The organism is Falsiroseomonas sp. E2-1-a4 (assembly GCF_051433165.1).
GTDB lineage: Bacteria > Pseudomonadota > Alphaproteobacteria > Acetobacterales > Acetobacteraceae > Falsiroseomonas.
The window spans coordinates 168,331-223,364 of record NZ_JBHMFS010000004.1 but is presented as its reverse complement, the minus strand read 5'-3'; the positions used below and the strand labels follow the sequence as shown (position 1 = coordinate 223,364).

Here is a 55,034-nt window from a genome sequence, read left to right as displayed (position 1 = left end):
AACCCTGGCCGCGCCTTCCCTGGCACGCGCCCAGGGCTGGTCGCCCGACCGCCCGATCCGCCTGCTGATCGGCTTCCCGCCCGGCGGCGCATCCGATGCCGCTTTGCGCATCATCCAGCCCAGGCTGGCGGCACGGCTCGGCCAGAATGTGGTGATCGAGAACCGCACCGGCGCCGGCGGCAACATCGCGGCGGAGGCCGCGGCGCGGTCGCAGCCGGATGGCACCACCATGGTCTCCGCCAATATCGGCACGCTGGCGGTGAACCCGGCGCTGCTGCGGAACATGCCCTTCGACCCGATCGCGGACCTCGCGCCGCTGTCGATGCTGTTCAACGCCACCAATGTGCTGGTGGTGCCGGCCGCGAAGCCCTTCCGCAGCGTGGCGGATCTGCTGGCCGCGGCCAGGGCGCGGCCGGATACGCTGACCTATGGCACCGGCGGCGTCGGCTCTCCCGGCCATCTCTGCGGCATCCTGCTGGACAGCATCGCCGGGGTGAAGACGGTTGCGGTGCCCTATCGCGGCGGCGGGCCGCAGATGCTCGGGCTGGTGGCGGGGGAGCATGACTTCTCCTTCTCGCCCATGGGGACCGTGACGAGCCATATCGCGGCCGGCACCATCCGCGCGCTCGGCGTCACTACCCGCCAGCGGGCGCTGGAGCTGGCGGAGATGCCGACCATGATCGAGGCAGGCCTTGCGGATTATGAGGTGCTGAACTGGGACGGCGTGCTGGTGCCGAAGGCGACGCCGGCCGCCATCCGCACCCGCCTGGGCGATACGCTGCGCGCCGTGCTGGCAGACCCGGATGTCGCCGTCGAATTCGGCCGCCGCGGCCTGACCCCGCGCCCGACCAGCGAGGCGGATTTCGCCGCCCAGCTCGCCGCCGACAGCCAGAACTGGCAGCGCCTGGTCCGCGCAGCCGGCATCGAACCGAGCTGAGAACCCTTTGCGGCCGCGGCATGGGGTGGTGTATCGCCGCCCCATGCTCCGACAATTCCTGCAATTCTACCGCCCGCACCTGCGCCTGGCGCTGATCGCCTTCGGCTGCGCCGCGCTGTCCGGCGTGCTGGAGCTCGGCTTTCCCATGGCCGTGCGCGCCTTCATCGACCATCTGCTGCCGCAGCAGGATATGGGCATCATCGGCCTGGCCGTCGCCGTGCTGCTGGCGATCTACCTGGTCAATGCGGGGCTGATGGCGGTGGTCACCTATTGGGGCCATGTGCTCGGCATCGCCATCGAGACAGAGCTGCGGCGCAACGCCTTCGACCAGCTCATGCGCCTGTCCTTCCGCTTCTACGACAACCAGAAGACCGGCCACCTGGTCGGCCGTGTCACCAAGAACCTGGAGGATATCGGAGAGGTCGCGCATCACGGGCCGGAGGATCTGCTGGTCGCGGTGCTGACCTTCCTCGGCGCCTTCGCGCTAATGCTGCTGGTCAGCCCGGCGCTCGCCCTGCTGACGGCGGGGATCGTGCCGGTGGTCGCCTGGGTCGTTGCGCATTACGGCGGGCGGATGACGCAGAACTGGCAGGCGCAGTTCGGCCGCGTCGGCGCCTTCAATGCCCGCATCGAGGAAGCGGTCGGCGGCATCCGCGTGGTCAAGGCTTTTGCCAACGAGGCGCACGAACGGAAGCTGTTCGCCGCCGACAACGCGCAGTACCAGCGCACCAAGCTGGATGCCTACCGCATCATGGCGGTCAGCATGACGCTGAACTACCTCGGCATGCGGCTGGTGCAGCTTGTGGTGATGCTGGCGGGTGCTGCCTTCATCGTCGCCGGCAGCCTCACCATCGGCGACTTTGTCGCCTTCCTGCTGCTGGTCAATGTGTTCTACCGGCCACTCGAGAAGATCAACGCGGTGATCGAGACCTACCCGAAGGGCCTCGCCGGCTTCCGCAGCTACCTCGACCTCATGGCGATGCAGCCGGACATCGCCGATGCGCCGGATGCGAAGCCGGCGCCGCCGCTGCACGGCGCCGTGCGGTTCGAGCGCGTGACCTTCGGCTACACGCCGGACCGCCTGGTGCTGCGCGACCTGGATCTGGAAGTGGCGCCCGGCCAGACCGTGGCGCTGGTCGGGCCTTCAGGCGCCGGCAAGACCACCATCTGCTCGCTGCTGCCACGCTTCTACGAGGTGCTGGGCGGGCGCATCCTGATCGATGGCATCGACATCCGCCGGATGACGCTCGCCTCGCTCCGCGGGCAGATCGGGCTGGTGCAGCAGGATGTGTTCCTGTTCGCCGGCAGCATCCGGCAGAACATCGCCTATGGCCGCCTCGGCGCAAGCGAGGCGGAGATCCGCGAGGCCGCCCGCCGCGCCCGGCTGGACGCGCTGATCGCAGATCTGCCGGAGGGGCTGGATACGGTGATCGGCGAGCGGGGCGTGAAGCTCTCCGGCGGCCAGAAGCAGCGGCTCGCCATCGCCCGCATCTTCCTGATGAACCCGCCCATCCTGATCCTGGACGAGGCGACGAGCGCCCTGGATACGGAGACGGAACGCGCCATCCAGCAGGCGCTGGCGGAACTGGCCCAGGGCCGCACCACGCTGATCATCGCGCATCGCCTCGCCACCATCCGTGACGCGGACCGCATCCTGGTGGTGACGGAGCAGGGCATCGTGGAGCAGGGCAGCCATGCCGAGCTGCTGGCGGCCGATGGTCCTTATCGCCGGCTGCACGCGGCGCAATTCGCCGCGGCGGCCGACTGAGATCAGCGCAGGCGGCGCCGTTCTTCCTCGATCCGGCGCTGCTGTTCCTCCAGCCGGCGCTGCTGGTCGGCCAGTTCACGATCGCGATCGCGGGCGCTGCGCTGGCGGCCTCGGCGGTCGTCATCACCGCGGGAAGACCGCTCCCGCTCCCGGCCGCGTTCGTAAGCGTCGCGCTCACGTTCGCGTTGCTCGCGGCGGGATTCCTCCTCGCGCCTGCGGGACTCGTTCGGATCACCGCCGCCCTGGAACTGGCGCAAGACGTCGCCGATGATGTCCTGGCCCTGCGCCTGTGCCGGGCGTGCCAGCACCGGCGCCACCGCCAACATGGCACCCCAGGCGAACAGGACTCGACGTGGATGGCGGGTTTCGGTCATGGCGCATTTCTCCCAGTGAGGAAGCTTAACGCGCCAGCCGACAACTTGTTGCGTCAGCAGGCCTCTGCGCGAAAAACGCGGGAGGGGGTGACGAATTCCTCCTGCGCCGCAACGGTCAGGATCTCCCGCGACCCGGCCTCCGCCGTGCGCCGCAGCAGGCCGTGGACGGAGGATGCGGCGGCGGAGAGCGCGACGGAGGGCTCGCCCCAGCGCAGCCGGTGGAACAGGAACAGCGCCGCGATGGCATCGCCGGCGCCATTGACGGAAATCGGCAGCAGCGGCGTGCGGATGCGGTGGAAGCGCCCGCCCTCCCCCACCAGCATGTCCATGCCATCCGCCGGCGTGTCCTCGACATGGAGGGAGGTCACCATGACGCAGCGCGGCCCCTTCGCCTGCAGCGCGGCGACGGCGGCCTTGGCGCTGTCCAGCGTGGTGATGGTCAGGCCTGTGAGCCATTCCAGCTCGAACTGGTTCGGCGTCAGGATATCGGCGGCCGGCACGGCGCGGTCGCGCATGAATTCCGGAATGCCGGGGCGGACGAAGACGCCGCGGCCGATGTCGCCGATGACCGGGTCGCAGCAATACAGCGCCGCCGGATTGGCCGCCTTCACCCGCGCGACGGCGGAAAGGATCGCCGCGCCGATCTCGGCCGCGCCCATATAGCCGGACAGCACTGCATCGCAGCGCTCCAGGGCGCCCCGCTCGGCAATGCCGAGCACAAGTTCCTCGATCAGTTCACCCGGAAAAACCTGGCCGCGCCAGGCGCCGTAGCCGGTGTGGTTGGAGAATTGCACCGTGTTCAGCGCCCAGACCTCCGCCCCCAGCCTTTGCAGGGGAAACACGGCGGAGGCGTTGCCGACATGGCCATAGGAAACCCAGGACTGGATCGACAGGATGTTCAGCGGCCGGCCCGCATCGGCCGGGGAGACCGCCTGGTTCACGCGCAGCGCCCCCCATCCACCGGCAGCAGCACGCCGGTGATGAAGTTGCTCGAGTCTTCGCCCAGCCAGACGCAGGCATTGGCGATATCCGCGGGCGTGGACATGCGGCCGAGCGGGATGGTGGCGGTGAATTTCTGGCGCATCTCCGGCGTATCCGGCCCGCCCATGAATTCGGTCAGCAGGCCGGTCGCGCTCATCACCGGGCAGACGGCGTTGACGCGGATGTTGTCCCTGGCGAATTCCTGCGCCATCGCCTGGGTCGCCGTGTTCAGCGCGCCCTTGGTCGAGTTGTACCAGGTCAGCCCCGGCCGCGGCCGGATGCCGGCGGTGGAGGAGATGTTGATGATCGACCCGCCGCGGCCCTGCTTCTGCATCACCGGCACGGCGGCGCGCACCATCCAGAAGATGGACTTCACGTTCACCGCATAGATACCGTCGAACTCGTCCTCCGTCACCTCCAGGATCGGCTTGTTGCGGTGGGTGGTGCCGGCGTTATTCACCACGATGTCGAGGCCGCCAAATTCCTCCACCGCCTTGGCGACCAGCGCCTGCACATCGGCCTCGCGGGAGACGTCACCGCCGATCGGCGTGCCGCCGATCTCCTCCGCGATGCGGGTCGCACCCTCCAGGTTCATGTCGGCGCAGATCACCCAGGCGCCCTCGGCGGCGAAGCGGCGGGCGATGCCCTCTCCGAAGCCGGAGGCGGCGCCGGTGACGATGGCGGATTTTCCCTGCAGGCGCATGCGATCATCCCCTGGAAGCTGCGTCTGGAAGGGTCCACCAAACGGCGCGGGGCCTCAATGGGTATGGCCCGCATGGTCGCCATGCGCTCGCGCGTGGCGCCGCTCCGCGGGTTGCGCCGGGTGGGGGTGTCCTCTATAGCCCGCCTTCCCGCGCCTGCCGGTCGCTGTCGGTGGGCCCATATGCGCGAGCACAATGCGATGAAGCCCGACATCCACCCCGAGTACCACACCATCAACATCATCATGACGGATGGTACGACCTTCACCACCCGGTCCTGCTACGGCAAGGAAGGCGACACCATGCGCCTCGACATCGACCCAAAGTCGCACCCGGCCTGGACCGGCCAGCAGCGGGTGATGGACACCGGCGGCCAGATCGCTAAGTTCAACAAGAAGTTCGCTGGCCTCGGCGTCCGCAAGACGGCCTGATCCGGCGCGGATTACAGGGTTCAGAAAGGGCGCGCCCCGGGGTCTCCGGGGCGCGCTTTTTCGCGTTTGGGCCCCTCTTGAACCCGCTCGGCCGTTTCACCAATTCCTGCGCTGCCGGCGGTGCCCGATCGGGGCCGACGGCGTGGATCCCGGACGATGCCGCCCGCCTGGCGGGGGCAATAGACGGAAATCCGCCGTGCAACGACCTTGCTATCGCAGGAGGTCTTCCGTGAACGCTCTCGACTTCTCTCCCCTGTTCCGCTCCGCCATCGGCTTCGACCGCATGGCCCGACTGGCGGAATCCGCCCGTGCGGCGGCGGACGGGCCCAGCTACCCGCCCTACAACATCGAAAAGACCGCCGAGGACAGCTATGTGCTGACCATGGCCGTCGCCGGCTTCGGCCCGGACGACATCGAGGTCACGGCGCATGACAACACGCTGACCATCGCCGGCAAGGCCGCCCCCGCCTCCACCGCCCAGGATAATGGCCGGGTGCTATACCGCGGCATCGCCGGCCGGGCCTTCGAGCGTCGCTTCGTCCTCGCCGACCACATCGTCATCGAGGGTGCGCAGCTCGAACACGGCCTGCTGCATGTGGCGCTGAAGCGCCAGGTGCCGGAGGCGCTGAAGCCGCGCCGGATCGAGATCCAGGCGCCGAAGACCCAGCGCGTGCTGGAAAATGAGGCGCCGCAGGCCCGCGCAGCCTGAGGCAAACCGGGCCGGCGGAGCGATCCGCCGGCCCTTTCGCATCTCAGCGCGGCGCCTTGAAGAATATATCCGCCGCGGCGCGTCCGGCTTGGCGCTTGCCGATCTCGGCCTCCGCGCGGGCGATCTCCACCTGCAACTCGGCGATATAGGCGCGCAGCTCGTCCACGTCCCAGCGATCCATCACCGGCCGGGTGAAGCGCGCGGTGGGGCGCGGCCCCTCCTCCTCCATCATCATTCTGGCCCTTTCTCCTGTCCTCAAGGCTTTGACCCGGCCTCGGCCGCTCTCTATATCCGAAGCAACGAGGCGCGGGCGCCCCTGGCGGTACGGTTGGCTGCCCGGGTCGCGGGCCAAACCACCTGAAGCATTTTCCAGCCTTGCGGCTTTGCCGGACGACTCGAAAACTGCGATGTAACAACAAGCTGTAGGCGGTTCATCGTGCCCCGGGCAGGGTGAAGCGGCTCTAAGGGTCCCATCATGAAGACGCCCCTGATGCCGAAGGCCACCGCGGTGTGGCTGATCGAAAAGACGTCGCTCTCCTTCGAGCAGATCGCCGAATTTGTCGGCATGCACCCGCTGGAAGTCCAGGCGATCGCGGATGGCGAGGTGGCGCAGGGCATCGTCGGCTACGATCCGGTCGCGAACGACCAGTTGACGCGGGAGGAAATCATCCGCTGCGAGGCCAACCCGGCCGCGCGCCTGGTGCTGACGGAACGCGCCACGCCGCTGCTCAAGCAGCGCAACAAGGGCGCCCGCTACATTCCGGTGGCGAAGCGGACGGAGCGGCCGGATGCGATCGCCTGGCTGCTGCGGAACTACCCGCAGCTGTCGGACCCGCAGATCGTGAAGCTGCTGGCCACCACCAAGGAAACCATTGGCAAGGTGCGGGACAAGACCCATCCGAACACCGCGAACATCAAGCCGCGGGATCCGGTGACCCTGGGCCTCTGCACGCAGACCTCGTTGAATGAGGCGGTCGGCACCGCCAATGACCGGGCCGGTGGCCCCGTCGCCCCGCCGCAGCCGCTGGACGACGCGGCCGCCTGAGGCAGGCTTTCGCCAAGCCATCCTCCCGCGGCCCTCCTGGCCGCGGGAGGAGGTTGCGGGCGCGGTTCTAGTGGACCAAGGCGCCCTTCAGCTTCTCCATCTCCTCCTTGAGGCGCAATTTTTCGCGCTTCAGGCGCATCAGCGCCAGATCATCGGGGCGCGGTCGCCCGCCTTCCTCCGCGATTCGCGTTTCCAGCGTGGCATGCCGCGCCTCAAGGGAGCGGATACGGGCAGCCTCGGCCATGCAAATCATCCTTGTCCGTTGCCTTGCGGGGCAGCGGCGGCACGATCCACGCCAGGGGGCGGGCACCGCATGGGGATTCAGGCGGCGGAACCGGCCCCGGGCGCGCAACCGTCCCTTCTGCGCCCGCAGATGTCATGTTATGCGGGTGGGCGGCGCTTTCCAGCGCCAAGTTTGAGACATCCAACCGTCATATTCGGGGGCGCATGCAGGCCGACCGCGACAGCCTCCTCCGCCGTCTGCACGAACTGCGCAGCGAGCACCGGGACCTGGATACCGTGATCGCCCGCCTCGATGAGGCCGGGACCGATGCCCTGCAATTGCAGCGCCTGAAAAAGCGCAAACTCAAGCTGAAGGACGAGATCGCCTGGCTGGAAAGCCAGCTGGTCCCTGACATCATCGCCTGAACCTGCCAGACCGAACCGCCCTACTGCCGAGGTAACGATGAGCGAAGTGAACCCCCCGCAACCGCGCGTGGGCGTGATCATGGGCAGCACCTCGGATTGGGAGACGATGCGCCATGCGGCGGAGATCCTGACCCGGCTGGATGTGCCGCATGAAACACGGGTGGTCTCCGCCCACCGCACCCCCACCCGCATGTATGACTATGCGAAAGCCGCTTCAGGGCGTGGGCTGAAGGTGCTGATCGCCGGCGCCGGCGGGGCCGCGGCGCTGCCCGGCATGGTCGCCTCCCTCACCGCGCTGCCGGTACTCGGCGTGCCGGTTGAAAGCCACGCGCTGAAGGGCATGGATAGCCTGATGTCCATCGTCCAGATGCCCGGCGGCATTCCGGTGGGTACGCTGGCCATCGGCAAGGCCGGCGCCATCAATGCCGGCCTGCTGGCCGCCGCCATCCTGGCGCTGGAGGACCCTGCCCTGGCCGCGCGGCTGGCGGCGTTCCGCGCGGCCCAGACCGACTCGGTGGCGGAGTCGCCGATTTGACCCACACCGCCCCACTCCCACCTGGCTCCACCATCGGCATCCTCGGCGGTGGGCAGCTTGGCCGCATGTCGGCGCTGGCCGCCGCGGCACTCGGCTATCGCTGCCATGTCTTCGCACCGGAGGATGACAGCCCCGGCATGCAGGTGGCCGCCGCCCGCACCATTGCCGCCTATACGGACGAAGCCGCACTGGCCGCCTTCGCCGCGGCGGTGGATGTGGTGACCTTCGAGTTCGAGAATGTGCCCGCCGCCACGCTGGATGCGATCGCGCCGCTGGTGCCCTGCCGCCCCGGCGTCGCGGCGCTGCGAATCGGCCAGGACCGCATCGCGGAGAAGCGCTTCTTCGAACAGGCGGGCATCCCGGTCGGCCCCTGGCGCGCGGTGCACAGCCTGGCGGAGCTGGAGGCCGGCATCGCCGATCTCGGCCTGCCCGCGGTGCTGAAGACCACCCGTATGGGCTATGACGGCCGCGGCCAGGCCGTGTTGCGCGCGCCCGGCGATGCGGCGGAGGCCTTCGCCCGCTTGGCGCCGCGCCCGCTGATCCTGGAGGCCTTCATCCCCTTCGCGAAGGAGGTCTCGGCCATCGCGGCCCGCGGCCTGGATGGGCAGGTGGTGACCTTCGACGCGGTCGAGAATCGCCACGCCCACCACATCCTGGATCTGAGCTTCGCCCCTGCGATGGTGCCGGACCCGGTGGCGCTCCAGGCCCGCGCCCATGTCGCGGCGCTGGCCGCGGCGCTGGAGCTGGTGGGCGTGCTGGCGCTGGAGCTGTTCCTGCTGCCGGATGGCACGCTGCTGGCCAATGAAATGGCGCCGCGACCGCATAATTCCGGGCACTGGACCATGGATGCCTGCCACCACGGCCAGTTCGAGCTGCACATGCGTGCCGTCGCCGGGTTGCCGCTGCCGGAACCTGGGCGTCACGCCGATGCGGTGATGAAGAACCTGGTAGGTCCCGAGAGCTTCGCCGCCTGGCCGGCACTGGCCGCAGCGCCGGATGTCGCACTGCACCTGTATGGCAAGGCGGAAGCGCGGGCTGGCCGGAAACTGGGTCACGCGACTCGGCTGCTGCCGCCTGGCACCCTCCGCAACACACCGGATGCCGAGCTTCTTGCTCCACTGTGATGAAGAAGCCACACACCCGTGTGCTGTTGTGGTCACAGTATCGGGAAGTGGGTGTGTTAGGGTGTTTGATCGCACAAATCGGTGTAGAAGTCGGCTATGCACTAGGCGTTGCGGGGGTTGAGCCAATCCGGCACAGACCCACGCCAGACGGTGTCGGTTTTGTCTTTGAGGAGATTGTCATGAGCCTGAGGAAGATTCTTCTGGCCGCAACGGTGCTGGCCCTGCCGCTCGCGGCGAACGCCCAGCCGATCAGCGGCATTTATGTCGGCGCCGGCGTCGGCGCCAACCTGCGCCAGAATTCGGACGCGACGCTGTCCAACAACATGCTCGGCCCGCGTGGCGGCACCACCGAGTTCAAGTACGGCTTTGTCGGGACGCTCAGCCTTGGCTACGGCTTCGGCAACGGCATTCGCGCCGAGATCGAGGGTTCGTACCGCAACAACGATGTGGACAAGGTGAGCGGCTTCGGCCTGCCCTCCAACAACCGCACGCTGGGCAGCGTCGCCACCTACGGCGTGATGGCGAATGCGCTGTATGATTTCGACCTGGGCCCGAGCATCCCGCTGACGCCATATATCGGCGTCGGCGCCGGCTACCAGTGGGTCGACAACGACATCCGCGGCAACGTCGGCGTCCCCGGCACCATCAGCATGAACGGCACCGACGGCCGCTTCGCCTATCAGGCGATCGCCGGCCTCGCCTTCAACGTCGCGGAAATCCCGGGCCTCGCCGTCACCACAGAATACCGCTTCATGGGCACGCTCGACAATGAAGTCGGCGCCCGTCGTGACTTCTCCGCGCCCGGCAATGCGGAAATGGACAACTTCAACCACAGCCTGCTGATCGGCCTGCGCTACGCCTTTGGCGTGACGCCGCCGCCGCCGGTCGTGGCCCCGGCCCCGGCCCCGGCCGCCGCTCCGGCCGTTGCCCGCACCTACCTGGTGTTCTTCGACTTCGACCGCGCCGACCTGACGGACCGTGCCCGCCAGATCATCGGTGAGGCCGCGACGAACAGCCAGGGCGTCGGCTCGACCCGCATCGAGGTCTCCGGCCACGCCGACCGTTCGGGCTCGCCGCAGTACAACCAGCGCCTGTCCGAGCGCCGCGCCGCCGCCGTGGCTGCCGAGCTCGAGCGCCGTGGCGTGCCGCGCGCCGCGATGGCCATCCAGGCCTTCGGCGAGAGCCGCCCGCTGGTTCCGACCGCCGACGGCGTTCGCGAGCCGCAGAACCGCCGCGTCGAGATCGTCCTGCGCTGATCGCAGGCTTCCCGACACAGCGACCGGAACGGGGGGTGCCGCAAGGCACCCCCTTTTCTTTTGCCCGTGCCTCTTTTCTTTTGGCGTGGTCCGGGGAAGTCTGCGCGCATGATTCTCATCGGCCGCAATCTGTCCCCCTTCGTCCGCCGCACCGCGGCCAGTCTCAACCTTCTGGGCCTGCGCTTCACGCAGCGCCCCTTCAGCGTGGCGCAGAACGCGGAGGAAATCCGCGGCTTCAACCCGCTGGGCCGCGTGCCCGCCCTGGTGATGGAGGATGGGGAGGTGCTGCTGGACAGCGCCGCCATCCTGGATGCGCTGGATGATCTGGCAGGCCCGGAACGCGCCCTGGTGCCACGCTCCGGCGCTGCGCGGCGGGACGTGCTGCGCGCCGTGGCGCTGGCCGTCGGCGCGACGGAAAAGGTGGTGGGCGCCTATTACGAGACCCGTCGCCCGGATGGGCTGCGCTGGGCCGAAGGCCAGGCGAAGCTAACCGCCCAGGCCCAGGCGGCCTTCGCGGCGCTCGACCGGCTGGCCGAATCGCACGGCTGGCTTTGCGGTGAGAAGCTGACGCAGGCCGATGTGACGGCCGTGGCCGGCCTGGATTTCGCCGACATCGTGCTGCCCGAGCTGGCCGCCGGCCGCTTCCCGGCGCTGGCGGCGCTGCGCGACCGGGCCAACGCCATCCCAGCCATCGGCGAAACCCGCTTCAAGGCTGAATAGCCTGCGGATTAGGCAATACCGGCGCCCCGGGCCTTCAATGGCTCATTCCCTAGCCGCACAGCCTCAATATGCGGCAGTTTTTATGTTGCGCCGCAGCATTCACCGCTAGGAAATCCAACGGGAGTACCGCTTCAGACACGGCCATGACGGCTGCGAAGGAGCGTGTGCACCATGAGGATCGGATCCCCCACTCGGCGAGGCCTGATCAGCGGGGCGCTCGCCGCCCCCTTGATCCTGCGCCCTGCCCCGGCCCGGGCGATGGAGCCGGTCGATATCGAACTGGTCCTGGCCGTCGATGTCAGCCGCTCCGTCGATGAGCAGGAGCAGGAGCTGCAGTTCCGGGGCTACGCCGCCGCCTTCCGCGACCCGAAGCTGATCGAGGGCATCGCCGGCGGCCCGCTCGGCCAGATCGCGGTGACGTTGTTCACCTGGTCCGACTGGCACATCCAGGAATTGCTGGTGCCCTGGACGCGGGTGGATGGCGCCGCCGCGGCAGAAGGGCTGGCGCAGGCGCTGGATGCCGCGCCGCGCCGCACCTGGCTCTATACGTCCATATCAGGTGCCATGGATTACGCCGCCGGGCTGTTCGGCCAGGGCTATGAGGGCACGCGGAAGGTGGTGGACATCTCCGGTGACGGCATCAGCAATTCCGGCCGCCCCGTTGCCGATGCGCGCGCCGATGCGTTGGCCAAGGGAATTGTGTTGAACGGGCTGGCGGTGCTCGACCGGTCGCCGCAGCCCCGGGCCGCGGGCATGCCGCCGCTCGATTCGTACTACCGGGACGAGGTGATCGGCGGGCCCGGCGCCTTCCTGATGGTGGCGGAGGGCTTCGAGGCCTTCGAGACGGCCGTGAAGCGCAAGATCATCCGCGAGATCGCCACCGCCCCGCCACCCGGCCCGCTGGTCGAACGCGCCTATGCCTGAAGCCCGGGATCAGGCGCCGAGGAGACGGGCGATGGCGGCTGCCGCAATCTCCCGGTCCTGGTCGCCGGTACCGGAGCCAATGCCGATGCCGCCGACGACCTGACCCTCGATGATGATGGGCAGGCCGCCCTTGAGGTTGGTCATGCGGCCATCGCTGGCGATGGCGAGCTTGATTTCCACCTCCTCATGCATGCTGCCGCTCGGCTTGCCCATGGCGGCGGCGGTCTCGGCCTTGCGGCGGGCGCTGTCGATCGACAGCACGCGGGCGCCGTCCATGCGCAGGAAGGCGAGCAGGTTGCAGCCCTCATCCACCACGGCGATGCATTGCGGCACGCCCATCGCGGTGGCGGCCTCGGCGGCGGCCTGGACCAGGGCCAGGGCGGCGTCCTGGGTCAGTTTCAGGGCGGGACGGGTCAGGGCCATGTGGGCAATTCCTCGGGCAGATCGGTCACCAGCATGGAGCCGGGCGCGTGGGTCGCGAAGTGCGGCAGGCCGGCGGCTTGCAGCGCCGCGAGGGCGGTGAGGCCGCAGCCCCAATAGACCAGCACCTCCCCAGGTTCGGGCGGGATCGGCTCGCCCCAATCGGCCCGGGTCAGGTCCGTGATGCCGAGCGCGGCCGGGTCGCCCTGGTGCAGCGGCGCGCCATGGCTGCGCGGCAGCCTGGCGGTGATGGCGGCCACGCGCGGCACATCGGCGGCAGCGAAGGGCCGGGCGGAGACCACCACCGGCCCGGCGAAACCGCCCGCCGGGGTGGCCATGCGATTGCTGCGGAACAGCGGGCCTTGCAGGCCCAGCTCCACATGCCGCATCCGGATTCCCGCCGCCGCCAGCGCCGCCTCCGCGCCAAACCAGCAGCCGATGGCGATCGCCACCGAATCGGCCTGCCAATCCCGCAGTAGATCGGCGACGGGCGTGACCTCGCCAGCCCGATGCAGCAGGTAGCCCGGCAGGTCGGTCCGCACGTCGAGGTCCTCGCCCAGCGCGGGCAGGCGCGGATCGCCCGGCGCACCCACCGCTAGCAGCGGGCAGGCCACGGGATTGGCCGCGCAGAAGACCGCAAAACCCTCCGCCTGGGCGGCGGGCAGCACAACCAGATTGGCCTGCACGAAGCCCCGCGCCCGGCCAACGGTGCGCCCCGCGAAACCGCCACGCGCGGCCCGCCGCAGGTCGCGCCCCGTTTCAGACATGGCGTACGAAGCCGCCATCGGCGCGGAGCACGGCACCGGTGACGTAGCTAGCGCGGGCGGAGCAGGCGAAGGCGGCCATGGCGGCAATCTCCTCAGGCTCCGCGTAGCGACCGATCGGGATCTGCGCCCAGGAACGCTGGCGAATCGCCTCGGCCGGCACGCCTTCCCGTTCCGCCGCGGCGGCGTCGGTCAGGTGGACGCGGTCGGTGCCGACGCGGCCGGGCATCAGGATGTTCACCGTGACGCCCTGCTTCGCCACCTCGCCCGACAGGGTCTTCGACCAGGCGATGATGCCGGCGCGGATGGAATTGGAGATGCCGAGCACCGGCAGCGGCTGCACCGCGCCGGTCGAGACCACCGTCAGCACCCTGCCCCAGCCCGCCGCCCGCATCGCCGGCAGGAACAGATCGGTCAGCCGGATGACGGAGAGCGCCATGCCCTGAAACGCCTCCGTCCAATCCGCCACGGCGCGGCCGGCGGCGCCGCCATAGGCCGGGCCACCGGTGTTGTTCACCAGGATTTCGGGCGCGCCGAAATCCTGGGTGACACTCGCGGCAAAGGCGTCGAGGCCGGCGGTGTCCGTCAGATCCAGCGGAAAGCCGGCCGCCCCCTCGCCCAGCGTCGCCACCGCCGCATCCAGCGCCGCGCGGTCCCGCGCCGCGATGGCAACCCGCGCGCCTTCCGCCGCCAGGGCCTGAGCGATGGCCAGCCCCATGCCGCGATTTCCGCCGAGCACCAGCGCCCGGCGCCCCTTCAGGCCGAGATCCATGGCAGCCCCTCCGCCAGTGGCCCGAAGGCCGAGGAAACACCTTGCTCCAGGAAACGCCCACGTCCCGGCGCGGCCAGCAGCGCGCCGTCCTGCACCACCACCTCCCCGCGCGACATCACCAGTTCCGGCCATCCGGTGACGATGCGGCCCTCATAGGGGGTGTAGTCCACCTCGTGATGCAGCAGGTCGTTGGTGATGGTGACGCGCTTTTCCGGGTCCCAGATGGCGAGGTCCGCATCCGCCCCCACCGCGATGCGGCCCTTCTGCTGCAGGCCATACAGCGCCGCATTGTTGGTCGCGGTCAGCGCGACGAAGCGCGGCAGGGACAGGCGACCGCCAACCACACCCTCGCTGAACAGCAGCGGCATGCGGGTGGCGAGGCCCGGAATGCCGTTCGCCACCTTGCGGAAGGGCGGATTCGGCCCGGCATGCAGCTTGCCCTCCGCATCGAAGCGATAGGGGGCGTGGTCGCTGTTGAAGATGTCGAAGCTGCCATCCTGCAGCCCGCGCCAGCAGGCTTCCTGGCTTTCCGTGTCGCGTGGCGGCGGGCTGCACATCACCTGCGCGCCGAGCATGTCCGGCTGGTCCAGGTCGGCCTCGGTCAGCAGCAGATATTGCGGGCAGGTCTCGGCAAAGACGGTCAGGCCCCGCGCGCGGGCGCGGCGGATTTCCTCCAGCGGCTCGGCGCCGCTGACATGGACGATGACCAGCGGCGTGTCCGCCACCTCCCCCAGCGTCAGCGCCCGATGCGTCGCCTCCCGTTCCACCGCCAAGGGGCGCGACGTGGCATGGTGCATCGGGCGCGTGTCGCCGGCGCGTTCCAGCCGGTCGGCGAGCCAGCCGATGATCTCGTGATTCTCCGCATGCACCAGGGTGATGGCTCGATGCGCGCGGGAGACATCGAGCACGTCGAGGATCTGGCGATCCGAAAGCCGCATCGCCTCATAGGTCATGTAGACCTTCACGCTGCGATGGCCGCGCGCGATCAGCGCCGGCAGTTCCTGGCCCAGCACCTCCGGCGTCGGATCGCTGACAACCAGGTGGAAGGCGTAGTCGAGAAAGGCATTTCCCTGCGCACGCCGGTGATAATCCGCGACCGCCGCGCGCAGGGACGCACCGCGATGCTGCACGGCGAAGGACATGGTGCAGGTGGTGCCGCCAAAGGCCGCGCTGCGGGTGCCGGAGAGAAACCCATCCGCCATCCGCGCCCCGGCGGAAGCCAGCCCCGGCGCCTGCACCTGGTCGATATGCACATGCGCGTCGATGCCGCCCGGCAGCACCAGCCGGCCGGTGGCATCGATCACCCGTTCCGCGCCGTGCAGCCTCTCAGCCAGCGCGGTGATGCGTCCGGCCGTGATGCCGATATCGGCGCGGAAGACGTCGGCGGCCGTGGCGACGGTGCCGCCACGGATGATGGTGTCGAAGGTGCTCACGTGGGGATGCGTCGAATCTCGGCCGGGGGCAGGAAGGAGGGATCGAAAACATCACCCGGCGCCAGCGGCGTGGCCAGCCCGAAGGCGCGGGAAATCGTCGCGACGGATTCGGCGAAACGGTCGGCGCGCACGCCGCCCAGCCCATCGGCGCGGCTTTCCTCCGTGGTCAACTGCTTGGTGATCAGCCAGCGCAGCTTCTCTGTCTCCAGCGGCACATCGGTCAGCGACTGGCGCTTGCGGAGGGCGGCGATGGCGGCGGCGGGCTCCGCCATCGCCGCCTGCCAGCCGCGGGCGGAGGCGGCGGTGAAGCGGCGCACGGCTTCCGGATTGCCCTCCAGCATCCGCTTCGAGGCCAGGATGCCATTGCCATAAAGGGGCAGGCCGGCATCGGCGAAATAGGTGAAGCGGATATCCTCCGGCTTCGCCCCGGCACGGACCAGGCCGAAATACATGGTGCTGTCGAAGCCGAGGATCGCATCCGCATCGCCGCGCAGCAGGAAGGCTTCCCGCAGCCGCAGGTCGCCATATTGCCAGCGGATGCTGCTGGCATCGATTCCGGCCACCGCGGCGAAGGCCGGGAAGATGCGGTAGGCGCCATCGGTCAGCGCCGCGCCGATGCGCTTGCCGGCCAGCTTCGCGGCCGTGTCGATGCCCGCACGGGTGAAGGAGGCCGCGGAAAGCGGGCTGCGGTAATAGACCATATAGACGCAGCGCGCGGCGGAGGCCGGGTTCTTGGCGTTGAATTCCAGCAGCACGTTGATGTCGCCGATGCCGAAATCATAGCTTCCGGAGCCGACGCGCGTCACTGCCTCCCCCGACCCACCCGAACTGTCGAATTGCGGGCGCAGCCCGGCCTCCGCGTACCAGCCGCGTTCCTCGGCCAGGAAGAAGGCGGCGTTGGAGCCATCGAAGGGCGCGGCGAGCGAAACCTTGATGTCGAGCGGCGCCTGCGCGTTGGCGCGCGTGGCCAGAAGTGCGGGTGCGGCGAGCAGTAGGCGGCGGCTGATCCTCATCGGTGCGTGTTCCTGTCTGACCTGTGCGGGGAACAGCAAGGGTCGTGCCAGCCCGTTGCGGGGGCGGATTTGCCCCGAAAGGCGGCCTCCGGCATGATTGCGCGCAATCCGGTGCGCGGGAGTGCGGCAGATGCGCCATGGCGCAGGGCAAATGGTGGGGGTGGTGACGCCGGCGACGCGTCCCAAGGCGGAGGATGCAGACGGCGTTCACGCCCATCTGTTCCAAGCCATCGTCGACCAGCGCCTGCCACCCGGCGCAAAGCTCACCGAGCAATCGCTGGTCGAGACCTTCGATATCGGCCGCCGCGCCATCGGCGATGCGCTGCGCCGGCTGGTCTGGGAAAGGCTGGCGGTGGCGCCGCCGAACCGCGGGGTCTTCGTCGCGGCGCCGGATGCGGATGAAGCCCGGGCCATCTTCGCCGCCCGCCGTGCCATCGAGGCGGGCACGACCGAAGCCGTGGCCCGGCGCGGCGACCCGCAGCAGGCGGATGAACTCGCGGCCAACCTGGCGGAGGAAGCCCGCCTGCGGAAGGCGGGGCGGGTGCGGGAGGCGATCGGGCTATCGGGCGGCTTTCACACCCTGGTGGCGCGGCTGTCTGGCAACCCGATCCTGGAGGAACAGGTGCGGCTGCTGGTGGCGCGGACCAGCCTGGTGGTGGCGTTGTATGAGGACCGCACCGGCCTCGCCTGCTGGCATGACGACCATGCGGAGCTGGTTGCGCTGATCCGCGCCCGCCGCCACCGCGCCGCCGCCGGGCTGATGCAGCGGCATCTTGTAGAGCTTGAGCTTGGCCTGCGGCTGGACCGGCCGGCGACAGAGGGACTGGATATCAGGGTGATGCTTGCACGGCCAGGATGACATATTCCTAATACGAAACATACTTCATTTCTGCGTAAGTTTGTGTAACGGATGCGATCTGTCACACCAAGAGGGATCAATCCCATGCGTCGTCTTCTGCTCGCCGCCCTTGCGGCGATGTGCGTGTCCTCCGTAGCCGAGGCGCAGGGGCGCCAGGATTTCACGATGGTCAATCGCAGCGGCTACCAGATCAATGAGATCTATGTCGGCCCGTCCAGCAGCACGAATTGGGGCCGCGACCTGCTCGGCCAGAACGTGTTGGTCAACGGTCGCACCTTCAATGTCACTTTCTCGGGCAATTCCAACGAATGCCGCTATGACATAAAGATCGTCTATGAGGATCGGGACCAGTCCGAATTGCGGCGGGTCAATCTCTGCCTCGTCAGCCGGGTGATCATGTACTGGGACCGCGAGCGCAACAACACGCGCTTCGTCACGGAATAGCCGGGGCTGGGGACCATTTTAGAAAACCGGCGGGTCGGTGGTCGTAACGCCTTTCCGTTACCTCACCGCCCGTGCCGCTTCCGCCAGTTGGCGAAGCGTTCCAGGTTGCTCTCCTCCGTCGGCGGGTACAGGCCGAGGATGGGTTGGCCACCGGCCACCATCTCCTGCACGAAATCCTCGAAGGCGGTCATCTCGACCGCCTCGGCGGTGACCTCATCGGCGATATGGGCGGGGATGACGATGACACCGTCATTGTCGCCGACCAGCACATCGCCCGGAAACACCGGCGCATCGCCGCAGCCGATCGGCACATTGGCTTCGATGGGCTGATGCAGCGTGAGGTTGGTGGGCGCGGAGGGCCGCGCATGGAAGGCCGGGATCGCCAGCCTGGCGATATCCGCCGCATCCCGAAAGCCGCCATCCGTCACCACGCCGGCCACGCCGCGCACCATCAGCCGCGTCACCAGGATGCCACCGGCCGAAGCCGCGCGCGGGTCCTTGCGGCTGTCCACCACGAAAATATGCCCAGGCGGGCAGTCCTCCACGCCCTTGCGCTGCGGGTGGGCGCGGTCGCGGAAGGCCGCAAGGGTGTTCAGATCCTCCCGCGCCGGAATGGTCCGCAGGGTGAAGGCCTCCCCCACCATGCTTTCACCCAGCGGGGCCAGCGGCAGCACGCCCTGGATCATCTGGCTGCGAAAGCCGCGCTTGAACAGCGCGGTGGCGAGCGTGGCGGTGGAGACGCGCTTCAGGGCGGCGCGGGTCTGGTCATGCAAAGCCATGATCAGCAGCGCCAATCCGTGCGGTCGCCCTCGATCAGGCGCAGGCTGGCCTGCCAGGCGAGCGCCATGGTCGGGCTGTTGGGGTCGCGGCCGTATTGGCTGGCGGTGCGCAGCCGCACTTCCTCCGGCGGCAGGATCAGCTTGGCGCCGCCCGAAAGGGCCGCAACCTGCGCCTGGCAGGCGCGCTCCAGATAGTAGATCTGGTTCCAGGCCTCGGGGATGGTGCGGCCGGTGACCAGCAGACCGTGGTTCACCAGGATCATCGCGCTGTGCGCGCCGAGATCGGCCACCAGCCGGTCCCGTTCCTCCAGGTCCAGCGCGATGCCCTCATAGCCGTGATAGGCTAGGCGGCCGTAGAATTTCAGTGCGTGCTGGCTGATCGGCAGCAGCCCGTGTTCCTGGGCGGAGACGGCGATGCCGGCCGCGGTGTGGGTGTGCACCACGCAAATCGCATCCTCCCGCGCCGCATGGATGGCGGAGTGGATGACGAAGCCGGCCTTGTTCACCGTGGTCGGCGCGGCGGGGTGGTGCGGATCCACCACATTGCCGTCGAGATCGATCTTCACCAGGTCGCTGGCGCGCATTTCGTGGAACATCACGCCGTGGCGGTTGATGAGGAAGTGGTGCTCCGGGCCGGGGATGCGGGCGCTGATATGGGTGTAGATCAGGTCCGTCATCTTGTGGTGCGCGACCAGGTGATACAGCGCGGCGAGGTCGCAGCGGATCGCCCATTCGGCCTCATCGATACCGGCGGGGATGCGGGATGGCGTGTTGATGTCCATGGGGCGAGTCCTCGGGCGGTTCAGGCGACAGTATTGGCCAGGATGCCGAGGCCCGAAACCTCGAACGCCAGCGAATCGCCGCTGACGAGGAAGCGTGGCGGCTTCTGGGTGGCGCCGGTGCCCTCGGGTGAACCCGTGGCGATGACATCACCAGGGACCAGCGGCGAGATGGTGGAAAGATACGCGATGATCTTCTCCACACCGAAGAACATCGCGCCCGCCGCGCTGTCTTGCACCGTGCGGCCGTTCAGCCGGGTTTGCAGCCGCAGCTTGCGCCAGTCCGTGACCTCATCGGCCGTGGTGACGCAGGGACCCCAGCTTCCGGACTCAAAAAAATTCTTGCCGGCGGTGACGCTGTGCGCCTGCCAGTCGCGCACCGAGCCATCGTTCAGGATGGTGTAGCCGCCGACATGCGCCAGCGCATCCGCCTCCGCGATGCGGTGCCCTGGCTTGCCGATCACCACCGCCAATTCGCATTCATAGTCGAATTGCGGCGATACGCCCGGCGGGCGCAGCGCCGCGCCATGCGCGACAAGCGCCGCCTGGTGCTTGAGGAAGTAGGAGATGTGCGGCGGCGCCTTCACCTCCCCGCCCAGCGGGTGCGGCTTCGGGTAGTTCAGGCCGATGCAGAACAGCCGCGCCTCCGGCAGCGGCGCGGTGATGGTCACGGCCGAGAGCGGCCAGCGACCCTCCTCGGCCGGCGCGCCCTCGGCCAGCACACGCGACAGCGGCGGGTTGCCGGCGAAGCCGATCACCGTCTCGCCTTCCAGCCGTCCGGTGCGGGTGGTGCCATCGGCGGTGAATCCGAGCAGCTTCATGCGGCGGTCTCCATGCGGCGTCGGTCCCATATTTCGGGCTGGACCAGGTGGGGCGGGCGGCGGCCGGCGAGAACGTCCAGTATCTGCGCGGCGCATTGCAGCGCCGTCTCCCGCATTGCCTGTTCGGTCACGCCGCCGATATGCGGGGCGAGCACGGTGTTGGGGGCGCCGAGGATCGGGTCCGTGGCAGGGGCCGGTTCCGTCTCGAACACATCGATCGCGGCGCCGGCGATGGTGCCAGCCCGCAGCGCCGCGGCCAGCGCCTGGCCGTCTATCAGGGCGCCGCGCGCCGTGTTCACCAGCAGCGCATGCGGCTGCATGCAGGTCAGCGCGGCGGCGTCGATCATGTGGCGGGTGTCGGGGCGCAGCGGGCGGTGCAGGGAGACGACATCGGCGCGGGACAGCAGCGCCTGAAGCGTCGGCGCACGCTCCGCCCCCGCCTCCACCAGCACGGCGTTGGAGACACCGGGGGAGAAGACCAGCAGCTTCATGCCGAAGCCATTCCGCGCCATGGCGCCGACCATGCGGCCGATGGTGCCAAAGCCGGCCAGGCCCAGGGTGCGGCCGTGCAGTTCCATCATCTGCGCCTCGTAGCGCAGCCGCCAATCGAGGCCACGCACCGCGGCATCGGCCGGGATCACCTTGCGCGCCAGCGCCAGCGTCAGCGCCACGGCATGCTCCGCCACCGAACGGGCATTGGCGGTGGGCGTGAAGATGGCGAGGATGCCGAGTGCGGCGGCCTCCATCAGATCGATCTCATTCGTGCCGACGCCGTGGTTGGCGATGACGCGCAGGCTCGGCGCCGCCCGCATCGCCGCCGCATCCAGCCCGGCGCTGCGGGTGATGGCGGCGACGCAGCCGGGCAGTTCGCGCGCCACGGTCGCCATGTCCGGCGCCGTGGCGAAACGCGGGGTGACGCCGCCCGCACGCAGCCGCTCCAGGCCTGCCGCATGAATCGGCTGGATGATCAGGCAGTCAGGCACAGGCCGTCGGGTACCGGGCCTCAGACCACCGCCGTCATCCCGCCATCCACATACAGCAGGTGCCCATTGACGAAATCCGAGCCGCGGGAGGCCAGGAACACCGTCGCCCCCACCAGCTCCTCCACTTTGCCCCAGCGCCCGGCCGGCACGCGCTGGCACAGCCATTCGGTGAACTTCGGGTCATCCACCAGCGGCTTGGTCAGGTCCGTGGCGAAGTAGCCTGGCGCCACGGCATTCACCTGGATGCCGCCCTTGGCCCATTCGGCACACAGCGTGCGTGTCATCATCCGCACCGCGCCCTTGCTGGTCGCGTAGGGGGATATGGTGGCGCGGCCCAGTTCGGACTGAACGCTGGCGATGTTGATGATCTTGCCATGCCCGCGTTCCAGCATCCGCCTGGCGACAGCCTGGGCCATGAAGAACACGGCCTCAACATTGGTGGACATCACCTCCCGGAAGGTTTCGGGCGTGACGGAGACGGCGGGGAAGCGGCGGTTGATGCCGGCATTGTTCACCAGCACCTCGATCGGGCCGAGGCGCGTCTCGATCTCGGCGATGGCGGCATCCAGCGCATGCGGGTCGGTCACGTCGAAGCCGGCCTCGGTGACGTCCAGACCCTCCGCGGACAAAGTGCGGGTGGCCTCCGCCAGCACCTCCGGGTCGCGCCCGTTCAGCACCACGCTGGCGCCGGCCTGGCCGAGGCCCCGGGCCAGGGCAAAGCCGATGCCGCGGCTGGAGCCGGTGATCAGCACCCGGCGCCCCTTCAGGTCGAACAGCCCTTGCGTCATTCTCGCCTCCTGCCCTTCATGCGGGGCGAAAATGCGGGGAAACGCGATGTCGGACAAGCCGGGGCTGCTGGTGGTGGGCGAATTGCCCGATTGGGATTTTGCGGCACTCGCCGAGCGCTTCACCCTGCACCATTACTGGCAGGCGCCGGACCAGGCGGCGATGCTGGAGGCCGGGCGCGACAGCATCATCGCCATCTGCACCAAGGGCGAAATCGGCGCCGATGCCGCGCTGATGGATGCGCTGCCGCTGACGCGGATCATTGCCTGCTACGGCGTGGGCGTGGACGCCATCGACCTGGAGGCGGCGCGCGCCCGCGGCATCCATGTGACCAACACGCCGGACGTGCTGACCGAGGAAGTGGCCGACATGGCCATGATGCTGATGCTGGCCGCGGCGCGGAACCTGCGGCTGGGCGAGGCCTGGGTGCGGGACGGGTCCTGGCAGACGAAGGGCGCCATGCCGCTGACCACGCGGGTCTGGGGCAAGCGGCTGGGAATCGTGGGGCTTGGGCGCATCGGCAAGGCGATCGCGAAGCGGGCGGCGGCCTTCGGCATGGAGATCAGCTATTCCGGCCGCAGCCCGCAACCGGGTGTTGCTTATACCTACTACCCCAACCCGGCGGCGCTGGCCCCGAAGGTGGATGTCTTCTGCGTCTCCGCCGCCGGCGGTGCCGCCACGCGCGGGCTTGTGGATCGCGCGGCGATCGCGGCACTGAAGCCAGGGGTGGTTTTCGTCAACGTCTCCCGCGGCACGGTGGTGAATGAGGCGGCGCTGCTGGGGGCGTTGCGGGAAGGCCGGATTGGCGCGGCGGGGCTGGACGTATTCCTGAACGAGCCGGCGATCGACCAGGAATTCCTGACCTTCCCGCACGTCGTGCTGCAGCCGCACGCGGCCAGCGGCACGGTGGAGACGCGGAAGGACATGGGCCGGCTGATGCGGGAGAATCTGGAAGCGCAGCTCGATGGGCGCCCGCTTCTGACGCCCATCATCTGACCTCAGGCGCCGGGGGCCTGGCTCGCCTGACGAACCGGCGGCCATTCGGCCGCTCAGCCGGCTGCTTCGGCCGGGAGGCTAGCCTCAGTCATGCATGAGGGCAGACAGGCGGGAATGTTCTGACATACCGGCATGGGTTGTCGCGCCGTGCTTTGGCGTTGGGCTGGTTCATTTGGGGTGCGGCGTTGAGGGTTGAACGGACAGCGCGTGGCGGGGCGGTGCCCCGCTGGTCAGATGAACATGCGGGACAGTCAACTCGACAATGGCGGCAAGCTTGATCAGCCGCAGCGGACCGAACTGACCAACCCGCCGGGCCGAACGCCGCGGCATGGCGTCTCGCAGGCGCCACATCAGCCAGTCTTCATCGATACCCTGCTGGGCCGCACCGCACGTTCCGTAGGCGGTTCGAAACAGACTCTCAGCGGCCGCACGCAGAAATGCGCCATCGCCAACCCCGCTTATATTTTCTGCAACTTGTTGGCGCAGCATTGCCGGCAAGCCGGCGCGGGAAGCGCTCCCGGAACTCGAAGGCCAGGGCGGGCAGGCAAACACCTGCCTGAGCAAGCCCACCAGTCGAAGCGGGCAATGATCGGCCTGGCGGAAATAAAGGCGGGGGCGGCGCAGAATTTGCGTGGCGGGCACGGCAACCGGAAAGGCAATTTTCCGGGATCGATCCGACGCATGCCGCAGTAGTGTAGACACCAACGATGCTGGCCAAGTCATCTCGGAATCTATGCTGGAACTACGTTGAAAATGAATTTGCTTCAGGCCTATAAAATAGGGGCGACGTCTCTCGTCGGATCAAAATACCGCAAGTCGCGGCGCATCCTGCATTTGTAAAGTTTTGGAGGAATCTGTGAAAAAACGGCTATTATTGCTTACGGTTTCGGCTACGAGCGTTGCATTGATTTCGCCAAGTCTGGCGCAGCGGCAGACCGCTGTCGGGCCAGGCATAATCCCGCTCAGCGCCGCCGGCGCGCTGGGTGGCGTCGACATGTCCGCTTCAGGCACCACGGGAACCTTGAGTGTGGGCGTCCCGGGCGGCCCTCGGACCGATATCTTCACGCTCAACGACCCCCCGCTCGCCGGAAGCGTCGCCGTTTCGACTGCCGCCTCCAGCCAGGGCAACATCGTCTTCAACAGCAGTTCGAACGTCTTTGGCGCTGTCGGCGTTACACAGCCTGGCGGGCCTTTTCTGCGGAGCATTTTCGCAGGCAATGCCGGCACCACCGTGAACTTCCTGGGCCCGGTATTCGCGACGACGCTGGATGTGGTCGGCACGGGCGCGGTCAACTTCAACAGTGGCTCCATCAACATCACGGCGACGAATTTCGCAGGTGATGGCTTCATCGGCCTCGCCCCGAACTCAGTCCTGATTGGCGCTCTCACCACCACGGCCGGCGCCAATACCGGCACACTGTCACTCGGTGGCGGCAGCGTTCTCGATGGTGCCGTGGGCGGCGCGGTGGGGTTGCGCGCGATCAATGTCATCGGAGGAACGAACCTCGCCGGTGTCACCGGCACGATCACCGGCGCGGCGAACGCATTTTCATTCTCGCTCGGCCGCAACACGCTGAATGTCGATGGCGCCCTGACGATTGCGAATGGCGGTCCGGGCGGCGTCGTCCACACGACGCTGGCCAGCCCGACGGTCTACGGCAACATCCGGCCGGTCGGCGCGACAAACCTCGGCCCTGCACTTCAGGTCAATGTCACCGTTCCACAAACGTCCTTCATCCCGGTCGGGACGCGCTTCAACATCATCCAGACACGCGCTGGCACGGTGCAGAGCGGGACGGACGGGAGCGTGGTCGCGGTCACCGTACAGAACCCGACAAACCCGCTTTACACATTCTCCGCCGTGCCGCTCGCGGGGACGATTGCCGGCGAGGTGGTGATCGAGACGACGGGGATCCCCGTGCTGGTGCCGATCCAGCCGCCGCCCGGCGTGGCGCTTCCCCCGAACGTCCCCGTGGCCGCTCCCGTGGTCCCGGTTCTTCTGGCCGTTGCCGCCTCACCCACCGCGCCTCCGGATGCTGACATAACGGCGGTGGTCCTGCCGGCGCTCAACGCATTCTCCGATCCGAAGCAGGTCGTCGACGCTGTGGCGCAGCTCGCCCCCGCCGCGCCCATCCTTGCAGCGCCGCTGGTCACCTTCCAGGGCACCAGGCAGTTCCAGGGCCTGCTGCTGTCGCGCATCGACAATATCCTGTGCGGCCCCATCAGCCTGGAGGAACCTGAGGTCAGCGGCTGCCGGGAAGATCAGCGCAGCGGATGGTGGCTGAAGGGATTCGGCTATACGGGCCGGCAAGGCGCCCGCGATGGGATGTCCGGCTACGACACCAGCATCGTTGGCGCGATGATCGGTTACGACGTACCCGCAGGCGCCAATACCCGCGTCGGATTCGGCCTCGGCTATGCCAGGAGCGGGATCGACGGGCAGACCTTCGGCAGCGGCAGCGCGGAGACCAAGTTCGACAGCTACCGCGGTACCGTTTACGTCGTGCACGAGGCCGGGCCGTGGTTTGCCCACGCCGATGCATCGCTTGGCCTGAACGGCTACACGGGTGTCCGCAACATCTCCTTCACCGGCGTGCAGCGCAGGGCCGAGGCAGATTACAACGGCCAGGACTACACCACCTCCATCGGGGGCGGATATCGGTGGGCGACGAACGGCTTCATCGTCACGCCGCGGGCTTCGCTCCAGTACACCCATGTGGACGTTGACGGCTACACGGAGTCCGGTGCCGGCGACATCGGACTGCGTGTGCGGTCCCAGAGCTACGACTTCCTTGAATCCGTCGTCGGTCTGAAGGTCGAGCGCCCCTTCGTGCATGGAACCTCGCGCATCGTTCCCGAGGTTCACGCCAATTGGCTCAGGGCGTTGAACAATCCGACGATGACGAATACGGCGTCCTTCGTCGCAGCGGGATCGCCGAGCTTCACGGCACCGGGATTGAGCACGTCGGCCAACACTTACAACGTCGGCGCTGGTCTCACGCTGCTGTCCTGCGCTTGCGCCGCGCACACATGGTCACTTGAGGCCGTGTATGACTACCAGTGGCGCGATGATCGCTACACCGCGCATCAGGGCACAATGCGGTTCACTGGCCGCTTCTAGCCCGGATCATGCGCCGGGTTGTCCTGACGCAGGCCAATCCACGGCGGTGGCCGAGCCGCCGGTTTCAAAGTCGGCGATCGCAAAAAAATTTCGCGAAATCAGCGGCTTGCGCCCGGGGCAGCGGTTGTCGTGAAGAATCCAGGCTGGAGCGCGAGATCGATCCTCTCAGATCAATCTCGCGCTCCATAGGGTATTAAATTCAGGGCAAACAATCCGTCCAAACTGGTTCAGTCAGAACGGAAATTGCTCTAGTTCTCCAGCGTCGCATCCAGTGTGATCTCGGCGTTCAGCACCTTGGAAACCGGGCAGTTCGCCTTGGCCGTTTCCGCCAGCTTGCGGAAGGTGGCCTCGTCGCAGCCCGGCACGCGGGCCTTCAGCGTCAGTGCCACGCGGGCGATCTTCCAGCCGCCCTCCACCTGGTCCATGCCCACCTTGGCGGTGGTGTCCAGGCTGGTCGCCTTGAGGTCGGCGCCGGCCAGTTGGAAGGCCAGCGCCATGGTGAAGCAGCCGGCATGGGCGGCGGCGATCAGTTCCTCCGGGTTGGTGCCGGGGCCCTCGGCGAAGCGGGTGTTGAAGCCGTAGGGCGCCTGCTTCAGCACGCCGGATTGGGTCGAGACCTGACCGGTGCCATCCTTGCCGCCACCTTCCCAATGGGCGGAACCGCTGCGTGAAATGCTCGCCATGGTGGCTCTCCTTCTGTTGCCGCAGCGGCAGATGGGGCCGCGCCGCGCACATCCCCCATGACAAAGCCGCGCGCAGCCACCTTGCCGCCGCCGCGCCCCGCCTGTAGGCGAGGAAAAAGTCCCGCCTGGAGAAACGCCCATGCCCGTCGGTTTCCGCATCCTGCCGCGCGCCCGCGCCGTGGCCCCCGCGCTGGTTGAGCGCTTCCGCAAGCTGCCCGTCGCCAATGTCTCCGACAGCATGTCCCGCATCTTCGCCGCCGGCCCGCGCCTGCGGCCGATGCACCAGGGCGGCGTGATGGCCGGCCCGGCGTTTACCGTGCGCTGCCGCCCCGGTGACAATTTGATGGTCCACAAGGCGATCGACATGGCCGAGGCCGGCGACGTGGTAGTGGTGGATGCCGGTGGCGACCTGACCAATGCCATCATCGGGGAGCTGATGCTGGCGCAGATGGTGCGCCGCAAGCTGGGCGGCATCGTCATCAACGGCGCCATCCGCGACAGCGGCGCGCTGGCGAAGCAGCCCTTCCCCGTCTACGCCGCCGGCATCACCCATCGCGGCCCCTACAAGGACGGCCCAGGCGAGATCAACGTCGCCATCGGCTTCGAGGGCCTGGTGATCGAGCCGGGCGACATGATTCTGGGTGACGAGGACGGCTTCGTCTCCGTCCCCTACGCCGATGCCGAGACGGTCTGCATCGCGACCGAGGCGAAGCACGCCGCCGAGGGCAAGCAGATGGCGGAAATCGAGGCCGGCACCGTCGACCGCGCCTGGGTGGATGCCACGCTGCGCAAGCTGGGCTGCGAGGGCGTCTGAGGCATGAATGCGGCGGTGCAGGTGCCGGTGCTCGGCCCTGCGGCGCCGCGCGGGCTGTGTACGGATTGCGGCGTCTCCCGCATGGCGGACGCCAAGGCCTGCGGGCGGGCCTGCCAGTTCATCCAGCCGGATTATGCGCGGCTGGAAGCCCAGGTGCATGGCCGAGCGCGAGATCCGTCCCGGCCGGACGAGCTGCATTTCGGCCCGTTCCGCCAGATGTTGCGGGCGCGGCTGGCCGCGCCGCGCCCCGGCGCGCAATGGACCGGCATCACCACTCGGCTGGCCGAGAAGCTGCTGGGGGCCGGCGCGGTGGATGCCGTGTTGACCATGGCCCCCGACCCGGACGACAAATGGCGCCCCGTGCCGGTGCTGGTGACGAAGCCGGAGGGCATGGCGCAGTGCCGCGGCATGCGGATGGGCTACGCCCCGCTGCTGGCGCTGCTGGAACCGGCCCGCGCGGCCGGCCACAAGCGCTTGGCAATCATCGGCATCCCCTGCCAGGTCTATGCGCTGCGGGCGCTGGAGGCGGGGCTGGGGCTGGAGCGCCTTTACGTCATCGGCACGCCGTGTTCCGACAACACCACCACCGAAAACTTCCACCAGTTCCTGGCGCTGCTGGACGCTGACCCCGCCAGCATCACCTATCTGGAGTTCCGCGCCGACTACCATGTGGAGCTGCGCTTCGCCGATGGGCGAATTCGAGAAATCCCCTTCCTGCAACTGCCGATCAGCCAATTGCCCGGCGATTTCTTCCCCCTCACCTGCCGCAGCTGCGTCGACTACACCAATGTTTTGGCCGACATCACCGTGGGCTACATGGCAGGCGAAGGCGATCAGTGGCTGCTGGTACGGAATGCGCGCGGGGCGGAACTGCTGGCGCTGCTGGGGGACGAGGTCGTCACCAGCGCACCCGGCAGCGCCGGCAAACGCGCCGGTGCGGTGCGCGGCTTCCTCGCAAATACCGAACGTGCCGCTGGCGGCCTGCCGCTACGGCGCATGCCCAACTTCCTGCGCGGCATCGTCGGCTGGCTGATGCCGCGCATCGGCCCGCGCGGTCTGGAATTCGCGCGCGCGCGCGTCGAGATGAAGGCGGTCGAGACCGTGCTGCATCTGCGCCGGCAGCTTCCGGCGCGGCTGAAGCACATGGTGCCGCCGCATATCTGGGCACTGGTCGCCCCCTATGGCGTGCAGCCCCAGGCGGGCGAGACCGGGGCGGGCGAGACCGGGGCGGACGAGACCGGCGCGCCGATCAAGCCACCGCCGGCGGCATCTGCGGACCGGGTGGGCTGATGCTGGGCATCTCCGGATACTGGCCCGGATAGGGCAGGTCCGGCCCCGGATTCGGTTCCGCCGGCGGCAGATCAGGCGGCGGGTCGGGCATGGTACCCGGTTCGGGGGGTGGAATTTCCCGTTCCGGCGTCGGCGGATTCACCGGGGGCAGTCCGGGCAGCTCGGGCGGTGGCGGGTTCGGCTCGGAGGATTGGGTCATGCCGGACTGAACGCGGCAGGCCGCCCGCCGTTCAGTCTAGCCTGTCGCTCACCGTGCGGAGCGGATGACCGTCGTCGCGCCGCCGCAGGTCTGGCGCATGCTCAGAAGGCGCTGCGCCTCCGCCGTATTGCCGATGCGGGTCTGGATGCCGGCACCTTCCTCGAGTTCGAGGTTGTAGCCCTCACAGGTATCGGCGGCCGCGCGGCGGGCTTCGATCGGCACGGCATGGGGGATCACCCGGCCGGAAGCGGCCGACAACTGGCGGAAGGCGGCCGCGGTGCCCGGCGCCGGGGCCTGGCGCTGGATGACGATCACGATGGCCACCACCGCAACAAGGACCAGCGTCCCAAGCCCATAGAGCAGCGTATGACGCATGACCAAAACCTTCCCTCAGGGCGTCGCAGAAATTTCGCAGCGCGTCGACATTGTCAACCCTGGTATGAAATTTCGAGATCTCCGCCGGGAATCAGCCCCGGAGCCGGAACCGCTGATCGAGGTCAGGCAGCAGGGCGCGGGACAGCGGTACCCGCATTTCGCAATCCAGCCCCCCGCGTCGCCAGTGCAGCACGATCCGTCCGCCCAGCTGGCCGGCGATGGTTGCCTCCAGCACCCGGGATCCGAAGCCGAGCCGGTGCGGCCGTGCCGTGACCGGCGGGCCGCCGCGTTCCAGCCAGCGCAACGCAAGCTGCCGGGGTCCATCCTCCCGGCCCGACTCGCTGCGGGTATCCAGGCTCCAGGACAGTTCGATGCGGCCCTCGGCGACGGACAGCGCGCCATGCTTGGTCGCATTCGTCGCCAGCTCATGCAGCGCCATGGCCAGGGCCTGCGCCGCGGTCGGCGCGATCATCACGGGCGGCCCCGAGGCGGCAACGCGACTGTCGCCCTCCGGCGTCAGGAAGGGGGCCATCTCCCCGGCCACCAGATCATGCAGCGCCACGCCATCCCAGCGACCTTCCGCCAGCAGGGTATGCGCCCGCGCTAGCGCGGCCACGCGGCCCAGCACGGCGGTGGCAAAGGCCTCCGGGTCGTCCTTTGGCGTCATCCGTACCGCGGCCTGTACCACGGCCAGCGCGTTCTTCGCCCGGTGGTCCAGCTCCCGCATCAGCAGGGTCTGGCGTTCCTCCGTCTCCCGCCGCTCCGTCACATCCAGCGCAACGCCCCGCATCTGCAATGCGCGGCCGGTGGAGGGGTCGCGCACCAGCTCGCCCCGCGCAGACATCCAGCGCACCGCCGTCGCACCCGCACGGTGGAAGCGGAACTCGATGGACAAGGGCATGCCCGTACTGGCCAGGACCTGGCGCAGCACCGCATCGACGCGCGGGCGGTCCGCCGGGTGGATCGCCGCGCGCCAGCGATCGAGGTCGGCGCCCTTCGCCAGATCCGTGCCGAACAGGCGGTGGCAGCTTGCGGACCAGTGCACCTGGCCGCTCACCACATTCCATTCCCAGGTGCCGACCCCGCCGGCATCCTGCGCCAGGCGAAGCCTTTGCTCGCTGCGGCGCAGCGCCGTTTCCGCTCGGCGCCGCTGGATCTCGGCGTGGCGACGCCCCTCCAGGTCCCGCGCTGCAACGGTGACACCGCCGCCTTCGGCCGGGTGGACATTCACCTCGAACCAGCGTCCCGCGAGTGGCGACCGGGCGCAGAAATGGGTCTCCACCTGGCTGGCGAGCACGGTGGAGATCACCTGCCAGGTCAGGCTGCCGCGCACGGCGGGTAGCAGGCCCAGGAAGGGCTGGCCGAGCACCTCCTCCGCCCGCAGGCCCCACATCTCCAGCGCCCGGCGGCTGGCGAAGCGGATGCGGGCTGCGCTGTCGAGTGCGTAGAGCATGTCACCCAGGCTCTCCAGCACCTCCCGCGCCTGCTGCATCGATTCGGCCAATGCCGCCTCGGCCCGTTTCAATTCCGTCACATCGACATGCGCGCCCAGCATCCGCAGGGCCTGGCCGGCCGGGCCGCGTTCGATCTCGGCCCGCGCCGCGATCCAGCGCACCCCGCTGCCGGGGGTGAGGATGCGGTATTCCTGGGCATAGTCCGTGGCACCCGAGTGATCCGAGACAGCATCGAGGTAGCGGCGTTCCGCACGTAGCCGGTCCTCCGGATGCAGGCGGGCAACCCAATCCTTGTGCAACTCCTCCGCCGACCGCGGATGCAGGCCCTGCAGGTCCATGTATTCAGCGGATCGCTGGTTCTGGCCGGTCCGCAGGTCGATCTCGAAGCCGCCGACGCGGCCGATCTGCTGCACGCGTCGCAGCCGCTGTTCGCTCAGCCGCAGGCGCGCCTCGGCTTGGCGGCGTTGCAGGGCAGACCAGATGCGCCCCGCCGCCTCCCGCACCAGAGCTTCCTCGGCCGTGGTCCACTCGCGAGGGGCGGCGTGGTGCAGCTGCAGCAGCGCCACAAGCCTGTCCTGCCTCAGCAGCGGCACGGCCAGACTGCCGCTTGCCTCGCCAAGGCCGATACTGGCCCCGGCCCGCAGCGCCGCCATCTGGTCAGCGCCGCAATCCTGCAAGGGATGGGACCCCGTTGCACCCGGCATGCTGCCATCGGTCCAATCCGCCAGGATCTGGAAGGTCGCGGTCGCGGCATCCACCTCGCCGAAGGCGCAGCGCGCGGCGCCGAGGTGGCGACCGAGTTGCGCGGCCGCGGTCCGCACCACAGCCTCCGGCGAATCCAGGTCCCGCAGGGCGGCGTCGAGGTCGAGCAGGAAGGCGCTGCGGCGTTCGGCCTGCACTACGCAGGTGGTCTCGAAGCCTGTCAGCAGCACGCCGCCGATTAGGCCCGCTTCGTCGCGTGCCGGCATGGCGGACAGGCTGAAAAAGGCCGGGCCACCTGCCTGCGGGAAGGCCAGGGTCTGCGGCGGCAGTGGCTGCCCGGCGAGCGCGGCCTGCACCAGCGCCGCGATGCCACCGCCATCCGGCCACAGCGCCGCGCAATGGCTGCCCTGCGCCGGGGCGCCCCCCGGCAGAAGCGGGAGGAACGCCGCATTGTGCAGGGCGAGGAGGTCGGGGCCCCACAGCAGAGCCGCCGGCGCCGCGCTGTCGCGCACGAGATGGGCCAGCATGCGCGGCGCGGCAGACCGGCGGCGGCCAGTTCCGGCGGCTGTCGCGGCAGACCCCACATCATCGGTGGCAAGGGACCGTTGGCTGTCTCCGGCGGGATCCCCGCTCGGGCATGGCAGAGGCGCGTGACCAGGCATTTTTGCTCGTCGGTCTCCATTGTCCTGCCACCACGCCGGATGCGGCGCAGCACGTTTCCTGGGCCGGTGCAGCCTAGCGGATACGGCGCGGCGTGCGGCGTCACGAAGCCTGAGATACGGGCGGATTCGCTGCCGCGCCCCGATCCCACACCGCCCTGCGATGGCCCCGGCGCGGTAACAGCGCGCTTGCCACCTCACGCAACGCGTGACTACGCTCCGTTCAATGGTCCGTTTTCTCCTGCGCCGGTTGACCGTCGCGATCCTTGTGGCCCTGACGGTGCTGACGCTGAGCTTCCTGCTCACGCGGCTTTCGGGCGACCTTGCCATCTCCATCGCCGGGCCGAATGCGACGCAGCAGGATGTGGAGCTGATCCGCCAGGCCTATGGGCTGAACCGGCCACTGACGCAGCAGTATTTCGACTGGCTGCTGCGCGCCGTGCAGGGCGATTTCGGTGAGAGCTTCTTCTTCAAGGACCGCGTCGCCAACCTCATCGCGCATCGCCTGCCGATCACCCTGACGCTGGGCCTGGTTGGGCTGGCGCTGGCGCTGGTGGTGGCGCTGCCGCTCGGCATCATCGCCGCGGTTCGGGAAGGCAGCTATGTCGATCGCGGCGTGATGCTGGTGGCGCTGATCGGCCAGGCGATGCCGTCCTTCTGGCTCGGGCTGATCCTGATGGTGGTGCTGGGGCTGAACCTGGGCTGGCTGCCGATCTCGGGCACGGGGGCGTGGGAGTACTACGTCATGCCCGGCATCGTGCTGTCCTTCTCTGCCATCCCATCGCTGATGCGGCTGACGCGCAGTGGGATGATCGAGGCGCTGTCGTCCGACTACATCCGCACCGCGCGCGCCAAGGGGTTGTCCCGAATTTCCATCCTGGTGAAGCACGGGTTTCGAAATGCGGCGATCCCGGTGGTGTCCATCGCCGCGGTACAACTGGGCTTCATGCTCGGCGGGTCCATAGTGATCGAGACCGTGTTCGCCATGCATGGCGTCGGCTACCTGGCGTGGGAGAGCATCAGCAAGAACGACTTCCCCGTGGTGCAGGCGGTGATCCTGGTGCTGGCGCTGATCTACATCGCGCTGACCCTGCTGGCGGATCTGCTGAACGCGGTGCTCGACCCGCGGCTGCGCACGTCATGAGCGGGGCCATCATGCCGGGCACCGGCACCACGCGGCGCCTGCTGCGGAACGCCACCTTCGTGACCGGCGCGCTGATCGTCGGCTTCGCCCTGGTGATGGCGATCCTTGCCCCGCTGATCGCACCCTATGATCCCTATGCCATCGACCTCGGCCGCCGGCTGGTGCCGCCAGCCTGGATGGAGGGCGGCACGCCGGCCAATTGGCTCGGCACGGACCAGCTGGGGCGGGATTATCTGTCGCGGCTGATCTATGGCGCGCGGATTTCGCTGATCATCGGGGTCGCCACCGTCATCACCTCCGGCCTCATCGGCACCACGCTCGGCGTGCTGGGTGGCTTCTATGGCGGGCGGGTCGATGATGTCGTGATGTTCCTGATCACGGCACGGCTTTCGATCCCGGTGGTGCTGGTGGCACTCGCCGTGGCGGGGCTGCTGGGGACCAGCTTCACGCTGGTGATCCTGGTACTTGGCCTGCTGCTGTGGGACCGATTCGCGGTGGTCGCGCGATCCACCACCATGCAGTTGCGGACGCTGGATTATGTGAGTGCGGCGTGGTGCGCCGGTTCGTCCCACGCCAGCGTTCTGCTGCGGGAGATCCTGCCCAACATCGCGACGCATCTGGCGGTGGTGGCGACCTTGGAAATGGCGCTGGCCATCCTGCTGGAGGCGGCGCTGTCCTTCCTCGGCCTCGGCGTGCCGGCGCCCCTGCCCTCCTGGGGCCTGATGATTTCGGAGGCGAAGGAATACATGTTCTTCACCCCCTGGGTGATCCTGGTGCCCGGTATCGCCCTGTTCGTGCTGGTCTTCGGCGTGAACCTGCTGGGCGATGCGCTGCGCGACATGCTCGGCACGGACCTCACGCGGTGACAGCGCTGCTCGAGGTGCAGGATCTGCGCGTGACCTTCGGCGGCACGGCGGCGGTGCGCGGTGCCTCCATGGCGGTGGCGAAGGGGGAGACGCATTGCCTGGTCGGCGAAAGCGGCTGCGGCAAATCCGTCACATCGCTCGCCATCATGGGCCTGCTGGCCCGCGGCGGGAAGCGAGAGGCATCGGCCCTGCGCTTCGCCGGCCAGGAGATCGGCGGCTTCAACGAACGCGAGATGTCCCGCCTGCGCGGCGACCGCATGGCGATGATCTTCCAGGAGCCAATGACCAGCCTGAACCCCGCCTATACGGTGGGCAGCCAGATGACGGAGGTGTTGCGCCGGCACCGTGGCGCAACGCGCGCGCAGGCGGTGGACCGCGCGGCGGAACTGCTTGGCCGCGTCGGCATCACCGCGCCGGGGCTGCGGCTCGGGCAGTTTCCGCACCAGCTTTCAGGCGGGCTGCGGCAGCGCGTGATGATCGCGATGGCGCTGATGTGCGACCCGGAACTGCTGATCGCGGACGAACCCACCACGGCGCTGGATGTGACGGTGCAGGCGCAGATCCTGCGGCTGCTGGCCACGCTGCAGCGCGACCTCGGCCTCGGCATCCTGCTGATCACGCATGACCTCGGCGTAGTGGCGCGCATCGCGGACCGCGTTTCCGTTATGTATGCGGGAGAGGTGGTGGAATCGGCTCCGACGGCGGAGCTGTTCGGCAGTCCGCGCCATCCCTATACGCGCGGGCTGCTGGCCTGCGTGCCGGTGCCGGGCAAGGTGAAGCGCGGCGACCCGCTGGGCAGCATTCCCGGCGTTGTGCCACGTATTCCGCCCGGCTTCACCGGCTGCGCCTTCCGCGACCGCTGCGACCACGCCCACGCCGCCTGCACAGGCACGATTCCGCGCAAGCAGGCGGGGCCGGGGCATGAGGTGCTGTGCACGCTGGACCTCGCGGCATGACGCCGGCCATCGAAGTCCGCGACCTGCGCCGCATCTTCAACGTGCGTCAGGGATTGTTCGCGCCGCCGCGCCAGGTGCGCGCGGTGGATGGCGTATCCTTCGCCGTGCCGCCGGGCAGCGTGCTCGGCGTGGTGGGGGAAAGCGGCTGCGGCAAATCGACGCTGGCCCGCATGATCCTCGGCCTGCTGCCGCCTACCTCCGGTGACGTGCTGGTGGATGGCCAGCGCTTGGCGGATATGGACCGCAAGGCCCGCGCGCGGCTGATCCAGCCGGTGTTCCAGGACCCCTTCTCCTCACTGAACCCGCGCCGCCGGGTGCAAGACATCGTGGCGATGCCGCTGGTGGCACAGGGCAATATCGACCGCGCGAATGTGGCGCGGCGGGTGGGCGAGGCGCTGGAACGCGTCGGCCTATCGGCGGAACAGGGCGGGCGCTTTCCCTCCCAGCTCTCGGGCGGCCAGCGGCAGCGCGTGGCGATCGCGCGCGCGCTGGTGCTGCGGCCGCGCATCGTCATCTGCGACGAGCCGACCAGCGCGCTGGATGTCTCCGTGCAGGCGCAGATCCTGAACCTGCTGGATGAACTGCGCCGCGACCTCGGCCTGACCTACCTGTTCATCAGCCACAACCTGGCCGTGGTCGAACATGTCGCGAGCGAGGTGGCCGTGATGTATCTCGGCCGCATCGTGGAGCGCCAGGAATCCGAGGCGCTTTTCACCAACCCGCGCCACCCCTACACCCAGGCGCTTCTGGCCAGCGTGCTGACGCCGGAGCCCGGGCTGGGCGTGCCGGATGTGGGCCTCGGCGACATCATGCCGGACCCGGCGAATGTGCCGCCGGGCTGCCGCTTTCATCCGCGCTGCCCGAAGGTCTTCGCGCCCTGCGCGACGCAGGCGCCGAGGCCCACCGCTTTCGCGGCAGGCCTCGTGGAGTGTCACCTCGAAGGGTGACGCATCACTTCCACTTCGCCAGGTAGAAGCGCGGCAGCTCGTCCGGGAAGGCCTTGAAGTCGAGCTGGCGGGTGAAGGCGTAGGTGTTGACGTAGGTGTGCAGCGGCACCCAATACGCCTGCTCCGTGATCCGCTTGATGGCGGCGGAATAGGCGGCGTTGCGAACCGCTTCATCGGCGCTCGAACCACCTTCCACCAGCAGGCGCTGCAACTCCTCGTCGCGGGCATAGTCGTCGTTGGTGCCGCCGAAGAAGTTGGGCAGGATGGCGGAGACGTCGTTAATGGAATAGCTGCCCCAGCTTCCCATCGACATCGCCAGTTCGCCACGCCAGGCGCGCTGGATCTGGGCTGCCACCTGCAACAGGTTCAGGCGGGCGCGGATGCCGACGGCCTGCAGGTAGCTCTGCACCGCCTCGGACCACTGGCGCGGCTGGACGTAGCTGGTCAGCTCGATGTCGAAGCCGTTCGGGTAGCCGGCCTCGGCCAGAAGCTGCTTCGCCTTGTCCGGGTTGTAGTCATACTGCACCGCGGCATCGGCATTGCAGCCGAACTGGCTGGGATAGCAGGGCGCCACCGGCACGCGGGACCCGCCGGTAACCAGGCGTTCCGCGATCGTCTTGCGGTCGATCGCGTGCCACACCGCCTGGCGCACCTTCAGGTTCTTCATCGGGTTGTCGCCGCTGCGTCCAGCGGCATCCAGGCTGAGATAGCCAATCCGCATGGATTCCTGCCGCAGCGTCTGCAGGAAGGGAATGCGGTTGACGTTCGGCACCTGGTCCGGGTTCATGTTCCAGATCCAGTCGACGCGCTGTGCCAGCAGCTCCGTCAGCTCCGTCGCCGCATCCGTCACGAAGCGCACGGTCATGCGGCGGATCGCCGGCTTGCCCTTGGGGCCGCTCTCGTAATAGTCGTCGAAGCGTTCGTATTCGACGCCCGTCGCGACATCGAACTTCGTGATCTTGTAGGGGCCGGCACCCATCGGCGCGCGGCTGTAGCCTTCCACGCCAACCCGTTCCCGATACGCCTTCGGCCAGATCGGCGTGACGAGCGCCAGGTAGTCCAGCGCCGCCGGTGTCGGCCGCTTGAGGTGCAGGCGCAGCTTGAAGTCACCATCCGCCTCCGCACGCTCGATCCAGGCGTAGTTGCTGGGCGTCGCGACGCGGGTGTCGGGGTTGGAGACGGTGTTGAGCGTGTAGACCGCATCCGCCGCGGTGAAGGGGCTGCCATCATGGAACTTCACGCCCTGGCGCAGGGTGAATTCCAGCAGCAAGGGGTTCACCCAGCGCCATTCCGTCGCCATGGCCGGAACGACGCGGAAGGTCTCGGGGTCACGGTGCACCAGCCCGTCCCACGCCTGGTGGCCAAGGATCAGCCCGGTGCGCTGGCTGTTGAAATAGGGGTCGATATTCGGCACCGCGTCGCGGAACACCAGGCGCAGCGTATCCTGCGCCCGCTGCGCCTGCGCCTCCCGCCCGCTCAGCCCTAAAATGGGCAGCCCCGGAATGGCAAGCCCGCCTGCCGCGGCAAGGCCTTTGCCGAGCGTCCTGCGTCCGATGGTCATATCATTGCTCTCCCGTTTGAACACAGCGGAGCGTAGGAACCACCCGCCCCCCATGGCAAGCGGAGAGAGTGGCGTCAGGTCTTCTCCACGTTCCAGAAGATCGGGAAGGACGATTCCATCAACCCGCTGAGCGAGGTGCGATAGGCCGCCGGAATGGTGAACTGGCCCCACATGACGGAGGGTGTCAGCTCATAGGACAGGCGCTGGATTTCCGCCGTCAGTCGCTGGCGCTCCGCCGGGGTTTCCGCATTGGCGAAATCCTGCGTCAGGCGGGGAATGCGTTCGTCGCAGGACCAGCCGGGGAAGTCGGCACAGGTGCTGGCGATGTAGAAATGGGTCAGCGGCGTGATCATGTCGACGCCGTTGGAATACACGGCGAACATGCTCCACCCATCCCGCCGCGCACGGCGGGCGAGCACGGTGCCCCAATCCATCTGCTGCTCATCCACCGTGAAGCCGGCCTGCTTCATGTTCTGCACAAGCACCTGCGCCGCGGTCTGGGAAATGGAGCCCGCCACCTGCAGGAACTGCACCGGCTGACCGGCATAGGAGGTTTTCGCCAGCTCCGCCCTCGCCTCCGAGATGGAGTATTTCGCACCCTCCGCCCCGGCATCGGTGCTGTAGGGCGCATCGCACATCCAGAAGGACGTGCATTGCGGCGCGCGGAACCGCTCCGGCACGCCGATCGCCTGCAGCACGGTGTTCTGGTCCACCAGCTTCCACAACACGCGGCGCACGGCGGGGTCGTCGAAGGGCGGGGCCGCGTGGTTCAGGCGGAAATTGCCCTGGAACTGATGCAGCCCACCAAGCGACAGCAGCTTCACGTCGCGGGAGCGTTCAAGGCGCGGAATCCAATCGAAGGGCACGTATTGCTGGTAGTCGATCTCATTCGCCAGTAGCGCCGTGGCCCCCGTCGCCTGGTCCGGCATGACGCGCAGCGACAGGCTGTCCACCTTCACTACCTTGCCGCCGGAAAGGAAATCCGGCGCCTCGCGGCGCGGCACGTAATCCGCGAATTTCTCCAGCACCATGTAGTTGCCGGGCCGCCACTGGTCCGGGCGGAAGCGAAAGGGGCCGGAGCCGATAATCTCCGTGATGCGCGTGTCGCCCGAGGTGCGCGCCAGGCGTTCCGGCAGGATGAAGGGCACCGGCGCGTTCGGCTTGCCGAGCACATCCAGCACCAGCGGGAAGGGCCGCTTCAGTACCAGTTCGAAGCCGAGCGTGCCCTTCGTCGTCAGGCTTGCATGCGCGTCCCGCAGCATGCGCCCCAGCGCATCCTTCGGCATCCAGCGTTGCAGCGACAGTACGACATCGGTGGAGGTGACGGGCGATCCGTCATGGAACTTCATCCCCGGCCGCAGGGTGAAGTTCCAGGTGAGGCGGTCGGCGGAAGTGGTGTGGCTTTCCACCATCTGCGGCTGGATGCGGCCCTGGCCATCCATCGCATAGAGCGTGTCGAAGATGTGGAAGCCGAAGGTCCGCGTGATCGCCGCCGTGGTCATATAGGGGTCGAGGATCACGACCTCCGATTCCAGCACCAGGTTGAGCTGGCTGGCAGCGCGTGCCTCGGGTGGGCGGATCAGGCCGGAGGCGGCAAGGGCGGTGCCGCCTGCCATCAGGCCTCGGCGCCCGATCTGGATTTGCGACATGCCTCGATTTCCTCCTGCCCTGGCGGGGTTGGCCCCTCGCCGTTCGATATATCCTATGCCAGCATGACCCCCAGGAAGCGGTCTGCGCAAGAAGGAAACGGACGATGGACGACACCGATCTGCTGTTCATGCCGGCAACCAGGGCGGCCGCGCTGATCCGCCGGCGGCGTCTGTCGCCGGTGGACCTGACGCAGGCGGTGCTGGCCGCGATCGACCGGGAGCAGCCGCGCCTGAACTGCTTCGTCACGGTGCTGCACGACCAGGCGATGGAAGCCGCGCGCCGGGCGGAACAGGCGGTGATGGATGGCGCGCCCCTTGGCGCGCTGCACGGCGTGCCGATGCACATCAAGGACCAGGTCGATACCGCCGATGTGCTGACGACGCACGGCTCCGCCATCTTCGCCAACAACGTGCCGACGCGTGACGACGCGACGGCGGCGCGGCTGAAGGCGGCGGGCGGCATTCTGGTCGGCAAGACCACCATGCCGGAGTTCGGCCATAAGGGGCTGACGGACGGGCCGAGCTTCGGCACGACGCGCAATCCGTGGGATCTTTCCCGCACCACCGGCGGGTCCTCCGGCGGTGCGGCGGCGGCGGTCGCGGCAGGGCTGGGGCCGCTCGGGCTCGGCACGGACGGTGCAGGCTCCGTCCGCATCCCGGCCGCCTGCTGCGGCCTGGTCGGGCTGAAGGCGACGCTCGGCACGGTGCCGTGGGAAGCCTCGGCCGACACTTTTGCGAATAACGTCTATGCGGGGCCAATGACGCGCACCGTCAGCGATGCGGCGGTGATGTTCTCCGTCATTGCCGGACCCAGCGAGCGCGACGCGCAGAGCCTGCGCGGCCCGGGCCTGGCGCCGGTGCCGCCGGGGCTGATCGGCGGCGATCTGCACGGGCTGCGCGTCGGCTACATCGCGCGCGCCTGCAACGCGAAGGTGCAGGCAGAGATGGCGGAGAACACACTGGCCAGCCTCGATGCCCTGTCCGCCCGCGGCGCCTTCGTGGAGGAGGTGACGGACCCGATCGACTGGATGGAGTTCCCCGGCCGCATCATGTACCAGGCCGGCTTCTTCGTAAGCTGCACGCCGCATCTGGCGCAGTGGCACAACCAGATGGATCCGGTGCTGCTGGCCTTCATGGAGCGTGGCTCGGGCTTCTCCCTGACCCAGTTCCGCGAGGCGCAATTCGCCCGCACGCAGCTGTTCCGCACCATCCAGGGCCTGTTCGGCCGCTACGATGTGCTGGTCACGCCGACGCTGACGCGCACCGCCCTGCCCGCGGATTTCGACGCCGCCGATGGCCAGATCGAGATCGAGGGCGAGTTGTGCGGCATCACCCGCCAGGGCTGGTCCAGCTACATGTACCCCTTCAACCTGACCGGCCACCCTGCGCTGACCATCCCCTCCGGCTTCGCGAAGGATGGGCTGCCGACTGCGGTGCAGTTGGTCGGCCCCTGGGGCGCGGATATGAGCCTGCTGCGCCTCGGCGCGATCCTGGAGCAGGACCGCCCCTGGGCGCAGCACCGCCCGCCTTCAGCCTGAAAGACGCGCCACGGCGGCGAAGCCTGCCTCTGCCGCCTCCAGCCCCCGATCCACCGCCGCCGCGTCATGGGCGCAGTTGACGAACATGTTGTGGCGCGGGTGGAAATAGGCGCCCGCCGCCAGCGCCGCCGAGCAGAAGGCGTCGCCGAGCCGGAAATCCGCATCGCCCTCGAATTGCAGCAGCGGCATCTGTGGCGGGCCGGACTGGATGATGCGCAGCCCATGCCGCTCCGCGCCGGCCGCGAAGCCGTCCCGCAGACGCTGCCCCATTTCGCGCATGCGGGCGGGGCCGTCGATGCGCTGCAATTCCTCCAGCGTCGCCAGCGCCGCCGCCATCGGTACCGCGCCGCACCAGAAGGACCCAGTGGTGAACACTTCCGTCGCCGCGCGGCGCAGCCATTCGGCGCCGGTCACGGCGGCCAGCGGGTGGCCATTGGCGATTGCCTTGCTATAGGCGGCGAGGTCCGGCCGCACCCCCACACATTCCCACGACCCGCCGAGATGCAGCCGGAAGCCGGCGCGCACATCATCCAGGATCAGCGCCGCCCCGGTCTCGTCGCAGATGGCGCGCAGCGCGCGGGCGAAGGCGGGGTCGGGCAGTTCCAGCGTGCGGGACATGTCATGCCGGAAGGCGGTGACGAGGATACCGGCGAGGTCGCCTTTCGCCGCCTCCGCCGCCGCCTGCACGGATTCCACATCGTTGTAGTCGTAGAAGACCAGATGCGCGCGATCCTCCGCCGTGACGCCGGCGGTCGAGGGCGAGCACCAGGGCACCGCGCCGTGATAGGACCCGCGCGCCACCAGCACCTTGCGCTTGCGCGTCGCTGCCCGGGCAATGGTGACGCAGGCGGTGGTCGCATCCGTGCCGTTCTTCGCCAGCAGGCACCATTCGGCATGCGGGATGGTGGCGACCAGGCGCTCCGCCAGTTCCACCAGCACCGGCGCCGGGCCGTTCATGCAATCCCCAAGCTGCGCCTGGCGCCGTGCGGCTTCCTCCACCACCGGGTCATGGTGCCCGAGCACGATCGGGCCCCAGGAGGACATGAAATCCACCACCTCCCGCCCATCCGCATCCCACAGCCGGCAGCCCTCGGCGCGGCTGTAGTATTGCGGGTAGCCTTCGGGCAGGCGGGCGGCGTTGAGGTGACCCCAAAGCCCGCCGGGGATCACGCGCCCGGCACGCTCACGCAGCGCCGCGTCGCGGCTGAGATTGGCGGGGTAGATATCGGGCATCCGGCGCTCCATGGGCTCGGCATCGATATATCATATGGTGACACCGGACGAAAACGATTCAAGGATGCGGGTGCAGAAACGGAGACGATCGCATGCGACCACTCCTCGCCGCCCTTCTCGGCCTCACCCTGGCCTGGCCCGCCGGAGCGCAAACCCTGCGCATCGGCATCGCCTCCGACCCCGATGTGCTGGATCCGACCCTGTCGCGCAGCGTGGCGGCGCGGCAGGTCTTCATGGCGATGTGCGACAAGCTGATCGAGGTGGATGAGCAGGGCGCGCTGGTGCCGCAGCTCGCAACCGCCTGGGAATGGCAGGAAGGCGGCCGCGCCCTGCTTCTGACGCTGCGCCCCGGCGTCACCTTCCATGACGGCGTGGCGCTGGACGCCGCGGCCGCGGTGGCCGGGCTGAACCGCCACATCAACGCCCAGGGCTCCACCCGCCGCGGAGAACTGGGCCCGGTGACGGCGGTGGAGGAAGCGGGGCCGATGCAGATCCGCATCCGCCTGTCGGAGCCTTTCGCGCCGTTGCTGGCGGCGCTTTCGGATCGCGCCGGCATGCTGGTCTCGCCGCGCCAGGCAACGGTGCTGGGCGCCGATTTCCAGAAGGAGCCGGCCTGCGCCGGCCCCTACCGCCTGACCCGCCGGGTGCCGCAGGACCGCATCGAGCTGGAGCGCTTCCCTGGCTACTGGAACGCCGGCGCCCTGCATTTCGACCGGGTGGTGTACCGGCCGATCCCGGATACCACCGTGCGCGCCGCGAACCTCCGTGCCGGCACGCTCGACGTGATCGAGCGGGTCAACCCCTCCGACGTCGCCACGTTGCGGCGCGATGCCCGCGTGAAGCTGCTGGAGGGGCCGTCGCTGGCGTCCGTCTACCTCGCCATCAACGTCGCGCATGGTGACCGAGCGCAGAACCCGCTCGGCCAGGATGCGCGGGTGCGGGAGGCGCTGGAGCTGGCCATCGACCGTAACGCGCTGAACCAGGTGGCCTTCGAGGGGCTGTATCGCCCGGGCAACCAATCGACGCCCCCCGGCCACCCGCACCACATCGCCGCACTTCCGGTGCCGGGCCGCGACCTGGCCCGCGCGCGGGCGCTGCTGCGGGAGGCGGGGCAGGAGCGCGTCCGGATCAGGTTCTCCGTTCCCAACACCACGGAGTACGTCCAGGCGGCAGAGGTGATCCAGGCCATGGCGGCGGAGGCCGGCATCGCGCTGGAGATCCAGGTGATCGAGGTGGCCACCCTGCTGCGCGCCTGGACCGCCGGAGATTTCGAGGTGCTGATCATCGCCTGGTCCGGCCGCACCGATGTGGACGGCAACCTCTGGGGCTTCAACGCCTGCGGGCAGAGCCTGAATGGCGGCCGCTATTGCAGCGAACAGGCCGATGCGGCGCTGCGGGCGGGCCGCACCAGCGTGGAGCCTGCCGCACGGCTGGCCGCCTATGGCAAGGCGATGGAGGTGCTGCTGCGCGACCGCCCCTACATCTACCTGTGGCATCCGGCCAGCTTCTTCGGCACGACCGCGGCGGTGAGCGGGCTGCGGCTGATCCCGGACGGGCTGATCCGCATCCAAGGCCTGCGCGCGAACTGAGACGTCGCGAGAGCCCTCCCCCGCCCTTGCGGGGGGTTGCGGCACTGCCGCAACGCCTGCGGCTGGTTGGTGGGGGCGACGCGCCGCTACCGCATCAACCGCCGCAGCCCCTCCGCCACCTTCGCCGCATCCGCCAGCGCCGCCGCATTCAGAGGGCGGGAGACGACGGGGGCGGCGCGGCTGCCATGCACGCGGGTGATTTCCGCGTCCAGCCAGTCGAAACAGCGGCGCTGGATCTCATCGACCCATCGCGCGCCATGCGCCGTACCATGCGCGGTCTGCTCCGCGATCAGCACGCGGTTCGTGCGGCGGATGCTGGCCTCGATGGCGGGCCAGTCCATGCCATCCAGATCCAGGCAGCGCAGGTCGAGGATTTCGGCATCGATGCCGGTCTCCGCCACCGCCGCTTCCGTCTCCGCCACCATGGCGCCGTAGGTCAGCACGGTGCAGGCGCGGCCTGCGCGGACCAGACGCGCGCGGCCGAACGGCACGATGTAGTCGAGGTCCTGCGGCACCGGGCCGCTGGTCTGGAACAGGCCCTGATGCTCGATCATCAGCACCGGATCCTCGCAGGCCAGCGCCGCATTCATCAGCCCCACATAATCATGCGGCGTGGAGGGATGCAGGATGCGCCAGCCGGGAAAAGCCGCGAACAGCCCCGACGGGTCCATCGAATGCTGCGAGCCGTAGCCCGCGGCGGGAGACACGCGCGCGCGCACCACCAGCGGAATGCCGAAGCCGCCGCCGAACATATGCGCGAACTTGCCGATGCCGTTGAACATCTGGTCGGCGGCCACGATGGTGAAGTCGCCGAACATGATATCCACCACCGGCCGCAGCCCACACAGCGCCGCACCCAGCGCCATGCCGGTGAAGCCGTTTTCGCAGATCGGCGTGGCGAAGACGCGTTCAGGAAATTTCTCCATCACACCCTTGGCGGAGCCGGAGACGCCGCCGCGCAGCCGGTGGATGTCCTCGCCGATCAGCACGATGCGCGGGTCGCGTTCCATGGCGTGCAGCAGGGTGGCGGCGATGGCGTCGATGTACTTTGTCGGCTGCGCCGGTGCCGTGCCGGCTTCCTGCGCCTTCAGCCCGCGCAGTTCGGCAAGATCGCCACGGATGCCGTGTTCGAGTCCCGCCACATCCGGCAGCAGGCCGTCGCGCAGGCGCGGCGCATTGGCACCGGGCGGCGTTTCCACCAGCGCCTCCGCCGCCTGGTCCACCACCGCCCGCACCCGCGCCTCCAGCCGCGCCAGCCCCTCGGCATCCAGCACGCCCAGCCGGTCCAGCACCAGGGGCAGCGTCGTCACCGGATCACGGGCGCGCCAGGCCTCCTCCTCCGCCTTGTCGCGGTAGCCGAACTGGCTGCCGAGCATCGGGCCGGATTGGTGCAGGAAGCGGTAGCAGATCGCCTCGACGAAGACGGGCCCGCCGGTTTCGGCAATCTGCGCGCGCGCCCACTGCATCGCGCGCCGCACCGCCAGCACATCCATGCCGTCGCATTCGACGGAGGGCACGCCGAACATCGCGCCGCGCGTGGTCAGCCGCGTCTCCCGCGTCTGGTCCTGCACATGGGTGGAGACGGCGTAGAAGTTGTTCTCCAGGAAGAACACCACCGGCAGCCGGTACAGCGCCGCCAGGTTGATCGCCTCCAGAGTCTGGCCCGCCATCAGCGTGCCATCGCCGAAGAAGGCGACCGAGATGTGGTCCCGCCCCAGCACCTTGTCCGCCAGGCCATAGCCCACCGCATGCGGCACATTGCCGCCGATGATGGCGGAGGAGCCCACCACGCCGGCCTCCGCGATCCGCATATGCATCGACCCGCCGCGGCCGCCATTATAGCCCTGCGCCAACCCCATGATCTCCGCCATGGTCCGCTGCACATGGGCGCGTGCATCCTCCGGCACCGCGTCCCGCCGCGGGTCGTAGCCCGCCGGCGTCGCGGCGTTCAGCAGCTTGGCCAGGATCTGGTGATGCGCGCGATGCGTGCCGTTGATCTTGTCCTCGGTGCCGAGCACCGACAGCGCCCCCACCGCGCCGCCCTCCTGCCCGATCGAGGCATGGGCCGGGCCATGGATCAGCCCGGCGCCGTGAAGGTCCAGGATCTTTTCCTCGAAGCGGCGGATCAGCAGAAGCTGTTCCATCCAGCGGGCGAGGTCGGCGGGGTCCTCCGCCGCCCAATCGGCGTCCTCGACCTCCATCCGGAACCAGGGCGTCGCGGTGGCAATCGGGTTCAGCTTCACGCGGCTTTTCCCTTGGGGTGAGCGGGTTGTTCCATCGCCGCCAGATGGCGAACCAGGCCGGCGCCGCCTTCCTCCATATCCGCCTGCACCGCGTCCCGTGTTGCCGCGGCATCGCGCGCGCGCAAACCGTCCAGGATATCCAGGTGGCGGTGCCGGCCGGGGTAGGTCGGGTGGGCATCGGGGTAGAGGTAGGTCAGCATCGGGCCGTTGCGCAGCCAGATGCCCTCGATCACCGCCAGCAGTTCCGGCATGGCGGCGGCGCGGTACAGGCCATGGTGGAAGCGCCAATTGGCGCGGATGGCGGCTGCCCCCTCCCCGGCCGCCTCGGCGCGGACGAGATCGGCATGGGCGCGTTCCAGCGCACGGATTTGGGCGGGCGTGATGTGGCGGGCGGCCGTCCCGGCGGCCAGGCCTTCCAGGGCGGTGCGGACCAGGCGCAGTTCCTGGTACTGCGCCAGCGTGAGGCCCGCGACGGTGATGGCCTTGGCCTGTTCCATCCGCAAGGCGCGTTCGCGAACAAGCTGCATCACCGCCTCCCGCACCGGGGTTTCGGAGGTGCCGAGCTGGACCGCCAATTCGCGGATTTTCAGCCGCTGGCCGGGTCGCATGCGGCCTTCCATCAGCGCATTGCGCAACTCGCCATAGACGCGGCCGGTCAGGTTCTCCCGGCCCACGGGGGACAGGAAGTCGATTTCGCCGGTCACGGGCTGGGTGGGGAGGACGCTTGCGCTCATCGCTCCATCGTATTTGATATATCCAGCCCGCGGCAATCCCGGCCGCGCAGGAGGGAATGCCAATGCAGCCCACCCCCGGACATGAGGCCCTGCGCGCCGCCCTGCCGCCGATCGATGGCGAGGTGCGTGTGCCGGGGCTGAGCGCGCCCGCCACCGTGCTGCGCGACCGCTGGGGCATTCCGCATATTCGCACGGAGGGCGGCGCGGAGGATGCGTTTCGCGCCCAGGGGTTCGTCCATGCCCAGGACCGGCTGTTCCAGATGGAGCTGAATCGCCGCCGCGCGCTCGGCCGCAGCGCCGAATGGCTCGGCGCGGCAGCGGCGGAGGGCGACATCCTGGCCAGACGCCTGGGCATCGAGGCCGCCAGCCGGCGCGACTACGCGGCGCTGGGCGCGGAGGCGCAGGCGATGCTGGCGGCCTATGCGGCCGGGGTGAACGCTTTCCTCGATTCGGGCGCGCCGCTGCCAGTGGAATATGCGCTGCTGGAGGCGGTGCCGGAACGGTGGGAGGGCTGGCACGCGATTGCGGTGATGCGCCGCCTCGGCCAGTTGATGGGCTCCGTCTGGTTCAAGCTGTGGCGCGCCGCGGCGCTGCCGCTGGTGGGCGCGGACCAGGCGGCGAAGCTGCGCTACGATGATGGCGGGAAGGATTTGCTGCTGGTGCCGCCGGGGGCGGAGGCGAAGCGCCTGGAAGCGGATTTGGCCGCGCTGCGCCCGGCGATCGAGGCGCTGCTGGGTGGCGCACCGCCCGATGCGACCGGCGGCGGCAGCAACAACTGGGCGGTGGCCCCGACGCAATCCGCCACCGGCCGCCCTGTGGTGGCCGGCGACCCGCACCGGGTGTTCGAGATCCCCAACATGTACGCCCAGGGCCATCTGGCCTGCGCCGATTTCGACGTGGTGGGGCTGACGGTGCCGGGTGTGCCGGGCTTTCCGCACTTCGCCCATAACGGCCAGGTCGCCTACTGCGTCACACACGCGTTTGTCGACATCCACGATGTGTTCCTTGAACGCTTCGACGAGGGTGCTCAAAACGCTCTCGGCCCGGATGGCTGGGTGCCGGTGCAGCGGCGGCAGGAGAGCATCGCCATTCGCGGCGGCGCGGCGCGGGCGTTCGAGGTGGTGGAAACCCGCCACGGCCCGGTCATTGCCGGCGACCCGGCCAGCGGCACCGCGCTGGCGCTGCGTTCCGTGCAGTTCGCCGAGACCGACCTGTCCTTCGACTGCCTGCCGCGCATGCTGCGTGCCGGCAGCGTCGAGGCGCTGTTCGAGGCGACGCGCGGCTGGGGGCTGATCGACCACAACCTGGTCGCCGGTGACACCGCCGGGCACATCGGCCTCCAGATCCGCGCCCTGGTGCCACGCCGCCCGGCGGAGAATGGCTGGCTACCGGTGCCCGGCTGGCTCGCGGCGCCGGACTGGCAGGGCATGATCGCGCATGAGGATATGCCGCGGGTGATGGACCCGCCGGAGGGGCTGATCGTCACCGCCAACAACCGCGTCGTGGCCGATGGCGGGCCGGATTACCTCTGCACCGATTGCCACCCGCCCTATCGCGCCCAGCGCGTGCTGGCCCGGCTGCGCGCGGCGCCGGAAGCGCGCAGCGTGGAGGGGGCGGCGAGCCTGCATGGCGACACGCTGTCGCAGAACGCGCTGCTGTTCCGCGAGAAGCTCGCCGCCCTGCCCGCCCCCGCGGAACCGCAAGCCAAAGCGCTGCGCCAGCGCCTGCTGGATTGGGACGGGCGGATGAGTGCCGATGCCAGCGCGCCCGCCGCCTATGTCGCCTTCCGCCGGGCGTTGACGGCGATATTGGTGGAGCGCAGCGGATTGGGCGCGCTGGCGGGCCACCCGATGCTGGCGGTGGCCCCCGGCGTGCCGCCCGCCAACCAGCTCTGGTGGACCCTGCCGACCCTTTTGCGCGCGGACGATTCCAGCCTGCTGGACGGCATGACCTGGCCGGAGGCGCTGGCCGAGGCGCTGCGCCGTGCGGCACCGGAGGCCGCCAGCGCGCGCCCCTGGGGCGAGATCCACCGGCCGCGCCTGACCCACCCGCTCTCGCCGCTATTCCCGGATTGGGCGGCGCTGCTGGACCCGCCCTCCCTGCCGATCGGCGGGGACATGGACACGGTGCTCGCCACCGGCTTCTTCGCCGCCTCCGGCAATGCCGCCGGCTATGGCGCACTGTCGCGGTACGCCTTCGATGTGGGGGAATGGGAGAACAGCCGCTGGTCCGTATTCCACGGAACCTGCGGCCATCCCGGCAGCCCGCATTATGCGGACCAGCATCCGGTCTGGGCCGGCACGGCGATGGTGCCGATGGCCTATGGCTGGGGCGGCATCCGCGCGCAGGCGGTGTGGACGCAGGTGCTGGCGCCGTAGGTCACTCGGCCACCCCCACTGTCGCATCCAGCTCCCGCCAATCCGGCGCCGTGGCGTCCAGCACCCGCCCGGCGCGCAGCACCACGCGGTCCGATTGCGGGCGGGACAGCAGCTCCGTCATGAAGCGCGCGCCGTACAGCACGAGGTCGGCGCTGGCCCCGACACGAATCGTGCCGCATACCGCCGCCAGCCCCATCGCCTCCGCCGGCCGCGCCGTGGCGGCGGCGGGCCAGGTGCCGAAGGGGTGGTCGAGGTGGAGGATGCGGGCGGATTCCCGGAACACCTCCGTCATGTCGAGATCGCCATAGGCGTAGAAGGGATCGCGCGTATTGTCGGAGGCGACGGAGACGCGGATGCCCGCCGCCTGCATCTCATGCACCAGCGTCACGCCACGCCAGCGCGGCGTGCGGTTCGCCACGCGGTCCTGGAGATACATGTTGCACATCGGCAGCACGACGATGTCGATCCCGGCCTCCGCCACGCGCGCAATCGTCTCCCGCGCGAAATCCTCCGGCTGGATCGAGAGCGAGCAGCAATGGCCGCACTGGATCTTGCCCTTGAAGCCGCGCTTCAGCGCCGTCAGCGCAATCTCCCGCAAAGCGCGGGCGCCGGTCTCGCCCGATTCATCCACATGCAGGTCGAGGTCGAGGCCGCGCGCTTCCGCCAGGCTGAAGAAATGGTCCAACTCCGCCTGGAAGCTCTCGGGCAGCGCGTCGTGGATGCCGCCGGTGTGGCGGGTGACCATGCCGAGCACGCCGCCGGCCTCCGCCACCATGTCAGCCAGCGTGTCGCCATCCGGCCCGGCGAAACGGTCCAGCGGGCAGATGGAGGACATCTGCAAGGTGATGCGCCCGGCCCAGTCTTCCCGCAGCTTGCGGAAGACACGCCAGGTGGCGACGCCCTGCGGCAGGTAGGTGTCCAGATGCGTGCGGATGGCGACGGTGCCGTGGGCATAGGCGCAGCGCAGCGCGAAATCGGCCCGCGCCGCGATATCCGCCTCGGACCAGGCGGCGCCGCGATCGCCCATCACGGCCTGGATCGCACCGGCGAAATCGCCAGTCGGGTTGCGGGTGCGCGGCCAGATATGGCCCTTGTCCAAATGCGTATGGGCATCGACGAAGCCGGGCCAGACCTGTCCGCCGCGCAGATCGATGCCATCCGGCGCGGTGCCGAGCGGCGCCAGCGCGGCGATGCGGCCTTGCTCGATCCGGATGTCCAGCCGCACCAGCCCATCCACATCCTGCGATGCGTCGAAGCCCTGTGCCAGCGCGGCATGGGTCCGCGCATTACGCAGCCAGAAGCTGGGGCCAACTGAAGATAATTCGGCCTTCATCGGCGGTCCTTCATGGCGCTCTCGTGCCAGTGGCGCAGCGCGAGGTGGGAGATCAGGCTCATCGCCAGGAAAATCGCGATGCCGGTCAGCGAAACCAGCACCAGGGCGGCGAACATTTTTGGGATCTGCAACTGATAGCCGGCTTCCAGAATCCGGTAGGCCAGCCCCGAAGCGCGCCCGCCCGTACCCGCCACGAACTCCGCCACGATCGCACCGATCAGCGCCAGCCCGCCCGAAATACGCAACCCCGCGAGGAAATACGGCATCGCCGTCGGCAGCCGCAGATCGCGCAGCACCTGCCAGCGGCTGGCGCGGTACAGGCGGAACAGGTCCGTCAGATTCTGGTCCGCGCTGTTCAACCCGAGCGTGGTGTTGGACAGGATCGGGAAGAAGGCGACGATCCAGGCGCAGATCAGCAGCGCCAGCCGAATGTCATCCACCCAGATGATGATCAGCGGCGCGATCGCCACAACCGGCGTGACCTGCAGGATCACCGCATAGGGAAACAGCGACATCTCGATGATGCGCGACTGCGCGAACAGCACCGACAGCAGCAGCCCCAAGGCAGCCGCCACGAACAAGGCGGCAAAGGTGATCTGCAAGGTGACCAGCAGCGAGACGGATAGCGACGGCCACTCGCGGATCAGCGCGCGTCCCACTTCCAGCGGTCCGGGCAGCAGATAGGGCGGAATCTCGTTGATCCGCACCACCGCTTCCCACCCCGCCAGCGCCAGCACGCCGATCAGGCTCGGCGCCAGGATGCGGAACCAGGTCTCCGCCGTCAGCCCGGCATAGCGCCGGGCGCGATGCTCGACCGGCGCCTCGGCGGCTTCGTTGGCGGAGAGGGAGACGTTCATTCGCCCATGGCCCTGCTGAGTGCGGCGGATATGTCGCGGCATTGCGCGGCATAATCGGCGGAGGTGCGAAACGCCTCGTCGCGCGGATAGGGCGCCTCCACCGCCAAATCCGCCACCACCCGTCCCGGCCGCGCCGCCATCACCACGATGCGGCGCGACAGGTAGACACTTTCAAACACCGAATGGGTGACGAAGACGGCGGTAAAGCGCTCTGCCGCCCACAGCGTCAGCAAGTCGTTGTTCAGCTTGTGGCGGGTGATCTCGTCCAGTGCCGCGAAGGGCTCGTCCATCAGCAGCAGCCGCGGCTTCGTCACCAGGGCGCGGGCGATGGACACGCGCATCTTCATGCCGCCGGACAGGGCGCGCGGATAGGCGGCTTCGAACCCCGCCAGCCCAACCGACTCCAGCGCAGCCCGCGCGCGCCGCTCGGCTTCCGGCCGCGCCGTGCCGGCCAGGCGTAGCGGCAGCATCACATTCTTCAGCGTGCTGGCCCAGGGCATCAGCGTCGGCTCCTGGAAGACGAAGCCGATATCTCCCGTCTCACCGCCACCCGCGACCTCGACGCGACCGGAGGATGGCGCGATGAGGCCCGCCATCATCCGAAGCACGGTGGATTTGCCGCAGCCCGAGGGGCCGAGCAGAGAGACGAAATCGCCCCGCTGCACCGCCAGATCGACGCCGCGCACGGCGAGCGTGCCATTCGCGTAGCGCTTGGTGACGCCTTGCAGCGCGACGACGTCCGCCGGCACCACTCAGGCGAGGCCGACGCGCTTGTTGACGAATTCCAGGCTGTAGGCGCGCGTGTGGTCCAGGCCGGCCGGATACAGGCCGGCATCGCGCATGCCCTCATAGAAGGATTGCCAGCGCGCCGCCGTCATCGCGCCGATACCGAGTTGCAGCGCATCGCCCGATTGCACGATGCCCGCCTCGTTCATCACGCGCACGGCGTAGGCAATCTTGGCGTCGTCCATCTCCGGATTGTCGCGCTTGATGGCGGCATTCGCCGCGCCGACATCCTCGCCCTTCATGTAGGCGGTCCAGCCCTCGATCGTCGCGTTGACGAAGCGCTGCACCAAGTCCTTCTTTTCCGTCACCATGCGGCGGGAGACGTCGATGGTGGTCTGGTAGTTCTGGTATCCGGCATCGGCGATCAGGAACACACGCGGCGTGGCGCCGGCCTGCTGCGCGGCGAAGGGCTCGGAGCTGATGAACCCCTGCTGGATCGCCGTGCGGTCCGCCATGAAGGGGCCGACATTGAAGGTGTAGGGCCGGATCTGCTCATCCGTGAAGCCGAATCGCGCCTTGAGGAAGGGCCAGTAGGTGACACGGCCGGAGGCGCCGATCAGGATCGGGCGGCCCTTCATGTCCTCGAAGGCATTGATGCCGTTGCCCGCATGGGTCATCAGCACCTGCGGGTCCTTCTGCATGATGGCGCCGATGGTCAGGAAGGGCAGGTTCTCCCGCGCATAGTTCAGCGCCTGAAAGCCGTTGGACATGATGAAGTCCACCCGGCCGGCGAGCAGAAGCTGGGACGGGTTCTGCTGCGGTCCGCCCATGCGTATTTCGCACTCGATCCCGTGGCGGCGATAGATGCCGGCGGCGACCGCCTGGTAGTACCCGCCATGTTCCGCCTGGGCGCGCCAGTTGGTCTGGAAGGACACCCGGTCCAGGCTCTGCGCCAGGGGCACCCGGGCGCCAGGCACCGCGGCCAGTGCCAGGCCGACGCCGCCAGCCAGCAGGCTGCGCCGTTCGATTCGATATCGCGTCCGCATCCGCAGATCCCTCCCTCTCTCACCGGCAGCCCCGGCGAAGCCGTAACCGTATCAGGTGCGGGGCCACGCCGCTGCAAGGGACAGCAAGGCCCATGCCAGCACCGCCCCCGCCTCTCGGCCGCCGGCCGGGCCCAGGCCCGCCTCAGGCGGAAGCATTTGCAAGTTTTTTGGGCAAAAAGGATTGGGTTTCTCGCGCCACGGCCGCAGATCGGGGCCATCCCCCGCCCTGGCGCCGTGGCATCGGGTTTGCCTAGACTGCCGCGTGACCCAACCCCTCCCCCATCTGGTGCTCGACCGGCTGACCAAGCGCTATGGCGCGCAGGCGGCGGTCGATGGCGTTTCGCTTTCCGTCGCGCGCGGCGAATGCATCGCGCTGCTCGGCCCCTCCGGCTGCGGCAAGACCACCACGCTGCGGCTGGTGGCCGGCTTCATCCTGCCGGATGAGGGCCACATCCTGCTGAATGGCACGGCGATCGAGCGTGCGCCGCCGCATCGGCGCCAGATCGGCATGGTGTTCCAGAACTACGCGCTGTTCCCGCACCTCACCGCCGCCGGAAATGTCGCCTTCGGGCTGGAAATGCGCGACGTGAACCGCGCCGAGCGCGACCGGCGGGTGACGGAGGCGCTGGCCATGGTGGGCCTGGCGCATCTGGCGGATCGCTACCCCGCGCGCATGTCCGGCGGCCAGCAGCAGCGTGTGGCTCTGGCCCGCGCGCTGGTGATCCGCCCCGACCTGCTGCTGCTGGACGAGCCACTGTCCAACCTCGATGCCGGCCTGCGCGTGGAGATGCGGGAGGAGATCGCGCGGCTGCGCGATGCCGCCGGCATCACCACCCTGTTCGTGACGCATGACCAGGAGGAAGCCCTGGCGCTGGCCGACCGCGTGGCGGTGATGGATCGCGGCCGCATCGTCGAATGCGCCGCGCCGGCGGAGCTCACGGAACGTCCGCGCCATGTCTTCACCGCGGGCTTCCTCGGCGCCCGCAGCGTCATCCCAGGCCGGGCGGAGGGCGGCCTGTTCCACGCCGAAGGCCTGGCCGTGCCCTTGCCGCCGGATGCCCCTGACCGCCCCAGCCACCTGGTGCTGCGCGCCGCGCGCCTGCTGCTGCTGCCCGCCGCCAGCGCCACGCCGCATCTGGCCCTGCCCGCGGTGGTGGAGGCGGCGACGCGGCTGGATGACAGCATCCATTACGAGGTCTCGGTCGGCCCGCACCGCCTGCGCGTGCACCGCCCGAGCGCCGAGCCGGGCTACCCGCCGGGCGCCGCCATCACCCTGGCCGCGCCGCCCGAGGCGATCGCCTGGATCGAAGACTTCACCGCCACGACCGGAGCCCTGCCATGACCTTCTCCCCTACTCGCCGTGGCCTGCTGGCCGCCGCGGCCCTGGCCGCCCCCGCCATCTGGGGCCGCGACGCCGTCGCCCAGATCCGTCGCGGCGAGGAGCTGACGGTCGGCATCTGGGGCGGCGCGCAGGAACGCATCACGCGGCAGTATTGCGCGCAGCCGCTGGAGCGGCAGCATGGGGTGAAGATCAACTACATCCTCGGCGGCACCCCGGAACGCCGGGCGCGGGCCTATGCCGAGCGGGGCCGCCCCTCCTTCGACCTGCTCTATCTCAACATCTTCGAAAGCCGCCAGGCGGTGCGGGACGGCGTCACCATGGCGCCCAGCGCCAATGTGCCGAACTTCGAGAACCTCTATCCGCTGGCGCGCATCGGCGGCTATGGCGTGGCCTTCAACCCCGTCACCATCGTCTATGACCGCCGCATGGTCGCGGCGCCGATGACGTCCTGGAAGGATTTCTGGCGCGAGGACCTGAAGGGCAAGGTGATCTGGCCGACCTATCCGGGCGCGCAGGGCACCGCGGGGCTGCTGATGGCGGCCAAAATCTGGGGCGGCTCCGAGAACGACATCGACCCGGCCTTCCGCAAGATC

Annotated in this window: 55 protein-coding genes (2 of these 55 only partly in view); 27 read left to right on the top strand and 28 right to left on the bottom strand. The window is 68.9% G+C overall.

Annotated elements, in window-relative coordinates; all coding sequences use genetic code 11:
- Together ACFHNC_RS06595 and ACFHNC_RS06590 are read left to right on the top strand one after the other, a co-directional pair.
- Positions 1–937 carry the 3' portion of a Bug family tripartite tricarboxylate transporter substrate binding protein gene (locus tag ACFHNC_RS06595; protein ID WP_437168426.1) on the top strand. 38 nt of this gene lie to the left of the window's left edge, so 937 of the gene's 975 nt are visible here — the last part of the coding sequence; the start codon falls outside the window, past its left edge; the stop codon is at positions 935–937.
- A gap of 43 nt (positions 938–980) precedes the next feature.
- Positions 981–2,705 carry an ABC transporter ATP-binding protein gene (locus tag ACFHNC_RS06590; protein ID WP_437168425.1) on the top strand — a complete coding sequence of 575 codons (1,725 nt, stop codon included), beginning with the start codon at positions 981–983 and terminating at the stop codon, positions 2,703–2,705.
- 2 nt (positions 2,706–2,707) lie between these two features.
- Here ACFHNC_RS06590 and ACFHNC_RS06585 read toward each other — a convergent pair whose 3' ends face one another.
- From ACFHNC_RS06585 to ACFHNC_RS06575, 3 genes are read right to left on the bottom strand one after another with little or no spacing between them, the layout of a single operon-like run.
- A complete protein-coding gene (locus ACFHNC_RS06585; RefSeq protein WP_437168424.1) occupies positions 2,708–3,079 on the bottom strand; it encodes a hypothetical protein in 372 nt (123 codons plus the stop codon).
- Positions 3,080–3,132: 53 nt separating this feature from the next.
- Positions 3,133–4,020 (bottom strand): pyridoxal kinase PdxY, encoded by an 888-nt coding sequence (pdxY, locus tag ACFHNC_RS06580; RefSeq protein WP_437168423.1) that lies wholly within the window; start codon positions 4,018–4,020, stop codon positions 3,133–3,135.
- Positions 4,017–4,763, bottom strand: a complete 747-nt coding sequence (locus ACFHNC_RS06575; protein WP_437168422.1) for an SDR family oxidoreductase — start codon at positions 4,761–4,763, stop codon at positions 4,017–4,019. Before ACFHNC_RS06575 ends, pdxY begins: the two co-directional genes overlap by 4 nt.
- Positions 4,764–4,961: 198 nt before the next feature.
- On the opposite strand from ACFHNC_RS06575, the gene rpmE reads away from it, so the two are divergent.
- Positions 4,962–5,192, top strand: a complete 231-nt coding sequence (gene rpmE, locus ACFHNC_RS06570) for a 50S ribosomal protein L31 (protein ID WP_092962143.1) — start codon at positions 4,962–4,964, stop codon at positions 5,190–5,192.
- A gap of 229 nt (positions 5,193–5,421) precedes the next feature.
- Entirely contained in the window at positions 5,422–5,901 is a 480-nt protein-coding gene (locus ACFHNC_RS06565; RefSeq protein ID WP_437168421.1) for an Hsp20 family protein, read from the top strand.
- A gap of 43 nt (positions 5,902–5,944) precedes the next feature.
- Here ACFHNC_RS06565 and ACFHNC_RS06560 read toward each other — a convergent pair whose 3' ends face one another.
- A complete protein-coding gene (locus ACFHNC_RS06560; RefSeq protein ID WP_437168420.1) occupies positions 5,945–6,136 on the bottom strand; it encodes a DUF1192 domain-containing protein in 192 nt (63 codons plus the stop codon).
- 240 nt (positions 6,137–6,376) lie between these two features.
- Here ACFHNC_RS06560 and ACFHNC_RS06555 point away from each other — a divergent pair, with 240 nt between their 5' ends.
- A complete protein-coding gene (locus ACFHNC_RS06555) occupies positions 6,377–6,946 on the top strand; it encodes a cell cycle transcriptional regulator TrcR (protein WP_437168419.1) in 570 nt (189 codons plus the stop codon).
- 67 nt (positions 6,947–7,013) lie between these two features.
- Here ACFHNC_RS06555 and ACFHNC_RS06550 read toward each other — a convergent pair whose 3' ends face one another.
- Positions 7,014–7,190: a YdcH family protein gene (locus ACFHNC_RS06550; protein WP_437168418.1), complete on the bottom strand. Its 177-nt coding sequence runs from the start codon at positions 7,188–7,190 to the stop codon at positions 7,014–7,016.
- A 203-nt stretch (positions 7,191–7,393) separates the two neighbouring features.
- On the opposite strand from ACFHNC_RS06550, the gene ACFHNC_RS06545 reads away from it, so the two are divergent.
- The 6 genes from ACFHNC_RS06545 (at position 7,394) to ACFHNC_RS06520 (ending at position 12,153) form a co-directional block, all read left to right on the top strand.
- Complete coding sequence (locus tag ACFHNC_RS06545) at positions 7,394–7,594, top strand: YdcH family protein (RefSeq protein WP_216840108.1); 201 nt, start codon at positions 7,394–7,396, stop codon at positions 7,592–7,594.
- Between the two features lie 37 nt (positions 7,595–7,631).
- Positions 7,632–8,129: a 5-(carboxyamino)imidazole ribonucleotide mutase gene (gene purE, locus ACFHNC_RS06540; protein ID WP_437168417.1), complete on the top strand. Its 498-nt coding sequence runs from the start codon at positions 7,632–7,634 to the stop codon at positions 8,127–8,129.
- Positions 8,126–9,253, top strand: coding sequence for a 5-(carboxyamino)imidazole ribonucleotide synthase (locus tag ACFHNC_RS06535; protein WP_437168416.1), 1,128 nt, complete (start codon positions 8,126–8,128; stop codon positions 9,251–9,253). Before purE ends, ACFHNC_RS06535 begins: the two co-directional genes overlap by 4 nt.
- On the top strand, positions 9,253–10,509 hold the full coding sequence (locus ACFHNC_RS06530) for an OmpA family protein (RefSeq protein WP_437168415.1): 1,257 nt from the start codon (positions 9,253–9,255) through the stop codon (positions 10,507–10,509). Before ACFHNC_RS06535 ends, ACFHNC_RS06530 begins: the two co-directional genes overlap by 1 nt.
- A 108-nt stretch (positions 10,510–10,617) precedes the next feature.
- Complete coding sequence (locus tag ACFHNC_RS06525; RefSeq protein WP_437168414.1) at positions 10,618–11,229, top strand: glutathione S-transferase family protein; 612 nt, start codon at positions 10,618–10,620, stop codon at positions 11,227–11,229.
- A gap of 171 nt (positions 11,230–11,400) precedes the next feature.
- Complete coding sequence (locus tag ACFHNC_RS06520) at positions 11,401–12,153, top strand: DUF1194 domain-containing protein (protein ID WP_437168413.1); 753 nt, start codon at positions 11,401–11,403, stop codon at positions 12,151–12,153.
- 9 nt (positions 12,154–12,162) lie between these two features.
- On the opposite strand, the gene ACFHNC_RS06515 is transcribed toward ACFHNC_RS06520, so the two are convergent.
- The 5 genes from ACFHNC_RS06515 to ACFHNC_RS06495 are packed head-to-tail and all read right to left on the bottom strand — an operon-like array spanning position 12,163 to position 16,555.
- Positions 12,163–12,576 carry a GlcG/HbpS family heme-binding protein gene (locus ACFHNC_RS06515; RefSeq protein WP_437168412.1) on the bottom strand — a complete coding sequence of 138 codons (414 nt, stop codon included), beginning with the start codon at positions 12,574–12,576 and terminating at the stop codon, positions 12,163–12,165.
- Positions 12,567–13,340, bottom strand: a complete 774-nt coding sequence (locus ACFHNC_RS06510; RefSeq protein WP_437168411.1) for a D-glutamate cyclase family protein — start codon at positions 13,338–13,340, stop codon at positions 12,567–12,569. The genes ACFHNC_RS06515 and ACFHNC_RS06510 overlap by 10 nt, the downstream gene beginning before the upstream one ends.
- Positions 13,333–14,109: an SDR family oxidoreductase gene (locus ACFHNC_RS06505; RefSeq protein WP_437168410.1), complete on the bottom strand. Its 777-nt coding sequence runs from the start codon at positions 14,107–14,109 to the stop codon at positions 13,333–13,335. The genes ACFHNC_RS06510 and ACFHNC_RS06505 overlap by 8 nt, the downstream gene beginning before the upstream one ends.
- On the bottom strand, positions 14,094–15,542 hold the full coding sequence (gene hydA, locus ACFHNC_RS06500; protein ID WP_437168409.1) for a dihydropyrimidinase: 1,449 nt from the start codon (positions 15,540–15,542) through the stop codon (positions 14,094–14,096). The genes ACFHNC_RS06505 and hydA overlap by 16 nt, the downstream gene beginning before the upstream one ends.
- On the bottom strand, positions 15,539–16,555 hold the full coding sequence (locus ACFHNC_RS06495; RefSeq protein ID WP_437168408.1) for an ABC transporter substrate-binding protein: 1,017 nt from the start codon (positions 16,553–16,555) through the stop codon (positions 15,539–15,541). Before ACFHNC_RS06495 ends, hydA begins: the two co-directional genes overlap by 4 nt.
- A gap of 130 nt (positions 16,556–16,685) precedes the next feature.
- Here ACFHNC_RS06495 and ACFHNC_RS06490 point away from each other — a divergent pair, with 130 nt between their 5' ends.
- Both ACFHNC_RS06490 and ACFHNC_RS06485 read left to right on the top strand, forming a co-directional pair.
- A complete protein-coding gene (locus ACFHNC_RS06490; RefSeq protein ID WP_437168407.1) occupies positions 16,686–17,414 on the top strand; it encodes a GntR family transcriptional regulator in 729 nt (242 codons plus the stop codon).
- Between the two features lie 84 nt (positions 17,415–17,498).
- Positions 17,499–17,858: a hypothetical protein gene (locus tag ACFHNC_RS06485; protein WP_437168406.1), complete on the top strand. Its 360-nt coding sequence runs from the start codon at positions 17,499–17,501 to the stop codon at positions 17,856–17,858.
- Positions 17,859–17,920: 62 nt separating this feature from the next.
- Here the strand turns inward: ACFHNC_RS06485 and ACFHNC_RS06480 are convergent, their stop codons facing one another.
- Genes ACFHNC_RS06480 through ACFHNC_RS06460 form a run of 5 tightly spaced genes read right to left on the bottom strand, consistent with a single transcriptional unit; the run spans position 17,921 to position 22,008 of the window.
- Positions 17,921–18,637, bottom strand: a complete 717-nt coding sequence (locus ACFHNC_RS06480; protein ID WP_437168405.1) for a ribonuclease activity regulator RraA — start codon at positions 18,635–18,637, stop codon at positions 17,921–17,923.
- 2 nt (positions 18,638–18,639) lie between these two features.
- The gene (locus ACFHNC_RS06475; protein WP_437168404.1) at positions 18,640–19,419 is read right to left on the bottom strand and encodes a class II aldolase/adducin family protein; all 780 of its coding nucleotides are present in this window, start codon (positions 19,417–19,419) and stop codon (positions 18,640–18,642) included.
- Between the two features lie 20 nt (positions 19,420–19,439).
- Positions 19,440–20,237, bottom strand: coding sequence for a fumarylacetoacetate hydrolase family protein (locus ACFHNC_RS06470; RefSeq protein WP_437168403.1), 798 nt, complete (start codon positions 20,235–20,237; stop codon positions 19,440–19,442).
- Positions 20,234–21,220, bottom strand: a complete 987-nt coding sequence (locus ACFHNC_RS06465; protein WP_437168402.1) for a hydroxyacid dehydrogenase — start codon at positions 21,218–21,220, stop codon at positions 20,234–20,236. The genes ACFHNC_RS06470 and ACFHNC_RS06465 overlap by 4 nt, the downstream gene beginning before the upstream one ends.
- 20 nt (positions 21,221–21,240) lie before the next feature.
- A complete protein-coding gene (locus ACFHNC_RS06460) occupies positions 21,241–22,008 on the bottom strand; it encodes an SDR family oxidoreductase (RefSeq protein WP_437168401.1) in 768 nt (255 codons plus the stop codon).
- Positions 22,009–22,054: 46 nt separating this feature from the next.
- Between ACFHNC_RS06460 and ACFHNC_RS06455 the strand changes: the two genes are divergently transcribed.
- The 3 genes from ACFHNC_RS06455 to ACFHNC_RS06445 all read left to right on the top strand — a co-directional run bounded on the left by ACFHNC_RS06455 (position 22,055) and on the right by ACFHNC_RS06445 (position 26,123).
- On the top strand, positions 22,055–23,002 hold the full coding sequence (locus ACFHNC_RS06455) for a 2-hydroxyacid dehydrogenase (RefSeq protein WP_437168400.1): 948 nt from the start codon (positions 22,055–22,057) through the stop codon (positions 23,000–23,002).
- A 234-nt stretch (positions 23,003–23,236) separates the two neighbouring features.
- Entirely contained in the window at positions 23,237–23,695 is a 459-nt protein-coding gene (locus ACFHNC_RS06450; protein ID WP_437168399.1) for a hypothetical protein, read from the top strand.
- Positions 23,696–23,858: 163 nt separating this feature from the next.
- Positions 23,859–26,123, top strand: coding sequence for an autotransporter domain-containing protein (locus ACFHNC_RS06445; RefSeq protein WP_437168398.1), 2,265 nt, complete (start codon positions 23,859–23,861; stop codon positions 26,121–26,123).
- 248 nt (positions 26,124–26,371) lie between these two features.
- On the opposite strand, the gene ACFHNC_RS06440 is transcribed toward ACFHNC_RS06445, so the two are convergent.
- Positions 26,372–26,806: an OsmC family protein gene (locus ACFHNC_RS06440; RefSeq protein ID WP_437168397.1), complete on the bottom strand. Its 435-nt coding sequence runs from the start codon at positions 26,804–26,806 to the stop codon at positions 26,372–26,374.
- A gap of 139 nt (positions 26,807–26,945) precedes the next feature.
- Between ACFHNC_RS06440 and ACFHNC_RS06435 the strand changes: the two genes are divergently transcribed.
- Together ACFHNC_RS06435 and ACFHNC_RS06430 are read left to right on the top strand one after the other, a co-directional pair.
- Complete coding sequence (locus ACFHNC_RS06435; RefSeq protein ID WP_437168396.1) at positions 26,946–27,620, top strand: RraA family protein; 675 nt, start codon at positions 26,946–26,948, stop codon at positions 27,618–27,620.
- 3 nt (positions 27,621–27,623) lie between these two features.
- Complete coding sequence (locus tag ACFHNC_RS06430; protein WP_437168395.1) at positions 27,624–28,910, top strand: Coenzyme F420 hydrogenase/dehydrogenase, beta subunit C-terminal domain; 1,287 nt, start codon at positions 27,624–27,626, stop codon at positions 28,908–28,910.
- On the opposite strand, the gene ACFHNC_RS06425 is transcribed toward ACFHNC_RS06430, so the two are convergent.
- From ACFHNC_RS06425 to ACFHNC_RS06415, 3 genes are all read right to left on the bottom strand, one after another.
- Positions 28,870–29,109 carry a hypothetical protein gene (locus tag ACFHNC_RS06425; protein ID WP_437168394.1) on the bottom strand — a complete coding sequence of 80 codons (240 nt, stop codon included), beginning with the start codon at positions 29,107–29,109 and terminating at the stop codon, positions 28,870–28,872. The genes ACFHNC_RS06430 and ACFHNC_RS06425 overlap by 41 nt on opposite strands.
- Positions 29,110–29,157: 48 nt before the next feature.
- Positions 29,158–29,484 (bottom strand): hypothetical protein, encoded by a 327-nt coding sequence (locus ACFHNC_RS06420; protein WP_437168393.1) that lies wholly within the window; start codon positions 29,482–29,484, stop codon positions 29,158–29,160.
- Between the two features lie 91 nt (positions 29,485–29,575).
- Positions 29,576–32,167: a PAS domain-containing protein gene (locus tag ACFHNC_RS06415; protein ID WP_437168392.1), complete on the bottom strand. Its 2,592-nt coding sequence runs from the start codon at positions 32,165–32,167 to the stop codon at positions 29,576–29,578.
- A gap of 358 nt (positions 32,168–32,525) precedes the next feature.
- Here ACFHNC_RS06415 and ACFHNC_RS06410 point away from each other — a divergent pair, with 358 nt between their 5' ends.
- The 4 genes from ACFHNC_RS06410 to ACFHNC_RS06395 are packed head-to-tail and all read left to right on the top strand — an operon-like array spanning position 32,526 to position 36,212.
- Complete coding sequence (locus ACFHNC_RS06410) at positions 32,526–33,443, top strand: ABC transporter permease (protein ID WP_437168391.1); 918 nt, start codon at positions 32,526–32,528, stop codon at positions 33,441–33,443.
- Entirely contained in the window at positions 33,440–34,309 is an 870-nt protein-coding gene (locus ACFHNC_RS06405) for an ABC transporter permease (protein WP_437168390.1), read from the top strand. The genes ACFHNC_RS06410 and ACFHNC_RS06405 overlap by 4 nt, the downstream gene beginning before the upstream one ends.
- A complete protein-coding gene (locus ACFHNC_RS06400; RefSeq protein WP_437168389.1) occupies positions 34,306–35,265 on the top strand; it encodes an ABC transporter ATP-binding protein in 960 nt (319 codons plus the stop codon). The genes ACFHNC_RS06405 and ACFHNC_RS06400 overlap by 4 nt, the downstream gene beginning before the upstream one ends.
- Positions 35,262–36,212 (top strand): ABC transporter ATP-binding protein, encoded by a 951-nt coding sequence (locus ACFHNC_RS06395; protein ID WP_437168388.1) that lies wholly within the window; start codon positions 35,262–35,264, stop codon positions 36,210–36,212. The genes ACFHNC_RS06400 and ACFHNC_RS06395 overlap by 4 nt, the downstream gene beginning before the upstream one ends.
- A 4-nt stretch (positions 36,213–36,216) precedes the next feature.
- Here the strand turns inward: ACFHNC_RS06395 and ACFHNC_RS06390 are convergent, their stop codons facing one another.
- Together ACFHNC_RS06390 and ACFHNC_RS06385 are read right to left on the bottom strand one after the other, a co-directional pair.
- On the bottom strand, positions 36,217–37,773 hold the full coding sequence (locus tag ACFHNC_RS06390) for an ABC transporter substrate-binding protein (RefSeq protein ID WP_437168387.1): 1,557 nt from the start codon (positions 37,771–37,773) through the stop codon (positions 36,217–36,219).
- A 74-nt stretch (positions 37,774–37,847) separates the two neighbouring features.
- Positions 37,848–39,422, bottom strand: a complete 1,575-nt coding sequence (locus ACFHNC_RS06385) for an ABC transporter substrate-binding protein (protein WP_437168386.1) — start codon at positions 39,420–39,422, stop codon at positions 37,848–37,850.
- A gap of 104 nt (positions 39,423–39,526) precedes the next feature.
- Here ACFHNC_RS06385 and ACFHNC_RS06380 point away from each other — a divergent pair, with 104 nt between their 5' ends.
- Complete coding sequence (locus ACFHNC_RS06380) at positions 39,527–40,960, top strand: amidase (RefSeq protein ID WP_437168385.1); 1,434 nt, start codon at positions 39,527–39,529, stop codon at positions 40,958–40,960.
- Here the strand turns inward: ACFHNC_RS06380 and ACFHNC_RS06375 are convergent.
- Complete coding sequence (locus ACFHNC_RS06375; protein WP_437168384.1) at positions 40,952–42,193, bottom strand: aminotransferase class III-fold pyridoxal phosphate-dependent enzyme; 1,242 nt, start codon at positions 42,191–42,193, stop codon at positions 40,952–40,954. The genes ACFHNC_RS06380 and ACFHNC_RS06375 overlap by 9 nt on opposite strands.
- 92 nt (positions 42,194–42,285) lie before the next feature.
- Between ACFHNC_RS06375 and ACFHNC_RS06370 the strand changes: the two genes are divergently transcribed.
- The gene (locus ACFHNC_RS06370) at positions 42,286–43,782 is read left to right on the top strand and encodes an ABC transporter substrate-binding protein (protein ID WP_437168383.1); all 1,497 of its coding nucleotides are present in this window, start codon (positions 42,286–42,288) and stop codon (positions 43,780–43,782) included.
- 86 nt (positions 43,783–43,868) lie between these two features.
- Here the strand turns inward: ACFHNC_RS06370 and ACFHNC_RS06365 are convergent, their stop codons facing one another.
- The gene (locus ACFHNC_RS06365; protein ID WP_437168382.1) at positions 43,869–46,025 is read right to left on the bottom strand and encodes an alpha-ketoacid dehydrogenase subunit alpha/beta; all 2,157 of its coding nucleotides are present in this window, start codon (positions 46,023–46,025) and stop codon (positions 43,869–43,871) included.
- Positions 46,022–46,759 carry a GntR family transcriptional regulator gene (locus tag ACFHNC_RS06360; protein ID WP_437168381.1) on the bottom strand — a complete coding sequence of 246 codons (738 nt, stop codon included), beginning with the start codon at positions 46,757–46,759 and terminating at the stop codon, positions 46,022–46,024. Before ACFHNC_RS06360 ends, ACFHNC_RS06365 begins: the two co-directional genes overlap by 4 nt.
- Positions 46,760–46,821: 62 nt before the next feature.
- Between ACFHNC_RS06360 and ACFHNC_RS06355 the strand changes: the two genes are divergently transcribed.
- Positions 46,822–49,137 carry a penicillin acylase family protein gene (locus ACFHNC_RS06355; protein ID WP_437168380.1) on the top strand — a complete coding sequence of 772 codons (2,316 nt, stop codon included), beginning with the start codon at positions 46,822–46,824 and terminating at the stop codon, positions 49,135–49,137.
- Between the two features lies 1 nt (position 49,138).
- On the opposite strand, the gene ACFHNC_RS06350 is transcribed toward ACFHNC_RS06355, so the two are convergent.
- Genes ACFHNC_RS06350 through ACFHNC_RS06335 form a run of 4 tightly spaced genes read right to left on the bottom strand, consistent with a single transcriptional unit; the run spans position 49,139 to position 53,099 of the window.
- Positions 49,139–50,470: a cytosine deaminase gene (locus ACFHNC_RS06350; protein ID WP_437168379.1), complete on the bottom strand. Its 1,332-nt coding sequence runs from the start codon at positions 50,468–50,470 to the stop codon at positions 49,139–49,141.
- Entirely contained in the window at positions 50,467–51,327 is an 861-nt protein-coding gene (locus ACFHNC_RS06345; protein ID WP_437168378.1) for an ABC transporter permease, read from the bottom strand. Before ACFHNC_RS06345 ends, ACFHNC_RS06350 begins: the two co-directional genes overlap by 4 nt.
- A complete protein-coding gene (locus ACFHNC_RS06340) occupies positions 51,324–52,076 on the bottom strand; it encodes an ABC transporter ATP-binding protein (RefSeq protein ID WP_437168377.1) in 753 nt (250 codons plus the stop codon). The genes ACFHNC_RS06345 and ACFHNC_RS06340 overlap by 4 nt, the downstream gene beginning before the upstream one ends.
- 3 nt (positions 52,077–52,079) lie before the next feature.
- Positions 52,080–53,099, bottom strand: coding sequence for an ABC transporter substrate-binding protein (locus ACFHNC_RS06335; protein ID WP_437168376.1), 1,020 nt, complete (start codon positions 53,097–53,099; stop codon positions 52,080–52,082).
- A 262-nt stretch (positions 53,100–53,361) separates the two neighbouring features.
- Between ACFHNC_RS06335 and ACFHNC_RS06330 the strand changes: the two genes are divergently transcribed.
- Both ACFHNC_RS06330 and ACFHNC_RS06325 read left to right on the top strand, forming a co-directional pair.
- The gene (locus tag ACFHNC_RS06330) at positions 53,362–54,441 is read left to right on the top strand and encodes an ABC transporter ATP-binding protein (RefSeq protein WP_437168375.1); all 1,080 of its coding nucleotides are present in this window, start codon (positions 53,362–53,364) and stop codon (positions 54,439–54,441) included.
- Positions 54,438–55,034 carry the 5' portion of an extracellular solute-binding protein gene (locus tag ACFHNC_RS06325; RefSeq protein WP_437168374.1) on the top strand. Its footprint extends 447 nt past the window's final position, so 597 of the gene's 1,044 nt are visible here — the first part of the coding sequence; its start codon is at positions 54,438–54,440; its stop codon lies beyond the right edge, outside the window. The genes ACFHNC_RS06330 and ACFHNC_RS06325 overlap by 4 nt, the downstream gene beginning before the upstream one ends.

Coding starts and splice junctions, on each gene's coding strand:
- ACFHNC_RS06590 (WP_437168425.1), top strand. CDS start 981: ATGCTCCGACAATTCCTGCAATTCTACCGCCCGCACCTGCGCCTGGCG.
- ACFHNC_RS06585 (WP_437168424.1), bottom strand. CDS start 3,079: ATGACCGAAACCCGCCATCCACGTCGAGTCCTGTTCGCCTGGGGTGCC.
- ACFHNC_RS06575 (WP_437168422.1), bottom strand. CDS start 4,763: ATGCGCCTGCAGGGAAAATCCGCCATCGTCACCGGCGCCGCCTCCGGC.
- rpmE (WP_092962143.1), top strand. CDS start 4,962: ATGAAGCCCGACATCCACCCCGAGTACCACACCATCAACATCATCATG.
- ACFHNC_RS06560 (WP_437168420.1), bottom strand. CDS start 6,136: ATGATGATGGAGGAGGAGGGGCCGCGCCCCACCGCGCGCTTCACCCGG.
- ACFHNC_RS06555 (WP_437168419.1), top strand. CDS start 6,377: ATGAAGACGCCCCTGATGCCGAAGGCCACCGCGGTGTGGCTGATCGAA.
- ACFHNC_RS06550 (WP_437168418.1), bottom strand. CDS start 7,190: ATGGCCGAGGCTGCCCGTATCCGCTCCCTTGAGGCGCGGCATGCCACG.
- ACFHNC_RS06545 (WP_216840108.1), top strand. CDS start 7,394: ATGCAGGCCGACCGCGACAGCCTCCTCCGCCGTCTGCACGAACTGCGC.
- purE (WP_437168417.1), top strand. CDS start 7,632: ATGAGCGAAGTGAACCCCCCGCAACCGCGCGTGGGCGTGATCATGGGC.
- ACFHNC_RS06530 (WP_437168415.1), top strand. CDS start 9,253: ATGAAGAAGCCACACACCCGTGTGCTGTTGTGGTCACAGTATCGGGAA.
- ACFHNC_RS06525 (WP_437168414.1), top strand. CDS start 10,618: ATGATTCTCATCGGCCGCAATCTGTCCCCCTTCGTCCGCCGCACCGCG.
- ACFHNC_RS06520 (WP_437168413.1), top strand. CDS start 11,401: ATGAGGATCGGATCCCCCACTCGGCGAGGCCTGATCAGCGGGGCGCTC.
- ACFHNC_RS06515 (WP_437168412.1), bottom strand. CDS start 12,576: ATGGCCCTGACCCGTCCCGCCCTGAAACTGACCCAGGACGCCGCCCTG.
- ACFHNC_RS06510 (WP_437168411.1), bottom strand. CDS start 13,340: ATGTCTGAAACGGGGCGCGACCTGCGGCGGGCCGCGCGTGGCGGTTTC.
- ACFHNC_RS06505 (WP_437168410.1), bottom strand. CDS start 14,109: ATGGATCTCGGCCTGAAGGGGCGCCGGGCGCTGGTGCTCGGCGGAAAT.
- ACFHNC_RS06495 (WP_437168408.1), bottom strand. CDS start 16,555: ATGAGGATCAGCCGCCGCCTACTGCTCGCCGCACCCGCACTTCTGGCC.
- ACFHNC_RS06490 (WP_437168407.1), top strand. CDS start 16,686: ATGCGCCATGGCGCAGGGCAAATGGTGGGGGTGGTGACGCCGGCGACG.
- ACFHNC_RS06485 (WP_437168406.1), top strand. CDS start 17,499: ATGCGTCGTCTTCTGCTCGCCGCCCTTGCGGCGATGTGCGTGTCCTCC.
- ACFHNC_RS06480 (WP_437168405.1), bottom strand. CDS start 18,637: ATGGCTTTGCATGACCAGACCCGCGCCGCCCTGAAGCGCGTCTCCACC.
- ACFHNC_RS06475 (WP_437168404.1), bottom strand. CDS start 19,419: ATGGACATCAACACGCCATCCCGCATCCCCGCCGGTATCGATGAGGCC.
- ACFHNC_RS06470 (WP_437168403.1), bottom strand. CDS start 20,237: ATGAAGCTGCTCGGATTCACCGCCGATGGCACCACCCGCACCGGACGG.
- ACFHNC_RS06460 (WP_437168401.1), bottom strand. CDS start 22,008: ATGACGCAAGGGCTGTTCGACCTGAAGGGGCGCCGGGTGCTGATCACC.
- ACFHNC_RS06455 (WP_437168400.1), top strand. CDS start 22,055: ATGTCGGACAAGCCGGGGCTGCTGGTGGTGGGCGAATTGCCCGATTGG.
- ACFHNC_RS06450 (WP_437168399.1), top strand. CDS start 23,237: ATGAACATGCGGGACAGTCAACTCGACAATGGCGGCAAGCTTGATCAG.
- ACFHNC_RS06440 (WP_437168397.1), bottom strand. CDS start 26,806: ATGGCGAGCATTTCACGCAGCGGTTCCGCCCATTGGGAAGGTGGCGGC.
- ACFHNC_RS06435 (WP_437168396.1), top strand. CDS start 26,946: ATGCCCGTCGGTTTCCGCATCCTGCCGCGCGCCCGCGCCGTGGCCCCC.
- ACFHNC_RS06430 (WP_437168395.1), top strand. CDS start 27,624: ATGAATGCGGCGGTGCAGGTGCCGGTGCTCGGCCCTGCGGCGCCGCGC.
- ACFHNC_RS06425 (WP_437168394.1), bottom strand. CDS start 29,109: ATGACCCAATCCTCCGAGCCGAACCCGCCACCGCCCGAGCTGCCCGGA.
- ACFHNC_RS06420 (WP_437168393.1), bottom strand. CDS start 29,484: ATGCGTCATACGCTGCTCTATGGGCTTGGGACGCTGGTCCTTGTTGCG.
- ACFHNC_RS06415 (WP_437168392.1), bottom strand. CDS start 32,167: ATGCTGGCCCATCTCGTGCGCGACAGCGCGGCGCCGGCGGCTCTGCTG.
- ACFHNC_RS06410 (WP_437168391.1), top strand. CDS start 32,526: ATGGTCCGTTTTCTCCTGCGCCGGTTGACCGTCGCGATCCTTGTGGCC.
- ACFHNC_RS06405 (WP_437168390.1), top strand. CDS start 33,440: ATGAGCGGGGCCATCATGCCGGGCACCGGCACCACGCGGCGCCTGCTG.
- ACFHNC_RS06395 (WP_437168388.1), top strand. CDS start 35,262: ATGACGCCGGCCATCGAAGTCCGCGACCTGCGCCGCATCTTCAACGTG.
- ACFHNC_RS06390 (WP_437168387.1), bottom strand. CDS start 37,773: ATGACCATCGGACGCAGGACGCTCGGCAAAGGCCTTGCCGCGGCAGGC.
- ACFHNC_RS06385 (WP_437168386.1), bottom strand. CDS start 39,422: ATGTCGCAAATCCAGATCGGGCGCCGAGGCCTGATGGCAGGCGGCACC.
- ACFHNC_RS06380 (WP_437168385.1), top strand. CDS start 39,527: ATGGACGACACCGATCTGCTGTTCATGCCGGCAACCAGGGCGGCCGCG.
- ACFHNC_RS06375 (WP_437168384.1), bottom strand. CDS start 42,193: ATGCCCGATATCTACCCCGCCAATCTCAGCCGCGACGCGGCGCTGCGT.
- ACFHNC_RS06370 (WP_437168383.1), top strand. CDS start 42,286: ATGCGACCACTCCTCGCCGCCCTTCTCGGCCTCACCCTGGCCTGGCCC.
- ACFHNC_RS06360 (WP_437168381.1), bottom strand. CDS start 46,759: ATGAGCGCAAGCGTCCTCCCCACCCAGCCCGTGACCGGCGAAATCGAC.
- ACFHNC_RS06355 (WP_437168380.1), top strand. CDS start 46,822: ATGCAGCCCACCCCCGGACATGAGGCCCTGCGCGCCGCCCTGCCGCCG.
- ACFHNC_RS06350 (WP_437168379.1), bottom strand. CDS start 50,470: ATGAAGGCCGAATTATCTTCAGTTGGCCCCAGCTTCTGGCTGCGTAAT.
- ACFHNC_RS06345 (WP_437168378.1), bottom strand. CDS start 51,327: ATGAACGTCTCCCTCTCCGCCAACGAAGCCGCCGAGGCGCCGGTCGAG.
- ACFHNC_RS06335 (WP_437168376.1), bottom strand. CDS start 53,099: ATGCGGACGCGATATCGAATCGAACGGCGCAGCCTGCTGGCTGGCGGC.